Annotated in this window: 58 protein-coding genes and 1 tRNA gene (1 of these 59 running past the window's edge); 9 read left to right on the top strand and 50 right to left on the bottom strand. The window is 66.9% G+C overall.

Features of this window, described 5'->3' with window-relative positions; genetic code table 11:
- Positions 1-127: 127 nt before the first annotated feature.
- The 4 genes from RDU83_02345 to RDU83_02330 form a co-directional block, all read right to left on the bottom strand.
- Positions 128-1,297, bottom strand: coding sequence for a radical SAM protein (locus RDU83_02345; GenBank protein ID MDQ7839851.1), 1,170 nt, complete (start codon positions 1,295-1,297; stop codon positions 128-130).
- Between the two features lie 445 nt (positions 1,298-1,742).
- A complete protein-coding gene (locus RDU83_02340) occupies positions 1,743-2,195 on the bottom strand; it encodes a hypothetical protein (protein MDQ7839850.1) in 453 nt (150 codons plus the stop codon).
- Positions 2,158-2,751 (bottom strand): nucleotidyltransferase domain-containing protein, encoded by a 594-nt coding sequence (locus RDU83_02335; GenBank protein MDQ7839849.1) that lies wholly within the window; start codon positions 2,749-2,751, stop codon positions 2,158-2,160. Before RDU83_02335 ends, RDU83_02340 begins: the two co-directional genes overlap by 38 nt.
- Entirely contained in the window at positions 2,744-3,115 is a 372-nt protein-coding gene (locus RDU83_02330) for a hypothetical protein (GenBank protein ID MDQ7839848.1), read from the bottom strand. The genes RDU83_02335 and RDU83_02330 overlap by 8 nt, the downstream gene beginning before the upstream one ends.
- Positions 3,116-3,360: 245 nt before the next feature.
- On the opposite strand from RDU83_02330, the gene RDU83_02325 reads away from it, so the two are divergent.
- Positions 3,361-3,501 carry a hypothetical protein gene (locus tag RDU83_02325; protein ID MDQ7839847.1) on the top strand — a complete coding sequence of 47 codons (141 nt, stop codon included), beginning with the start codon at positions 3,361-3,363 and terminating at the stop codon, positions 3,499-3,501.
- A gap of 80 nt (positions 3,502-3,581) precedes the next feature.
- Here the strand turns inward: RDU83_02325 and RDU83_02320 are convergent.
- Positions 3,582-3,667: transfer RNA gene (locus RDU83_02320), tRNA-Leu, on the bottom strand.
- A gap of 51 nt (positions 3,668-3,718) precedes the next feature.
- A complete protein-coding gene (secG, locus tag RDU83_02315; GenBank protein MDQ7839846.1) occupies positions 3,719-3,937 on the bottom strand; it encodes a preprotein translocase subunit SecG in 219 nt (72 codons plus the stop codon).
- Positions 3,938-4,162: 225 nt separating this feature from the next.
- Here secG and RDU83_02310 point away from each other — a divergent pair, with 225 nt between their 5' ends.
- Positions 4,163-4,591: an OsmC family protein gene (locus RDU83_02310; protein ID MDQ7839845.1), complete on the top strand. Its 429-nt coding sequence runs from the start codon at positions 4,163-4,165 to the stop codon at positions 4,589-4,591.
- A gap of 7 nt (positions 4,592-4,598) precedes the next feature.
- Here RDU83_02310 and tpiA read toward each other — a convergent pair whose 3' ends face one another.
- The 29 genes from tpiA to mdh form a co-directional block, all read right to left on the bottom strand.
- The gene (gene tpiA / locus RDU83_02305) at positions 4,599-5,354 is read right to left on the bottom strand and encodes a triose-phosphate isomerase (protein ID MDQ7839844.1); all 756 of its coding nucleotides are present in this window, start codon (positions 5,352-5,354) and stop codon (positions 4,599-4,601) included.
- Between the two features lie 4 nt (positions 5,355-5,358).
- Positions 5,359-6,537, bottom strand: coding sequence for a phosphoglycerate kinase (locus RDU83_02300; protein ID MDQ7839843.1), 1,179 nt, complete (start codon positions 6,535-6,537; stop codon positions 5,359-5,361).
- 11 nt (positions 6,538-6,548) lie between these two features.
- A complete protein-coding gene (gap, locus tag RDU83_02295) occupies positions 6,549-7,562 on the bottom strand; it encodes a type I glyceraldehyde-3-phosphate dehydrogenase (protein ID MDQ7839842.1) in 1,014 nt (337 codons plus the stop codon).
- A gap of 2 nt (positions 7,563-7,564) precedes the next feature.
- A complete protein-coding gene (locus RDU83_02290; GenBank protein MDQ7839841.1) occupies positions 7,565-7,912 on the bottom strand; it encodes a DUF1290 domain-containing protein in 348 nt (115 codons plus the stop codon).
- 5 nt (positions 7,913-7,917) lie between these two features.
- On the bottom strand, positions 7,918-8,679 hold the full coding sequence (locus RDU83_02285) for a DUF881 domain-containing protein (GenBank protein MDQ7839840.1): 762 nt from the start codon (positions 8,677-8,679) through the stop codon (positions 7,918-7,920).
- A complete protein-coding gene (locus RDU83_02280; protein MDQ7839839.1) occupies positions 8,672-9,313 on the bottom strand; it encodes a V-type ATP synthase subunit D in 642 nt (213 codons plus the stop codon). Before RDU83_02280 ends, RDU83_02285 begins: the two co-directional genes overlap by 8 nt.
- A gap of 32 nt (positions 9,314-9,345) precedes the next feature.
- Positions 9,346-10,761, bottom strand: coding sequence for a V-type ATP synthase subunit B (locus tag RDU83_02275; GenBank protein ID MDQ7839838.1), 1,416 nt, complete (start codon positions 10,759-10,761; stop codon positions 9,346-9,348).
- A gap of 4 nt (positions 10,762-10,765) precedes the next feature.
- A complete protein-coding gene (locus tag RDU83_02270; GenBank protein ID MDQ7839837.1) occupies positions 10,766-12,526 on the bottom strand; it encodes a V-type ATP synthase subunit A in 1,761 nt (586 codons plus the stop codon).
- A gap of 30 nt (positions 12,527-12,556) precedes the next feature.
- Complete coding sequence (locus RDU83_02265) at positions 12,557-12,874, bottom strand: V-type ATP synthase subunit F (GenBank protein ID MDQ7839836.1); 318 nt, start codon at positions 12,872-12,874, stop codon at positions 12,557-12,559.
- On the bottom strand, positions 12,867-13,898 hold the full coding sequence (locus tag RDU83_02260; GenBank protein ID MDQ7839835.1) for a V-type ATPase subunit: 1,032 nt from the start codon (positions 13,896-13,898) through the stop codon (positions 12,867-12,869). Before RDU83_02260 ends, RDU83_02265 begins: the two co-directional genes overlap by 8 nt.
- 12 nt (positions 13,899-13,910) lie before the next feature.
- Positions 13,911-14,498 (bottom strand): V-type ATP synthase subunit E, encoded by a 588-nt coding sequence (locus tag RDU83_02255; GenBank protein MDQ7839834.1) that lies wholly within the window; start codon positions 14,496-14,498, stop codon positions 13,911-13,913.
- A 9-nt stretch (positions 14,499-14,507) separates the two neighbouring features.
- Entirely contained in the window at positions 14,508-14,831 is a 324-nt protein-coding gene (locus RDU83_02250; protein ID MDQ7839833.1) for a V-type ATP synthase subunit K, read from the bottom strand.
- Between the two features lies 1 nt (position 14,832).
- Entirely contained in the window at positions 14,833-16,821 is a 1,989-nt protein-coding gene (locus RDU83_02245; GenBank protein MDQ7839832.1) for a V-type ATPase 116kDa subunit family protein, read from the bottom strand.
- Positions 16,818-17,180 (bottom strand): V-type ATPase subunit subunit G family protein, encoded by a 363-nt coding sequence (locus RDU83_02240; protein ID MDQ7839831.1) that lies wholly within the window; start codon positions 17,178-17,180, stop codon positions 16,818-16,820. The genes RDU83_02245 and RDU83_02240 overlap by 4 nt, the downstream gene beginning before the upstream one ends.
- Positions 17,181-17,342: 162 nt before the next feature.
- Complete coding sequence (locus tag RDU83_02235) at positions 17,343-18,785, bottom strand: NADH-quinone oxidoreductase subunit N (protein ID MDQ7839830.1); 1,443 nt, start codon at positions 18,783-18,785, stop codon at positions 17,343-17,345.
- Between the two features lie 9 nt (positions 18,786-18,794).
- On the bottom strand, positions 18,795-20,303 hold the full coding sequence (locus tag RDU83_02230) for an NADH-quinone oxidoreductase subunit M (GenBank protein ID MDQ7839829.1): 1,509 nt from the start codon (positions 20,301-20,303) through the stop codon (positions 18,795-18,797).
- Positions 20,304-20,346: 43 nt separating this feature from the next.
- The gene (nuoL, locus tag RDU83_02225; protein MDQ7839828.1) at positions 20,347-22,308 is read right to left on the bottom strand and encodes an NADH-quinone oxidoreductase subunit L; all 1,962 of its coding nucleotides are present in this window, start codon (positions 22,306-22,308) and stop codon (positions 20,347-20,349) included.
- 2 nt (positions 22,309-22,310) lie between these two features.
- A complete protein-coding gene (nuoK, locus tag RDU83_02220) occupies positions 22,311-22,622 on the bottom strand; it encodes an NADH-quinone oxidoreductase subunit NuoK (GenBank protein ID MDQ7839827.1) in 312 nt (103 codons plus the stop codon).
- A 20-nt stretch (positions 22,623-22,642) separates the two neighbouring features.
- Complete coding sequence (locus tag RDU83_02215) at positions 22,643-23,134, bottom strand: NADH-quinone oxidoreductase subunit J (protein MDQ7839826.1); 492 nt, start codon at positions 23,132-23,134, stop codon at positions 22,643-22,645.
- Between the two features lie 3 nt (positions 23,135-23,137).
- Complete coding sequence (gene nuoH / locus RDU83_02210) at positions 23,138-24,115, bottom strand: NADH-quinone oxidoreductase subunit NuoH (GenBank protein MDQ7839825.1); 978 nt, start codon at positions 24,113-24,115, stop codon at positions 23,138-23,140.
- 37 nt (positions 24,116-24,152) lie between these two features.
- Positions 24,153-24,512 carry an NADH-quinone oxidoreductase subunit A gene (gene ndhC, locus RDU83_02205; protein MDQ7839824.1) on the bottom strand — a complete coding sequence of 120 codons (360 nt, stop codon included), beginning with the start codon at positions 24,510-24,512 and terminating at the stop codon, positions 24,153-24,155.
- Positions 24,513-24,580: 68 nt separating this feature from the next.
- Positions 24,581-26,011, bottom strand: a complete 1,431-nt coding sequence (locus tag RDU83_02200) for a tryptophanase (GenBank protein ID MDQ7839823.1) — start codon at positions 26,009-26,011, stop codon at positions 24,581-24,583.
- Positions 26,004-27,353 carry a YvcK family protein gene (locus RDU83_02195; GenBank protein ID MDQ7839822.1) on the bottom strand — a complete coding sequence of 450 codons (1,350 nt, stop codon included), beginning with the start codon at positions 27,351-27,353 and terminating at the stop codon, positions 26,004-26,006. Before RDU83_02195 ends, RDU83_02200 begins: the two co-directional genes overlap by 8 nt.
- Positions 27,350-28,234, bottom strand: coding sequence for an RNase adapter RapZ (gene rapZ, locus RDU83_02190; protein MDQ7839821.1), 885 nt, complete (start codon positions 28,232-28,234; stop codon positions 27,350-27,352). Before rapZ ends, RDU83_02195 begins: the two co-directional genes overlap by 4 nt.
- 70 nt (positions 28,235-28,304) lie before the next feature.
- Positions 28,305-28,646: a phage holin family protein gene (locus tag RDU83_02185; protein ID MDQ7839820.1), complete on the bottom strand. Its 342-nt coding sequence runs from the start codon at positions 28,644-28,646 to the stop codon at positions 28,305-28,307.
- Between the two features lie 56 nt (positions 28,647-28,702).
- Positions 28,703-29,569, bottom strand: a complete 867-nt coding sequence (sucD, locus tag RDU83_02180) for a succinate--CoA ligase subunit alpha (protein MDQ7839819.1) — start codon at positions 29,567-29,569, stop codon at positions 28,703-28,705.
- 24 nt (positions 29,570-29,593) lie between these two features.
- Complete coding sequence (locus RDU83_02175) at positions 29,594-30,550, bottom strand: alkaline phosphatase family protein (GenBank protein ID MDQ7839818.1); 957 nt, start codon at positions 30,548-30,550, stop codon at positions 29,594-29,596.
- Positions 30,551-30,565: 15 nt separating this feature from the next.
- Complete coding sequence (gene sucC / locus RDU83_02170) at positions 30,566-31,675, bottom strand: ADP-forming succinate--CoA ligase subunit beta (GenBank protein ID MDQ7839817.1); 1,110 nt, start codon at positions 31,673-31,675, stop codon at positions 30,566-30,568.
- Positions 31,675-32,607: a malate dehydrogenase gene (gene mdh / locus RDU83_02165; protein ID MDQ7839816.1), complete on the bottom strand. Its 933-nt coding sequence runs from the start codon at positions 32,605-32,607 to the stop codon at positions 31,675-31,677. Before mdh ends, sucC begins: the two co-directional genes overlap by 1 nt.
- 177 nt (positions 32,608-32,784) lie before the next feature.
- Here mdh and RDU83_02160 point away from each other — a divergent pair, with 177 nt between their 5' ends.
- Positions 32,785-34,206 (top strand): class II fumarate hydratase, encoded by a 1,422-nt coding sequence (locus tag RDU83_02160; GenBank protein ID MDQ7839815.1) that lies wholly within the window; start codon positions 32,785-32,787, stop codon positions 34,204-34,206.
- Between the two features lie 6 nt (positions 34,207-34,212).
- Positions 34,213-34,596: an MGMT family protein gene (locus RDU83_02155; GenBank protein MDQ7839814.1), complete on the top strand. Its 384-nt coding sequence runs from the start codon at positions 34,213-34,215 to the stop codon at positions 34,594-34,596.
- Here the strand turns inward: RDU83_02155 and RDU83_02150 are convergent.
- The 9 genes from RDU83_02150 to RDU83_02110 form a co-directional block, all read right to left on the bottom strand.
- On the bottom strand, positions 34,541-35,776 hold the full coding sequence (locus RDU83_02150; GenBank protein ID MDQ7839813.1) for an MFS transporter: 1,236 nt from the start codon (positions 35,774-35,776) through the stop codon (positions 34,541-34,543). The genes RDU83_02155 and RDU83_02150 overlap by 56 nt on opposite strands.
- Positions 35,773-35,994 carry a helix-turn-helix domain-containing protein gene (locus RDU83_02145; protein MDQ7839812.1) on the bottom strand — a complete coding sequence of 74 codons (222 nt, stop codon included), beginning with the start codon at positions 35,992-35,994 and terminating at the stop codon, positions 35,773-35,775. Before RDU83_02145 ends, RDU83_02150 begins: the two co-directional genes overlap by 4 nt.
- A 14-nt stretch (positions 35,995-36,008) precedes the next feature.
- A complete protein-coding gene (locus RDU83_02140; protein MDQ7839811.1) occupies positions 36,009-37,052 on the bottom strand; it encodes a metalloregulator ArsR/SmtB family transcription factor in 1,044 nt (347 codons plus the stop codon).
- Positions 37,053-37,167: 115 nt separating this feature from the next.
- A complete protein-coding gene (locus RDU83_02135) occupies positions 37,168-37,893 on the bottom strand; it encodes a gamma-glutamyl-gamma-aminobutyrate hydrolase family protein (protein ID MDQ7839810.1) in 726 nt (241 codons plus the stop codon).
- 4 nt (positions 37,894-37,897) lie between these two features.
- On the bottom strand, positions 37,898-38,782 hold the full coding sequence (locus RDU83_02130) for an ABC transporter permease (protein ID MDQ7839809.1): 885 nt from the start codon (positions 38,780-38,782) through the stop codon (positions 37,898-37,900).
- Between the two features lie 36 nt (positions 38,783-38,818).
- Positions 38,819-39,829: an ABC transporter permease gene (locus tag RDU83_02125; GenBank protein MDQ7839808.1), complete on the bottom strand. Its 1,011-nt coding sequence runs from the start codon at positions 39,827-39,829 to the stop codon at positions 38,819-38,821.
- A gap of 4 nt (positions 39,830-39,833) precedes the next feature.
- On the bottom strand, positions 39,834-41,384 hold the full coding sequence (locus tag RDU83_02120; protein MDQ7839807.1) for an ABC transporter substrate-binding protein: 1,551 nt from the start codon (positions 41,382-41,384) through the stop codon (positions 39,834-39,836).
- Positions 41,385-41,397: 13 nt separating this feature from the next.
- Positions 41,398-42,186: a GntR family transcriptional regulator gene (locus RDU83_02115; protein ID MDQ7839806.1), complete on the bottom strand. Its 789-nt coding sequence runs from the start codon at positions 42,184-42,186 to the stop codon at positions 41,398-41,400.
- Between the two features lie 112 nt (positions 42,187-42,298).
- Positions 42,299-44,293, bottom strand: coding sequence for a S9 family peptidase (locus tag RDU83_02110; protein ID MDQ7839805.1), 1,995 nt, complete (start codon positions 44,291-44,293; stop codon positions 42,299-42,301).
- A gap of 104 nt (positions 44,294-44,397) precedes the next feature.
- Here RDU83_02110 and RDU83_02105 point away from each other — a divergent pair, with 104 nt between their 5' ends.
- A complete protein-coding gene (locus RDU83_02105) occupies positions 44,398-44,823 on the top strand; it encodes a hypothetical protein (protein ID MDQ7839804.1) in 426 nt (141 codons plus the stop codon).
- On the opposite strand, the gene RDU83_02100 is transcribed toward RDU83_02105, so the two are convergent.
- Genes RDU83_02100 through RDU83_02090 form a run of 3 tightly spaced genes read right to left on the bottom strand, consistent with a single transcriptional unit; the run spans position 44,820 to position 48,649 of the window.
- A complete protein-coding gene (locus RDU83_02100; GenBank protein MDQ7839803.1) occupies positions 44,820-45,941 on the bottom strand; it encodes an ABC transporter ATP-binding protein in 1,122 nt (373 codons plus the stop codon). The two genes, RDU83_02105 and RDU83_02100, sit on opposite strands and share 4 nt — an antisense overlap.
- The gene (locus tag RDU83_02095; protein MDQ7839802.1) at positions 45,941-47,641 is read right to left on the bottom strand and encodes an iron ABC transporter permease; all 1,701 of its coding nucleotides are present in this window, start codon (positions 47,639-47,641) and stop codon (positions 45,941-45,943) included. Before RDU83_02095 ends, RDU83_02100 begins: the two co-directional genes overlap by 1 nt.
- A gap of 3 nt (positions 47,642-47,644) precedes the next feature.
- Positions 47,645-48,649, bottom strand: coding sequence for an ABC transporter substrate-binding protein (locus RDU83_02090; GenBank protein MDQ7839801.1), 1,005 nt, complete (start codon positions 48,647-48,649; stop codon positions 47,645-47,647).
- Positions 48,650-48,760: 111 nt separating this feature from the next.
- Here RDU83_02090 and RDU83_02085 point away from each other — a divergent pair, with 111 nt between their 5' ends.
- From RDU83_02085 to otsB, 4 genes are read left to right on the top strand one after another with little or no spacing between them, the layout of a single operon-like run.
- Positions 48,761-49,375, top strand: a complete 615-nt coding sequence (locus tag RDU83_02085) for an SIS domain-containing protein (protein ID MDQ7839800.1) — start codon at positions 48,761-48,763, stop codon at positions 49,373-49,375.
- Positions 49,372-49,950 carry a DNA-3-methyladenine glycosylase I gene (locus RDU83_02080; GenBank protein MDQ7839799.1) on the top strand — a complete coding sequence of 193 codons (579 nt, stop codon included), beginning with the start codon at positions 49,372-49,374 and terminating at the stop codon, positions 49,948-49,950. The genes RDU83_02085 and RDU83_02080 overlap by 4 nt, the downstream gene beginning before the upstream one ends.
- The gene (gene treS, locus RDU83_02075; protein MDQ7839798.1) at positions 49,947-51,572 is read left to right on the top strand and encodes a maltose alpha-D-glucosyltransferase; all 1,626 of its coding nucleotides are present in this window, start codon (positions 49,947-49,949) and stop codon (positions 51,570-51,572) included. The genes RDU83_02080 and treS overlap by 4 nt, the downstream gene beginning before the upstream one ends.
- Positions 51,569-52,348, top strand: coding sequence for a trehalose-phosphatase (otsB, locus tag RDU83_02070; protein ID MDQ7839797.1), 780 nt, complete (start codon positions 51,569-51,571; stop codon positions 52,346-52,348). Before treS ends, otsB begins: the two co-directional genes overlap by 4 nt.
- On the opposite strand, the gene RDU83_02065 is transcribed toward otsB, so the two are convergent.
- The 3 genes in view from RDU83_02065 to RDU83_02055 are tightly spaced (at most 27 nt apart) and all read right to left on the bottom strand, a layout consistent with a single transcriptional unit that may run on beyond the window.
- Positions 52,345-52,896, bottom strand: coding sequence for a cob(I)yrinic acid a,c-diamide adenosyltransferase (locus RDU83_02065; GenBank protein MDQ7839796.1), 552 nt, complete (start codon positions 52,894-52,896; stop codon positions 52,345-52,347). The genes otsB and RDU83_02065 overlap by 4 nt on opposite strands.
- Positions 52,868-54,937 carry a S9 family peptidase gene (locus RDU83_02060; protein ID MDQ7839795.1) on the bottom strand — a complete coding sequence of 690 codons (2,070 nt, stop codon included), beginning with the start codon at positions 54,935-54,937 and terminating at the stop codon, positions 52,868-52,870. Before RDU83_02060 ends, RDU83_02065 begins: the two co-directional genes overlap by 29 nt.
- A 27-nt stretch (positions 54,938-54,964) precedes the next feature.
- A protein-coding gene (locus RDU83_02055; GenBank protein MDQ7839794.1) for a metallophosphoesterase family protein crosses the window boundary here: on the bottom strand, positions 54,965-55,431 show its 3' portion. It continues 286 nt past the right edge of the window; only the last 467 of its 753 coding nucleotides appear in the window; its start codon lies off the right edge, out of view; its stop codon occupies positions 54,965-54,967.

The following is a 55,431-nucleotide window of genomic DNA, read 5'->3' as shown; positions in this document are numbered from 1 at the left end:
ACAAGGGCTTTCTCAAAGCACTTGTGGTGTTTGCGAGCAAGTACGGGTAGAACGCCGCGCATCGCTCGTCGGCCATTGTGTCGTTCCTCCTCTTCTGCGGAGTGCGTCGTGTCGGCGTGCGGGCCGCCTAGTAGAGATCCCCCAGCAGGTGGCGGTTCCCCAGCGCCACGTGCCGCAGGCCGGCGGCGCTGGCAGCGTCCAAGCACCGCTGCGCGTGGGCCCGCGAGGTCGTGGGCAAGTTCTCCATCAGGAAACTCGGGAAGAACGCCAGCAGCCGGTAGGGGATGTCGGGGTCGAGTGCGGCGATCACCCGGGCGATGGCGCCGACCTCCTCTGAGTCCACGTAGCCCGGGACCATGGGCGTACTGGCCACCACCAGCGGAGGGTCCGGGCGCTCCCGGGCGCGTGCGGCGGCGGCAGCGAAGTTCTCCAGGGTGCGGCGGTTGGAGAATCCGGTGAGTGCGATGTGGAGCGGCTCGCTGGCGGCCTTGAGGTCGAACTTGACGGTGCCGCCGCTTTCTAGCGACATGTCTACGATGCGGCGGAGGTAGGTCGGGTGCATGGTGCCGCTGGTCTCCCAGCAGATGCGCACGCGCCGGCCTGGACTTACCGTGTGCTCGCCCGCAGGGTACTTTCTGGCCGAGAGTTCTCCCACCGCACGCTCAGCGGCCAGGCGCGACGCTGTCAGGGCGTGTGGGAGTTGCGGGGTCGGGTCGCCCCCGAAGTAGCAGATGCAGGCGACGCGGTCGGTGGCCGCCTCGGCCAGCGCCGCCGCGCTCATCTGCGGGCTCAGCGTCTGCGCGTTCTGCATGTAGTGCCAGTTCTGGCAGAACAGGCAGTTCAGCGAGCATGCGCCGTAGAACACGGCCAGGTTAGCCTTCCCGGTAGCCCCCCGCATGGCCCCCCGCTCGCCGCAGACGTCCATGGCCACGCAGTTGGTGGGCAGGGGATCGTAGTACCAGTGGAGGACGCCGACCTCGGGGCCGCCAGCCAGCACCGCCATCCGCCCGCCCTGGTTCTCGCGTAGGTTGCAGTAGCCGCGCTGCCCCGGCGCCATGCGACACCCGTGCAGGCACAGAGAGCAGGGGACGCCGTCGAGCGCCTGCGGCGGCTCTTCTGGCAGGGAGAACAGCCGCCTGGAGCGGCGGTGGGCTGCCTGGGCCAGCGGCAGGGCGTGGTCTGGGTCGGTGCGGATGCAGGCCGCGCAGACGCGCATCTGCCTGGAGACCAGCACCGACTCTGCGCCGCACAGTCGGCAGCGCCCCTGCTGGAGGACTAGAGGCAGGATGTACTGCACACCGGTTCCCCCTCCACTTTCATCTTGCCACGGACAGCCCCGTCAGGCATACGGAAGGCAAGGTCGTCCAACGGTCCGCTAGGCCATTGCCGAACTGGTGAACGAGAGGTTTCTCCGCCGCGATCACGGCCGGAGCGCGTTCGCCACAGAGAAGTAGGTCGAGGAGGTAAAGATGTTGCCCGTCAACCTCGGCCGTCCAGACGCGCACCTGGAGGCCGAACTGACGGGCAACCTTGCCGGGGCCGTCCGGATGGCCTCGGGCGAAACATTGGTGGTAGCCGGGGCAGGATTTGGAGCCGATTCTAACAGGATGCCTGTGACTACCGTTCTTTGGACCTATGAGGGGGTGCGACAAGGGGAGCGGCAGATGCAGCGAGCAGGACTGGCGGCTTCACACCCGCACTCGTCGCAGGTGGGGCAAGTAGCGTCGCCAGCGGGGGCAGCGTCACTTGGGCAAGAAGTCGGGGTGCTCCGAGGCAAGCCAGGCGGAGAGCTGGTCTCGTAGGCGGCGCGCCGCATTAAGGGCAGCATCGGCTTCAGTGCTTGTGACGATACCGGTGCGCTCGCACACGGAGAGGCTGCGCTTCTTCCGGTAGTCCTGCAGTTCCTTGATCTGCGCTGGTGCGAGGCCCAGCGTGTATTCCAGGGATTCAATGAGCCGCCAGTGGTGGGCCAGGGCCCCATGCCGCACCCGATAGCCTGATGCGGCCAGTGCAGCGGCCGCAATGGCCAGGCCGGCGGTATGGGCATGCCCGAGTCGGCCGTCGTAGGACTCCACCGTCTCAGCGTCGCGTATCTCGCGGTCGGCGACCGCGCGCAGTTCGGTGATCAGGTCCTTGTCTGGCGGTTCTGCTACCAGATCACTCCGGTGCAAGTTCGCCCATTCGCTCAAGGTCATCGGGCGCTCCTATCAGCATGATCTTCGGTTCCTGTAAGACGCGCATCAGGAAGCGGTGCTTCCCTTTGAGCCTCTCCGCGAACTCATCCGGCGTGTAGACTGTCGGGGTGATCTCCCTGGCCAGGCGCTCCTGTGCAGGCAACAGCGCGCCTGAGATGTCAGCAAAAGAAGCGTCGCCAACGATGAGCACGTCCACATCGCTCTTCGTGTCTCCGCCCCCCTTCGCCATGCTGCCGAAGATGAACGCGAGTCGGATGCCTTGGACTTGGCTCAGAGCCTCCCGGACAACGTCCGCGATTCCGGCTGTCTTCACCATGAGTCGGTGCAGTTCGGGGTAGATCGGGCAGTCCTGGTTTGCCCGGTAGTAGGTCTGGTTCCCGCGCTTCTCCCGTAGGACGATCCCGGCATTGCTCAGCCTTCGCAGCTCGCGCTCGACCGCGCCCTTGCCGCCCTGCGTGGCCCGGACGACCTCACGCTGGTAGAACGCCTCGTCGGGCCGGGAGAGCAGCAAGGCGAGGATGTCTCTTCTGACCTTGGGCATTAGTGCATCAATCATGCTGCGCCCTCATTCTGGGGGCGGTTGTCCTCATTTTGGGGGCGGTTGTCAAGCCCGCGCAGCTCAACGCGTCCTTGCCAGCCACTCCAGCGCGCCCGGCGTCTGCCGCCAGTTGACTGCCGCGTCTGAGGCGTAGGCGACGACGTCGCCAAGAGAGGCACTGTGTCAGGCCCGCCCGAGCGCGCATGTACGGTCGAGTTTCCAAGATGCCGCAGAAGTGGCCCGCGTCTTCTTTGAAGGCCCGCTCACCCAGGGCGCGTTTGCCAGCGGCCGCTCCTTGCGCACACAAGCCCCGCGCCTGTTCCAGGGTGCGCGCCGATTCCTCGGCCAGCAGCACATGGGCATTGGCGCAGTCGGGCGAGATTCCAAGCGCCCTGCGAGCAAGTTGGACGCCCTCAGCACCCTCCGCCTGTTCCCGCCATCAGGTGGCCATGAACTGGTTCGCCTCGTCTATGTTCGCGAAGCTCTGCCCCGCCAGGAGGCGGTGGACATCGGACATGGTCTTCTCCAGCGCGCGGCGATCACGCAAGGGCGGGCGTGACGGGGCTGCTGCGCGATGCTCCCCGGTCCGGCCGCCGGAAGCGCCTCCGGCACGGGGCGGTTCGGAGCGTGGCCGAGCTGGAACGGGCCGTCCATCAGTATCTGCAAGAGAACAATACGCATCCCTGGCCGTTCATCTGGACGGCGACAGCGTCGTCGATCATGCGCAAGATCAAGCATTGCGAAGAAGCGCTAGACGCAGGACACTAGTCCGTCACAGATAGGGCTCCGGGCAGGAAGTGGCAAGGCGCAGGTGCCAGAGGACAGGGCATATACCGAACAAATGTTCGTGGTGCCGGGAGGGGGATTTGAACCCCCACGGGAAACCCCACACGCCCCTCAAGCGTGCGCGTCTGCCAAATTCCGCCATCCCGGCAGGTACAACACACGAGCCGATCAGGCAAGGGCGGCGGGACCGCCCCGCCCACTAGCGCCAGAAGGACAGAATGCCTCCTGTCAGCACGAACAGTATGGAGGCCGCGGCCGTGACACGGGTCATCAGCGACTCACGCGGCCGGGGGCCATGGAACATGCGGGCGCTCCCGCCGATGGCACCCAACCCCTCACCCTTCGGTCCCTGGAGCAGGATGATCCCCACCAGGGACAGCGAAACAATGATGTGAACAATGACCAGGGTGTCGTTCAACCCTTCCACCTCCAGACAGCAGTCCCGGGGCCGCCGGCCCCGGAACAACATCAATCGTAGCATCAGGAACTGGTCAAATCAACCGGTCCATCCCCCACACCTGCCCGCCACCCGGCGCGACGCCCTCCCGCCGACAGCACCGCCTTGACAGCACCGGAGCGCAACCGTGAACATACACTGGAGAACGTCACCCACTACAGAACAGACTGGCCAAGGGGAGGCGCAATGAACATTTCAGTTTCGTGGACTCCCGAGATGCGGTTCGATGCCACCGCGCCGGAGGGCACGCACTTCGCAATGGACGCGCACCGCGAGTTCGGCGGGAGTGGGGCAGGACCGACTCCGATGGAGACGGTGCTGGCCGCCCTGGCCGGCTGCACCGGCATGGACGTGGTCTCGATTCTCAAGAAGATGCGCGCGCCCCTTGAGGCGCTGACGATCGAGGTGAGCTCGGAGCGCGCCGCTGACCATCCCAAGGTGTTCACGGCGATCCACCTGCGCTACCGTGCCTCCGGGGCCGGACTGCAGAAGGAGCAGGTCGAGAAGGCGGCAAGTCTCTCGGAGGAGCGGTACTGCTCGGTGGCGGCGATGCTGCGGCACGCGGCGCGCATCACCTACGAGGTGATCGTGGAGGATACTTCCCCTACCGCATAGCGGGCGGTCAGATTGCGACCGCCCGCACGATCGCCGAAAAAGTGCCCGCGTTGAGGCTGGCGCCTCCCACCAGCGCGCCGTCCACATCGGGCTGGTTTACAAACTCGCCTATCGTCTCTGGCGTGACGCTGCCGCCGTAGAGAATGCGTATGCCTGAGGCGGCATCACCGAACCACTCACCTAACCACTCCCGCAGCAGCCGCGCGATGCGGTCGGCCTCGGCGCCGGTGGCAGGAACGCCGGTTCCAATGGCCCACACCGGTTCGTAGGCCACAACTATCTGAGCCGCCTGTTCACTCGCCAGGCCCAGCGTCCCTATTCGGGCCTGGGTCTGGATGATCCGCTCGGTCCGGCCGGCCTCTCGCTCGTCCAGCGACTCCCCAACGCAGAGGATCGGGATGAGCTCGCCGGAGGCGGCCGCCGCCACCTTCCGACCCACCGCCTCATCCTCCTCGCCCAGCAGCCGCCGGCGCTCCGAGTGCCCCACGATAACATAGGTACACCCCAGGTCCCAGAGCATCGCCGCGGAGATCTCGCCCGTGTAGGCGCCCTTGGACTCCCAGTGCAGATCCTGAGCGCCGAGCTCGACCGGCGATCCACCAAGCACGCGGCCGACCTCGGCCAGCGCCGTGAACGGAGGGCAGACGACCACGTCCACGGCGGCGATATCGGCCAGACCGGACGCCACCGCCGTGGCCAGGTCGCGCGCCTCGCCCACGGTCGCGTGCATCTTCCAATTGCCGGCTATGAGCGGCGTGCGCATCCCCCTACGCATCCTGCAGCACCGCGATTCCCGGCAGCTCCCGGCCCTCCAGGAACTCGAGCGACGCCCCGCCGCCGGTGGAGATGTGGGTCATGCGGCCGGCCAGACCGAACGCCTCGACAGCGGCCGCGGTGTCGCCGCCTCCCACCACCGTGACCGCGGAGGAGTCCGCCATGGCCTCGGCCACGGCCCGCGTGCCGCCGGCGAACGCGGGGATCTCGAAGACACCCATCGGGCCGTTCCATAGGACCGTGCCGGCGCCCCGGACGATGCCGGCGAACAGCGCGGCGGTCCTGGGGCCGATGTCCACGCCTGCCCAGCCCGGGGGAATTGCGGCGGCATCCACCACCTGGTGGTCGGCGCCGGCCTCCACCGCCGTTGCCACCACCACGTCCACGGGAAGCTCAAACCCCACTCCTCTGCGGGCGGCTTCGGCCAGCAGATCGGCGGCGAGCCCCAGGGAGTCCTGCTCGCAGATCGAGGCGCCGATCTCACGGCCCTGCGCGCGCAGGAAAGTGTACGCCATCCCTCCACCCACCAGCAGCGTGTCCGCGCGATCCAGCAGGTGCCGTATCACCCCGATCTTGTCGGACACCTTCTTCCCGCCCAGGATGGCGACGAACGGCCGGATCGGCGAGTCCAGCGCCTGGCCGAGGTGCGCCAACTCTTTCTCCAGCAGCAGCCCGGTCACCGCAGGCAGGTGCGCGGCAACGCCGGCCGTAGAGGCGTGCGCCCGGTGGGCGGTCCCGAAAGCATCGTTCACGTACAGGTCGGCCAGACCCGCGAGTTGAGCGGCGAAAGCCGGATCGTTGGCTTCCTCTTCCGCGTGGAACCTCAGGTTCTCGAGCAGGACCACGTCGCCCGCGACCAAGCGCGCGACCGCGTCCTCAACCGCAGGCCCGACGCAGTCCGGCAGCAGCGGGACGGGCCGTTCCAGCAGCGTCCCGAGGCGTTCGGCGACCGGCGCCAGGGTGAAGGCCTGGTCTGCGCGTCCCTTGGGCCGCCCAAAGTGGGAGGCCAGGATCACACGCGCGCCGCGCTCGAGAAGGTATTGTATGGTCGGCAGCGATTCGCGAATCCGGCGGTCGTCGGTGATCCGGCCGCCCTCCATCGGAACGTTGAAGTCGCAGCGCACCAGCACGCGCCGCCCGGACACATCGATGTCACGCACCGTCTTCTTCATCGTCAGGACACCTACAGGCCGCGCTCCGCCATGTAGTGCACCAGGTCGGCGATCCGGCACGCGTACCCCCACTCGTTGTCGTACCACGTCATGACCTTGGCCAGGGTGTCGCCCATCACCATGGTCAGCGGGCCGTCCACGATGCCCGATCGCGAATCGCCCTTGAAATCCATGGAGACCAGCGGGACCTCGCTGTACCCGAGGTAGCCCTTCATCTCGCCGTCGGCCGCCTGCTTGAAGGCGGCGTTGAGCGCCTCTGCGGTGGTCGGCTTCTCCAGCTCCACAACCAGGTCCACGACGGACACGGTGGGCGTGGGGACGCGCAGCGCGATTCCCGTCAGTTTCCCTTTCAGCTCCGGCAGCACCAGGAAGATCGCCTTGGCGGCGCCGGTGCTCGTGGGGATGATGTTCAGCGCCGCCGCCCTCGCCTCGCGCAGGTCGTCGCTGACCACGTCCAGGATGCGCTGGGTGTTGGTGTACGAGTGGACCGTGGTCATGAATCCCCGCTTAATCCCGAACCGGCGGCTGAGAACCTTGGCGGTGACAGAGAGCCCGTTGGTGGTGCACGAGCCGTTGCTGATGATTGCGTGCTGCTTGGGGTCGTAGAGCTCGTGGTTGACGCCCATATTGATCATGATGTCCTCACCCTTGCCCGGGGCGCTGATGATGACCTTCTTGGCCCCGCCCTGCAGATGCCCCCGCGACTTGTCGGCGGCGGTGAAGCGGCCGGTGGACTCGATCACGACCTCGGCGCCCGCCTGCGACCACGGGATCGCGGCCGGGTCGCGCTCGGCGAACACCGCGATCTCGCCTCCGTCCACTACCAGCTTGCCGTCGCGTGCCCCCACCGCTCCGGGATAGGTGCCGTAGTTCGAGTCGTACTTGAAAAGGTGTGCGTTCGTTTCCAGGTCGGCGATGTCGTTGATCGCCACCACCTGAACCTGGTCGGGATACCGCTCGCGCATCGCCCGAAGCGCCAGACGGCCGATGCGGCCGAACCCGTTGATGCCAATGCGGACTGTCATTGCTATCTCCCACCTTTCGTGTGACGTGCAATAAGATCACGCCGGATGAACCCGATGTTGTCGAAGATCCGGATGCTGAACGCGATTACCGCGCCCAGGTAGATGTCCAGCCCCAGGAGGTCGCCGATCCCGGCCAACAGCGCTGCGAACGAGGCGTTGACCACGAACCCCGTGAGGAAGATCATGAGGTCGAACCGGTCTTCCAGTTGCGCCCGCAGCCCGCCCAGGGTGGTGTCTATCGCCGCGAGAATTGCGATCGCGGTGTACTTGACATACCCCAGCGGGATCTGCACCGAGAACAGAAATCCCAGGGCGACACCCAGAACCAGTCCGATGATCGGCAGCCACATCGTCCCTACTCCTTCCCCTCGACAGAGGCGTGCTCAAAACGGAAGGTACCGCGGTAGGGCGGCAACTCCACGAGTTCGCGAGGCGCCACCTTCACCGGGAAACCGAACGCCGTCAACAGCTCAATCGCTCCGCCGTTCCGCCGCAGGACCTGGACCAACTGCTTGGGCTCGCCCACCGCCTCGATCAGGAAGGGCGGAGCCAGGCGTTTGGTGTTGGCGAGAATCGTGGTGCCGACGCAGGAGATCCCGGTGGTGCCCACGATCCGCTCGCCGTTCAGCGCAATCGCCTCGGCACCCGCCGCCCACAGCTCCGCGACCACGCCTTGGATATCTGAATAGTGCAGGATGGTCTTGTTGGGATCCTCGCCGGCCTGGGGCGGCCGCGTGCTGTCGTTCAGTTCCACCGTTATCCCAGGGCCCACCAGCGCCGTGATGCCCGCCAGCGCCCGAAGCTCCGCAAGGTCGCGGCTCATCTTCGCGGCCGTGGTTCGGCCTTCGGCCGAGACCCTCTCGTATGCCACCAGCCGGCCCCGCAGCTCGGCGACCTGGGACTCCAGCGCCGCGCGGCCGCGCTCCTGATCCCGGAGCAGGAAGGCCAGCTCCTCCAGTTGCGTGGAAGGGATGCGCAGGGTTCGCCGGATCTGCCACTCGGTCCGAACCTGTGCCACAACCAGATAGCCTACCAGCGCCAGCACGAGGGCCAGGGCTGCCGGCCAGCGAGCAGCCGCCAGCGTTGGGGTACGCCCGCTCCGCTCCTCGTTATGCACCGCTCTTCTTGGCCTCGAGCTTCTTCTTGATGCGCTTAAGGCGGAAGACGTCCTCTCGGGCGCGCTGTTCCAGCACCGAAGCGATGTAGCGGGTCTCGGCGGCAAGCCGCGGTATGACCACCTGCTCCAGCGCGTTAACGCGGCGGGTGGTCTTCTTGATCTCCTCGCCTATCCTGCGGAGCTTGACCTCGGTTGCACCCACTGCAATGATGGACGCGAGCACCTCCTCAAAGTTGGAGGCGCTCTCGATGGTCCGGGCGCTGGTGGCGACGGGGTTCTGACCCCGCTCCAGCAACGGCCGGCGCACCTCGGGCAGCGTCACCTCGGGAATCCGGGTGCCCCAGAGGCTGCGGATCTCGATGTCCATCAGGATGTCGCGGCCCGCCGAGAGCGCGGCCGCCTCCAGCGCCTCCCTGCCCTCCCAGGCCTTGGCCAGAGAGAGCGCGACGTACGAATCGCGGCAGGCGGCGGAAAGTGACTCGCGGGCTGCGAGCGACTCGCGAACGATCTTGAAGAAGTCGGCAACCAGCGCGTCCCTCTTGCGCTTGAGGAGATCCACGCCCTGCTGCGCGACGCGCAACTGGTTGCGCCGCGCCAGCAGGTTCATCCGGGTTGGGCTGATCACCTCTGCCATGCCGTGGGTTCTCCGTCCTCGCCCTGCCCGGGCTAGATCCGGGTGGTCCTATCCTCCCAGATCTTCTCCATCTGCTCGCCGTAGTACTTGTTCACGTGATCCTGCTTGACGCGCTTCAGCTCGCCGCGGGGGAAGCCCGAGAGCAGCCTCCAGCCCATGGCAAGCGTCTCCTCGATGGTCCGGTCGGTCTCACCCTGGCCCAGGAAGCGGCGCTCGAACTCCTCCGCGAACCTGAGGTAGAGCCGGTCTTGGTCGGTGAGCGCTTCCTCGCCGATGATGGCCACCAGCCGGCGCAGGTCCACGCCGTTGGCATAGGAGGCGAAGAGCTGGTCCTTGACGTTGGCGTGATCGGCGCGGGTCCGGTTGGGGCCGATGCCGTCGTTCATCATGCGCGAGAGACTGGGCAGCGGGTTGATCGGCGGGTAGACGCCGTTGCGGTGCAGCGCGCGGCTGAGTACGATCTGTCCCTCGGTGATGTAGCCGGTCAGGTCAGGGATGGGGTGGGTGATGTCGTCGTCGGGCATGGTCAGTATCGGTATCTGCGTGATAGAGCCTTTGCGGCCGAGCACGCGGCCTGCCCGCTCGTAGATCATCGCCAGGTCGGTGTACATATAGCCGGGGTAACCGCGCCGGCCCGGGATCTCCTCGCGCGCCGCGCCGATTTCACGAAGCGCCTCACAGTAGTTGGTCATGTCCGTGAGGATAACCAGGACCTGCATGTCGAGATCGAAGGCCAAGAACTCGGCGGTGGTCAGCGCCATGCGCGGGGTCATCAGCCGCTCGATCGCCGGGTCGTCGGCCAGGTTGAGGAAGACCACGCTGCGGGCCAGCGCGCCCGTTGCCTCAAACTGCTCGATGAAGTAGGCCGCCTCACGCTGGGTGATCCCCATCGCGGCGAAGACGACCGAAAACTCCTCGCCCCCTCCCAGCACCTTGGCCTGACGCGCGATCTGCGCGGCGATCTCGTTGTGCGGCAGCCCGGCGCCCGAGAAGATCGGAAGCTTCTGCCCGCGTACCAGCGTGTTGAGACCGTCAATGGAGGAGATGCCGGTCTGGATGAACTCCTGCGGCCGCTGCCGGGCCACTGGGTTTATGGGCGTGCCGATGATGGGCAGCCGTTTCTCGGGAATGATCGGTGGGAGGCCGTCAATAGGATCGCCCAGCCCGCTGAACCGCCGGCCTATCATGTCGCGCGAGCAGGCGATTCGCGCCACGTCCTCGCGCAGGCTCACGGACGTGCGGTCCAGGTCCAGCCCGGCGGTTTCCTCGAAGACCTGGATCACCGCGTTCTTCTCCGAAATCTCGATCACCTGGCCCCCGCGTATGCCGCCTTCAGCCATGTGAATGTTCACGATGGCGCCGTAGGCCAGGTCGCGCGCACCCTCGACGAACAGCAGCGGGCCCGAGATGTAAGAGATGGACCGGTACTGCTTGGTAGCCAGCGACATCGCGCTACGCACCTCCTGCTGGAGCCTTCGCCCCGAAGGCCTCGGGCAGCTTCCCAAACCAGGACTGGATGTGTGCCCCAAACTCGTCCTTGGGCACTTCCTTCAGGCGGGCGATCTCCTCAACCTGCTTGAGGTTAAGGATCTCGTCCATCGGCATGCCGCTCCGTAGGGCCGCGCCCGCCTCGTCGTAGAACACCAGGATCGCCCTCAACATGCCGCAGGCTTTGTCCATCGGGCAGTGGGCGTCCACCTCGGAGAACGAGGACTGCTGCAGGAAATCCTCGCGCAGCATCTTGCCGACCTCGATCACCAGCCGCTGGTCGTCCTGCAGCGCGTCGGGGCCGACGAGCTGCACGATCTCCTGCAGCTCCGCCTCCCGCTGGAGCAGCGCCGAGGCCCGGTCGCGCAGCGTTTCGAAATCCTCGGGCATGTGCTCCCGGTACCACTCCTTGAACAACGGGGTGTAGAGGCTGTACGACCGCAGCCAGTGGATCGCCGGGAAGTGCCTCCGGTTGGCAAGCCCGGCGTCCAGCGACCAGAACGTCCCTGTGATGCGCAGCGTCGCCTGCGTCACCGGCTCGGATAGGTCACCACCGGGTGGAGAGACCGCGCCCACAACCGTCACCGAGCCATCCCTCTCGGGTTGCCCCAGGCAAACAGCGCGGCCGGCCCGCTCGTAGAAGGCGGCCAGCCGGCTGGACAGGTATGGCGGGTATCCCTCCTCGGCGGGCATCTCCTCCAGCCGCGAGGATATCTCGCGCATCGCCTCGGCCCAGCGACTGGTCGAGTCCGCCATCACCGCCACCTTGTACCCCTGGTCGCGCCAGTACTCCGCCATGGTAATGCCGGTGTAGACCGAGGCCTCACGCGCCGCCACCGGCATGTTGGAAGTATTGGCTATGATCACCGTGCGCTCCATCAGGGGCCGCCCGGTGCGCGGATCCTCCAGCTCGGGGAACTCGTCCAGCACGTGGGTCATCTCGTTGCCACGCTCGCCGCAGCCCACGTAGACGATGACGTCGGCGTTGGACCACTTGGCCAGCGTTTGCTGCATGACGGTCTTGCCGGAACCGAACGGGCCCGGGATCGAGGCCGCCCCGCCCATTGCCACCGGGAACAGCACGTCAATGATGCGCTGCCCCGAAATGAACGGCTCGCGTGGATCGCGCTTCCGCGCCACCGGCCGCGACACGCGTACCGGCCAGCGGTGCATCAAGCGCAGCTCGGTGCCGTCGGAGAGGCGGGCAATCACGTCGTCCACCGTGAATTCACCCGCGTGGATCTGGGTGACCTCGCCGCCGCGGGAAGACGGCGGCACCATGATGCGGTGTTCAAACCCGAACTCAGTCACGGTCCCGATCACGTCGCCGGGGCCCACCCGCGTCCCGGGGGTTGCGGCCGGGGAAAACGCCCACCGCCGCGAGCGATCCAGCGCTTCGGTGACGGCGCCGCGCGCGAGGAAGTCGCCCTTCTGCGCGCGGAGGCTGGCGAGCGGCCGCTGGATCCCGTCGAAGATACCGGTCAGCAGCCCGGGGCCGAGCTCGACCGCCAGCGGCGCGCCGGTGCTCGCGACGGGCTCGCCGATCATCAGGCCCGAGGTGTCCTCGTAGACCTGGATGAACGCGGTGTTCCCATCGAGGCGGATGATCTCGCCCAGCAGGCCCTCGTGGCCCACGTGCACCAGATCGTACATGCGCGCTCCGGGGATCCCCCGGGCGATGACCGCCGGCCCGGCGATCTTGATGATGTTGCCCTGGATCGTCATGGCAGTCCCTCCATACACTCCGGCCGTCCGCTAGCGCAACTTCACATAGAAACCGATGTGCTCTTTCACCAGGCGCGCCACGTACGCCTCGCCGCCCTCGATCTGGGCGTGGGGCGCCGGAAACGGAACGATGATGGGGAGATCGCGGTCGCGCAGCAGACGCGCGCGCTCTTCCTTGGCGCCCTCCAGCAGCGTCTCGTTCACGGCGACCAACCCGTAGTCCAGCGTTACGAAGTGGCGCAGGTGCTCCAATGCCTCCGCAGGAGTACCGGCCTCCCGCACCTCGGCACCCGCCAGCCGGAAGCCGGTAGCCGTCTCGGGGTCGGTGATCACCGCCAGCCTAAACACGGACCATCTCCCGCCGCACCGCCTCGCGCGGCAGCCCCAGGAACGCACCCCGCGCCACCAGGCGGAGGTTGGCCACCTCGTAGGTCTTCAGCGCCAGGTACCCGATCACGATGTCCAGTCCGAGCGGATCGCCACGATAGCGCCCGGCCAGCGCCTGCGCCGTCGCCAGATCCAGGGCACGCTCAAACTCGATCGGGGTCTCCGGGAGGTCGCGGATCGGAAAGCCGCTGAGCCGCAACTTCTGCCAGGCCGACGCCCGCGTGCTCGGTGCGGACAGGGCCAGGAACAGCTCCGCAGGGAGCATCACGCCGCCGGGAATGAAGAAGCGCAGCCGCGCCTCCTCGTCCAGCCCCTCGGCCGAGTCCAGCTTGAGCGCGGTCTTGGCGTTCGCCGCGTCTATCTCGGCGTGGAGCACCTCGCGGAGCACCGTCGCGTCGCTGCTGCGCCCCCGGGTTTGCCGCATGCCGCGCTCGACATAGGCGCGATCCAACAGCAGCTCGAAAGCGAGGAGATCCTGGTTCCCGGCATAACCCGCCATGGCCTCGGCCGCTACCTGCGCGAAGGGATGCCCCACCGCCTCCAACGTGCCGACCACGCCGGCGATGTCGGGCGCTGCGACCATCTCCTTGAGGGCGGCCTCGCCCAGCGTGCCCGCGGGCAGCAGCGCTGCCATCACCTCGCCGTCCGACCGGCCGGCATGCTTGCCGCGCACTATTACCCGGAGGTTCACCAGGTCCCACCGCAGCAGGACCACCTCGATCAGCGCCCGGGGCCGGCCGTCGGCGAACCCCAGGATCTTCCGCGTGGTGCGCCGTAGGTTCCTGGCCAGTGCTTCGTCCACGGCCCGGACGCCCTCGAATCGCACGAGGGCCTCCTGGAGGTCGCCGGCGTAAGGCGTGGAGGCCATGGCCTGCAGGAACGCCGGCAGCGTCGTGAACCCCAGCAGCTCATCGAGCTGCGCGGCGGTCAGCAGCCGGCTGCGCATCGCGCGCACCCGCGCGTTGATGTACGGAAAGTCAGGCATCGCGCCGGACCGCTACCCCCACAACTTCCTGGCCACCTCGGCCGCCAGCGCCGGTCGCGCGCGGCCGAGCCGTGAGGCCAGGGTGTTTGTCACTACGAGGCGCCCGTCGGGCGAAGAGAGACGCGCCCCGCCGCTGATCGCAGGGTCGGCGCAGTTAGTCGCCTCCCACCCGTGCTCGCGGATCAGCGCCTCGGCCATCTTCTGGTCCGCAGGGGCCACCGACACAACGCCACGGCCACTCAGGGCCGCCAGCCCCTCTTCGATGAGCCGGCGCAGGACTTCCGGGTAGCGCCGGACGTCGGCGGCCAGCGACTCCAGGGCGGAGGAAGCCTGCGCGAACACGCGGGAGATCTCGTCCTCCTTGGCCTGCAGAACCAGCGACGAGGCCCGCAGCATCGCGGTGCTCTTCGCCTTGACCAGCGCCGCGCGCGCGTCGGCCTGGAGCCGCTCCCGTGTCGCTGCGAGTCCCTCATCGGCCGCGCGGTGTGCCTCGGCCCGGATGGCATCAGCCTGCGCCTCGGCCTCCGCCAGGAGCCGCTCGCGCTCGGAGGTGGCCTCGCGTTCGAGCAGCGCAATCAGCTCAGAATCCGTTCCCGCCATTGCCCGGTCCTAGATCTTCTGGACGATGAAGAAAGCGATGACGAAACCAAGGATGATCATGGTTTCCGGAAGGACCAGGAAGATCAGCATCTGGCCGCCGATCTCCGGGCGCTCGGCCATGGCGCCGGCCGCGGCCGCGCCGATGCGCGACTGTGCCCACGCGGTTCCAATCGCGCCGAACGCCACCGCCAGCGCCGCGGCCAGCCCCAGCAGCCCGTGAGCCATCGTGATCTGCTTGACCTCCGCAGCCGGGGCTTCAGCCGCCAGCGCGACCGACGCGGTCGCGAGCAGCATCACACTCAACGTCAAGACGATGAACACCGCCTTCTTCAAACTAGTCACCTCCTGTTTTGTGCAGCGGCTGATATGAGTTGCCTGTCTCATCATGGTACTTCACCTTGGTCAGGAACTCGACCCAGTTCAACCGGGCGGGCTGGATGACGTGGCCGGCGAACGTGAACGCGAAGAAGATCATCTGGATGAGCATGCCGGCGACCACGCCGACCCACACCGGCCCCATTGCGCCGCCCAGCTCGTTGGACACGTTCGCAAGCACTGCCGCCGCCAGGCCCACGCCGAACAACCGGGCGTATGAGAGCACGTTGCCCATGCCGGAGATCACCTCGAGCAACCACATGAGCGAGAACGGCTTGAGCACGACCCCGACCAGAAAGAACGCGAGGAACCCTCCGGCCAGCACGACGCCCAGTCCCATCAGGCTCGGCGGGACGATGTTGCCCATGCCCCCAAGCAGCAGGAGCAGGGCGGCGACGCCGCAGAGCATCGCCAGGGACTCCAACACCCCAACCAGGTGACGGTGGCGCACCGCCAGCACCATGTGGAGAAAGTACCCCAGCGCCACCTGCACAGCGCCGACGGCCACGGTCATGTAGAAGAAGGCGGTTGCCTGGGTCACGCGATTGAAGATCGGATGCCACCCGAAGTGGTGCTCGATAAGATTGCCGAAGATCTCGAGATAGAGGACCCCGAAGAGGATCACCCACGTGGCCATAACCCGGATGACCCACGAGATGTCGGCAAGCACTGTTGGGGTGATGCGCATCCCCATCTTGATGCTGCCCAGTGCGACGTCCCAGGCCTCTCCACGGCGGGCCTTGCCGCGCATCCACCAGCCGAGTGCGAACAGCATGGAGCCGTATGCCACGTCACCGATGACCATCCCGACGAACACCGGAAAGAAGACCGCCAGATAGATCGTGGGGTCCAGCGTCCCGTACCGCGGCGGCTTGAACAACCCCAGCATGCGCTGGAACGGCCTGATCACCGAGGGGTTGTCCAGCATTACCGGCACCGCCGCGGCGTCGTGTGGATCGGCCGGCAGGTCCTGAACGAGCACGTCGCGACCGAACCTGGCCTGCAATGTGCCGCGCACTTCGGCTATGCGATCGGCAGGCGCCCAGCCGTGCAGGATGAAGGCGTAGTGCGACTGTGCAAGATGAACCATCGCGCGGAACTGCGCGAGCCGATCGGTGGCCAGCGCCAGCAGCGCCTCCACCATGGGGCGGTGCCGGCGAGAGACATCGGCCAGCGACGCGGTGATGCCGGCCAGCTCGCCCGGCAGCTCGGCGCGCCGACGCTCCATCTGGCGCACCGCCTCGGCAGGCCCCTCAGCGGAGAAGCGGGCGGGCAGGCGCAGCTCGCTGATCCCCGCCCTGGTGAGCCATCCTCGGATCGTCTCCGCGTCGCGGTGCAGAAACGCCACGACAACGCCGATCTTGCCCTCCTCGATCGTGCGGCTGGCCACCTCGATGCGGCCGCCGGTCAACTCGCTGAGATGGTTGCGCAGTGAGGTGACGACCGAGAGGTCCTTGCCGCGCAGGATGAAACCCACGGACTCCAGGGCCCGGCTGCCCGAAAGCGCGCCGAGCAGCGGGGAGAGCACGCGGAGCGCGCTCTCGTAGGTCTGGATCAGATCGAGCTCTTCCTCGGCTTCGAGCCGCCGCCGGGTAAGGGCCGCCACCTCGGTCTCGATACCGGCCAGCGCCGCGTCGAGCGTCTCGGGATCCGCGAGCGCCTCGGAATCCGATGGGTCGCCATCCGCCAGGGAAGCCGCCGCGGAGTCGCCCGGCGCCGGGGGCACGGCCGGAAGCAGGATGAGCAAACCGGAGGCGCGGTGGTGGGCGCGCTCGATCGCCGCCTGTGCCGCCGAGGCCTCCTCGTCGAGCCGCACCGCACTGACAGATCCGTCCGGGGCCTCGACTCGATCGATGTGCAGAGATCCGATGCGCTGGACTTCCTCCACGACCCCGCCGAGCAGCCGCTTGGGGCCGAAGACCAGCACCCGGCGCATCTCGACGATCATTCGCCGCCCGTGACCACGTGCTCCACCACGCCTGCCACCGCCGCCTCGAGCCGGCCCGCCGCCCGCTTGCGCAGGTTCTCGACCTCGCGCTCGGCGCGGGCCTGGGCCTCGTGCTGGATCCGCTGGGCCTCTTCGGCGACCTGCCTCTCCGACTCGCCTGCCAATCGGGCGGCCTCGGAGCGGGCGTCGCGGGCGATCTGCTCGGCTTGACCCCGCGCCTGGGCGACGATGGCCGCGGCCTCGTCGCGGGCGGCCGCAATCTGGGCCTCAAGCTCGCGCTCCCGGTCGGCGATGACCTTCAGGAAGTGCTCGCCGGTGCGGTGGTCGTCCTTGTGACCTGCTGGGTTCTTTTCTCCCATGGCCCCCGGCTCCCTAGAATCCAGCCAGCAATAAACCCCCAGGACGCAGCGCCCCGGGGGCTCACTCCACAACTCAGACTAACAGACCCCCCTTGACCCGTCAAGATGGGCCGAAATCCAACCACCGCGCGGGTTTCCGTCGTTCTATCGAGCCCCGCAGAGCTACATCCGCAGCAGCATCGCGGCCGCCCCGACGAGGGTGAGAAACGGCTGCGGGAAGATCCCTATCACCAGCGTACCCAGCGCCGCTATCCCAAGGGCCAGGCGCAGGGGCACCGGCCCGGTCATAGATCCACCCAAGGGGGCCGGGAGCAGGTACATGACCCGGATCACGTTCATGTAATAGTACAGCGCCACCACGCTGTTGATCACCGCCACCACGGCCAGCCACAGCAGCCCGTTGTTGACCGCCGCGCCGAAGATGTAGAACTTGCCGAGGAACCCGCCCGTGGGCGGTATGCCGGTCAGCGACAGCATGAACAGCGCCATGACGGCGGCTAGGCCGGCCGAGCGCTGCGCCAGGCCGGCGTAACCCGCTATCTCGTCCGAACCCAACCTTCCTCCTACGGCTATCGCGACGAAGAACGCGCCCAGATTCGTGAACGTGTACGCCAGCAGGTAGATCAGCAGGCCGGGGGCGCCGAAGTCGCCACGGTGGGCCGCAACCCCCATCAGCAGGAAGCCCGCGTGCGAGATGCTGGAGTACGCCAGCATCCGCTTTATGTTGCGCTGCGGCAGGGCCAGCAGGTTGCCGAGCGTCATGCTCACCGCGGAGAGGACTGCGATCGGCGCGACCCAGTCCACCGGACCCGGATCGATGGCGACCATCAGGAACCTGACCAGCGCCGCGAACCCAGCCGCCTTGGACGCCACGGACAGAAATGCCGCCACCGGCGTCGGCGCGCCCTCGTAGACGTCCGGCGTCCACTGGTGGAACGGAACCATCGAGACCTTGAACCCGAGACCGGCCAGCGCCATGCCCACCGCCAGCACCAGGGCGGGTTGGGGCGCGGTCCGAACACGATCGGCGATGGCGTAGAGGTTGGTCTCTCCGGTCAGGCCATAGAGAATTGAGAAGCCGTAGATCATCACCGCCGAGGAGACGGCGCCGAACAAGAAGTACTTGATCCCGGCCTCGTTGCTCCGGGGGTCGGACTTGAAGTACCCGGCCATGACGTACGAGGAGAGACTGACGAACTCGATCGACAGCGCCAGCAGGATCAGATCGGCGCTGGCCGCCATCAGGCACACGCCCAGCGCCGCGAAGGTCAGCAGCACGTACATCTCGCCCTCGAAGCTCGTGTGTCCTCGAAGCGCGTCCATGGTAGACAGGATGACCAGGATTGTAGCTACCACGGCGATGAGCTTGAAGAAGATCGCGAAACCGTCCACCGCGTAGGCGTTGAAGAAGACGGTGCGGGCGGGCGTGCCAAGCATCCCGAGAATGGGCATCAGGACAAGAAGCAGCCCCACGACGGCCGCCCATCCCACCAGGCGCTTGCGGTCACCGGGCAGGAAGAGGTCGAGGAGCACCAACAACAGTCCCAGCCCTACCAGCCAGAACTCGGGGACGAGTGACCAGATGTCTTCAATCGGTATCGGCATCGGGAATCCCTACCGCAGCACGGCTACCAGGCTCGTCATCGCCACGTTTATCATGTCCAGAAGCGGCCGCGGGTAGACCCCGAAGGCCAGCATGAGCGCGGCCAGCGGAGCCAGGGATATTATCTCGCGCCGGTCGAGATCGGGCAGATCGGCCCACTTGGGGTTGAGCGGGCCCAGGAAGATGCGTTGGATGGTCCACAGGAACATCGCGGCCGAGAAGATGACGCCGGTGACCGCCAGGGCGGTCAGTTCGGGGAACACGCCGAACGATCCCACGAAGATCAGGAACTCGGCCACGAACCCCATCAAACCCGGCAGGCCCATCGAGGCCAGCATAGCCATCATGGTGACGCCGGTATAGAGCGGGAGCCTGGCGCCCAGCCCTCCGAACTCATCCACGCCTCGGGTGTGCGCCCGGTAGTCGTAGATCACCCCAACGATGAGGAACAGCGCGCCGGTAATGATGCCGTGGGCGATCATCTCGAATACGGCCCCATTGAGCGCGATCGTGGCGGCGTACGCCTTCTCCGGGACACCCACCGCGGCCGCGGCGGCAGAGACGCCCAGCATCACGTACCCCATGTGGTTGACGCTGGAGTAGGCGACCAGCTTCTTGAGGTCGGTCTGCGCCATGGCCACGAGAGCTCCGTAGACGATCCCAATCAGCGCCAGGATCGCGATCGGGAAGGCGAACAGCTTGAAGGTCTCCGGCAGCATCGGCAGACTGATCCGGACGAAACCGTACGTCCCCATCTTCAGTAGGACGGCCGCCAGGATGACGCTGCCGGCGGTAGGCGCCTCCACGTGCGCGTCCGGAAGCCAGGTGTGGAACGGCCACATCGGCACCTTGATCGCAAACGACAGGAAGAAGCCCCAGAACGCCAGCGCCGCGAGCGCCGGCACCTGGGCCAGCGGCTGCTGCTGGATCAGCTCGAGGATCCCAAACGTGCGGGGCTCGGCGTTGAAGTAGAGCAGCATGATCGCCAGCAACATCGCCAGCGAGCCCACGAGGGTGTAAAGGAAGAACTTGATCGCCGCGTACTCTCGGCGCGGACCGCCCCAGATGCCGATCAGGAGGTACATCGGCACCAGCGTGATCTCCCAGAACACGAAGAACAGGAAGAAGTCCAGCGCCACGAAGACGCCCAACGTCCCGGTCTCGAGCAGCAGGAACAGGAACAGGTACTCCTTGAGCCGCATCTCGACGCGCCACGAGTAGATGACCGAAAGCAGGGACAGCAGGGTGGTCATGATCAGCAGCGGAAGGCTCAGCCCGTCCACACCGAGGTGGTAGTTGATCCCGATCCCGGGGATCCACAGGTAGCGCTCCTGGAGCTGCATGCCGGCGCTGCCGATCTCGAACGGCCCCAGGAGCCACAGCGACACCAGGAAGGCGAGCCCGGCGGCGGCGGCGGCCACCCACTTCATCAGCTCGCCCCGGCCCTTCGGGATCAGCAGGATTATCAACCCGCCGAGCAGCGGCAGGAACACCGTGATTGTCAGCAGGTAGCGTTCCATTCGAGTCCCTTCCCCCTCTTCCCCAGGCGGCGCCCGGCCCGAACTACCGCAACAGCCCCGCGGCCACGATCACGATCACGCCCAGCGCGATCGCAAGCAGGTAATTCTGCGCACGGCCGGTTTGAATGTAGCGCAACGTTCCACCGAGCGCCTTGGCCGTCCAGCCCACCAGGTTGACCACGCCGTCTACCACGTACAGATCGAACAACCGGTACAGCCGAGCCATGGCGACGACGCCAAACCCGATCAGGTTTACCAGCAGGTCAATCACGTAGACATCGAAGACCCGCAGCGAGCGGGCAATCCAGAGCGTGGGGCGCACGAACGCCAGGGCATAGAACTCGTCGAAGTAGTACTTGCGGACCACCAGCGTGTGCAACGGGCCGGCGGCGCGGCGCAGCGCGGATGATGGGACCAGCCCCCAGCGGTACACGACCGCCGCCGCCAGGATGCCACCTCCGGCGATGGCGGTGGAGACGAGGGCAAGCCCGGCGCTGAACGGCACGACCGCCACGCCCTCGAAGTGCAGGAACTTGTGGATCGGGCTTCCCAGGAACGGCGCGCCGACCAGACCGACCACCGCGGAGAAGCCGGCCAGAACCCACAGCGGCCCGGTCATGACGGGCGGGCTCTCATGTGGGTGCGCGTCGTGGCTCCGCAGCTTACCCAAGAACGTGTAGAAGATGACCCGGAACATGTAGAACGCGGTCAGGAACGAGGTCAGGGCGGCCATCACGAACAAGCCGGTGTTGTGGTGAAACGCCTCCAGCAGGATCTCGTCCTTGCTCCAGAAGCCCGCGAACGGAGGCACGCCCGCCAGCGCCAGGGTGCCGATCAGGAACGTCCAGTATGTGGACGGCATCGCGCGGGCGAGCCCGCCCATCGCCTTGATGTCGTTGGTGTGCATGGCGTGGATCACGCTGCCGGCGCCCAGGAACAGCAGGGCCTTGAAGAACGCGTGCGTCATCAGGTGGAACATGCCGGCTCCGTAACCCAGCACTCCCAGGCCGAGCATCATCAGACCGAGCTGGCTGATGGTCGAGTACGCCAGCACGCGCTTGATGTCGTCCTGGACCACGGCGATCGTCGCGGCCATCAAGGCGGTGACCCCGCCCACGTAGGCCACCGTCTGCAATGCGGCGCTTCCGTGGAGCGCTCCGGAGGCCGGCCAGTCGAAGAACATCGTGTAGGTGCGCGCCACCAAGTAGACGCCGGCGGCGACCATCGTCGCGGCGTGTATCAGCGCGGAGACCGGGGTGGGGCCCTCCATCGCGTCGGGCAGCCAGGTGTGCAGCGGCACCTGCGCCGACTTGCCCACCGCTCCACCGAAGATCAGCACCGCCGCCAGGGTCAGCAAGGGAATCCCGCCGATCGCGGCCCCCGCGAGCGCTCCCTCGCGCACGCGTCCGAAGATCTCCTCGAAACGGAACGTCCCGAGGGTGAAGAAGACGATCATGATGCCCAGGAACATGAAGAAGTCGCCCACGCGCGTGGTAAGGAAGGCCTTGATCGAGGCGCGCGCGGCAGAGGGCTTCTCGAAGTAGAAACCGATCAGCAGGTACGAGCACAACCCCACCAGCTCCCACCCGGCGTAGAGGAAGAGCAGATTGTCCGCCAGCACCAGCAGGAGCATGGAGGCCGCGAAAAGCGAGAGGTAGGCGAAGAAGCGCGGGAAGCGCGGGTCACCCTTCATGTAGCCGATCGAGTAGGTGAAGATCATCGAGCCGACCACCGTAACCACCAGCAGCATGATGGTGGTGAGGTGATCCACGCGGAACCCCAGCTCCAAGGGGCTGCTGCCCAGGAGCATCCAGCGCACGGTCATCTCCACCGGCGGGGCGCCCAACAGCATCTCGACGAAGATGCCGATCGAAAGCAATCCGGAAAGCCCGATGCCGGCAACCGCCACGTAGCTTCCCGCTCCGGGCAGACGCCGACCGAAGGCTGTGATCAGCCCGTACGCAGCCAGGGGAAAGAGCGGAATCAGCCAGGCCAGGTCGCGCATCGCTACCACTTCAACATGTTGATCCGGTCCACCTGAACCGTCTCAAGGTTCCTATATGTCGCCATGACCAGCGCCAGGCCAACGCCCACCTCACAGGCCGCCAGGGTAATCACTACCAGCGTGAACACCTGCCCGTTGAGCGCCGCGGGCGCCACGTACTTGTTGAAGGCAACCAAGTTGATGTTGGCGGCGTTGAGCATCAACTCGATGCCCATCAAGATCGCCACCGCATTCCGCCGCGTCAGCACCCCGTAGAGCCCCAGGCAAAAGAGCAGGGCGCTTACCACCAGGAAGTGCGTCAATCCAAGCGCCACGATGCTCCGGCCTCCCCGCGCTACCGCTCGCGCCGCGCGATGATGATGGCGCCGATAAGTGAGATCAACAGCACCAGGCTTGTGACCTCAAAGACCAGCACCATGGACGAGAGCAGGGTTGTGCCGATCTGTTCCGCGGTGTATTCGGGCAGCGCTCCGGGTCCCCGGGGCCAGGGTGTACGCAGGAACACCCAGATCAACAACGCCGCCAGAGCGGCGCTTGTCAGCGCGCCCACAGTCACCTGCTCGTTTACCTGGCGAATCCTGATGCCTGTCCCGCCTTCCGTGAGCATGATTACGAAGAGGATCAACACCGTAATCGCGCCGGCGTAGATCAGCACCTGGATGCCGGCGACAAACTCCGCCTGCAGCAGGACGTACAGGCCCGTGATCCCCAGGAAAGTCGGGACGAGCGCCAGGGCGCTGCGAACGATGTTCTTGGAGGTCACCACCACGACGGCGGGTATCAGCGTGACCGCGGACAAGATGAGAAATGCCGCCAGCGTACCCATGGGCTAGAACGTGATCCTGTAACCGGAGATGAGGATCCAGACAAGACCGGCCGGAAGCAATACCTTCCAGCACAGGTTGAGAAGCTGGTCCAGCCGGAAGCGCGGAAATGTCCAACGGACCCACATCATGAAAAACACCACCAGGTACATCTTGAGGAAGAACCACAAAATAGGAGGCAGGAACGGCCCCTTCCACCCGCCCAAGAAGAGCGTCGTGGTCATGGCTGCCATCGCGAACATCTCGGCGTACTCGCCCAGCATGAAAAGGGAGAAGCGCATGCCCGTGTATTCAGATAGATAACCCGCAACCAGCTCGGACTCCGCCTCGGGCAGGTCGAACGGAGTGCGGTTGACCTCCGCGGTGGCCGCGACCAGGAAGATGACGAACGCGGGAAACTGTCGGAAGATGAAGGACCCCATCCAGCCGTCCTGCGCGCGGACGATGCCCACGGTGGAAAGCGTCCCGGCCTCCATGGCCACGGCCACGAGAGCTATCCCCAAGGGGAGCTCGTAGCTGATCATCTGCGAGGCGCTCCGCAGCGCGCCGAGCAGCGAGTACTTGTTGTTGGACGCCCACCCGCCTGCCAGGATGCCGATCACGGTCATCGAGGCCATGGCCGCGAAGAACAGAATGCCGATGTTGAGGTCGCGGACGACCAGCACGGTCCCTCCGAGCGTGCCGAACGGAATCACCAGCCAGCCCATCAGTCCGGCGGTCGTAACGACCATGGGGGCGGTGTTGTAGACCAGCGCGTCCGCGGCCCGGGGGGTTATGTGCTCCTTCTGCAGCAGCTTGAGCGTATCGGCCAGGGTCTGCAGCAGGCCCTGCGGGCCGACGTGCTTGGGGCCCAGCCGGGACTGAATCCACCCGCCGACCTTGCGCTCGAGCAGCACGCCGAACATCGCCGCCACGATGGCCAGGAAGGTGAACATCCCGACCGCGGCCAGAACGGCCTTGGCGATCTCAGCCCCCCAGCTCACCGCAGAACTCCTCGGGGGCGATGCGCCGCAGGGTGTCCTAGGACCATTCGAGCGCGCCCTTACGCCAAGCGTAGGCCAGGCCCAGCAGCAGCACCACCAGGAAGATCAGCATCTCGAAGAACGCGAACTTGCCGAGCTGCCGGAATACAATCGCCCAGGGGTATAGGTAGATGACCTCCACCGCGAAGATCACGAAAACCAGCCCAAACAGGTAGTAGCGGATGTTGAACTGCGCCCAGGCCTGGCCGATGGGCTCTATGCCTGATTCGTAGGTCATGCGCTTCTGGGGGTATGTCGACCGGGGAGACAACACCCAAACGATGGCCAGCGACATGGCGGCCAGCAGCAGGCCGACAACCGCAAACGCCGCGACATAGAGCCAGTCTAGAAGCAGCATGCCCTTCTCCAGTACGCGGGTGGCCTCAGCGCAAACCTACGCCAGCGTATCCTTTCAGCCACTGGGTGTCAAGAACCCCACGCCGCGCGCGCTTCCCGGCCCCGGGGCAGATCCGAGAGCGGCACCGGAGCGAAGTGCGCCGAGAAGTGGCGGAGCACCGGGGGCTCATGGACGATCCGCAGGCCGCCGATCCCCGCCCTGCGCTCCAGCGTGAGGCGGGCGGCCTGGACGACAACGGCCATGTGGGCGTCGGTGTAGGCCCGGCGCGGCACCGCCAGCCGGACCATCTCCAGGCGGGGAAAGCGCTCCTGCCCCGTCTGCGGATCGCGCCCGGCCATGACGCCTCCCACCTCCACCCCGCGGACACCGCCGTCGGCGTAGAGCTCGCAGGCCAGTGACTGCGCGGGGTAGGCCGTCTGTGGAACGTGTGGCAAGAACCGCCGCGCGTCCAGGAACACCGCGTGTCCACCTGAGGGCTCAACCAATGGAACGCCCGCCGCGAGCATGCCCTCGGCCAGCCTCGCTACCTGGCCGATGCGCCACTCCAGGTACGGTTGCTCCACCACTTCCCTCAGACCCACCGCGATGGCCTCCAGGTCGCGGCCTGCCATTCCGCCGTAGGTTGTGAACCCTTCGAAGAGGATCGCCCACGGGACCGCCTTCTGGTAGAGCGCAACGTCGCGGAACGCCGCGAAGCCGCCGATGTTGGCGAGCCCGTCCTTCTTGGCGCTGAACGTGCAGCCGTCGGAGAGGTCGCACATCTCACGCGCGATCGAGGCCGCCGTCCTCCCCGCGTACCCCGGCTCCCGCTGTTGGATGAAGTAGGCGTTCTCGGCGAACCGGCATGCGTCCAGGAAGAACGGTATTCCCCAGCGGTCCGCCAGCGCCCGCACCGCGGTCAGGTTCGCCATGGAAACAGGCTGCCCGCCGCCGGAGTTGCAGGTCACCGTCACCAGGATGAGCGGCACCGCGTCCCGGCCGACCCTGCGGATGTGCTCGTCGGCACGCTCGACGTCCAGGTTGCCCTTGAACGGCGAGCGGTCCTGCGCGTCGTAGATCTCCTCCACTGCCAGGTCGAGCGCCACCGCCTGCCGGTGCTCGATGTGGGCGCGCGTGGTATCGAAGTGGACGTTGCCGATCACCTGCTGGCCCGGAGCCACGAGCGCTGAGAATAGGACGTGCTCGGCTCCCCGTCCCTGGTGCGCGGGTATCAGGTGGGGGAATCCCATCACCTCGGCCACGGACTCCGCCAGTCGATCGAAGCTCCGGCTTCCCGCGTAGGCCTCGTCGCCGGCCATCATCGCCGCCCACTGTCGGTCGCTCATCGCCCCGGTCCCGCTGTCGGTCAGTAGATCTATGTAGACGTCCTCGGACTTGACCAGGAACAAGTTGTGGTGGGCGGCCTCCAGCGCGCGTAGGCGCTGGTCCCGGGTCAACCGTCGGATTCCCTCCACGGCCTTGATCCGGTACGGCTCGGCAGGCGGGAGCGCGTCATCCATGGCGGCGAGCGAACCTCCCAGGCAGATCGCCGGCCATCTCCATCACCCGCAGGACGGCGGTCGCCAGGCGAAGCGGATCATGGCGGAGCAGCTCCTCCTCACTCATCAGAGGGAATCCAACCGGAATCAAATCCATCGCCTCCAGTTCGGATAGGGTCGGCTCTACCGGCACGCTGCCTTGGGTGATGTAGCGGTCGAGCAGGGCCTGGTTCTGCGGGGCCTGGGTGTTGACGATCACGTGGGAAAACAACCCCGGTACCGTGTGTGCAAAGATCGCGCGCACGTGATCGGCAGCGGAGTACCCATCGGTTTCGCCCGGCTGCGTCATCACGTTGCAGATATAGACCCGGGGCGCCTGGGACTCCAGCAGCGCCTCGATCACCCCACGGACCAACAGATTGGGAATGACGCTGGTGTAAAGACTGCCGGGCCCGAGCAGGATCAGGTCGGCCTCGGCGATCGCCTCCAGCACCTCCGGGAGAGGGAAAACGTCTGGAGGACGCAGGGAAACGCGGCGGATCCGGCCGCGCGCGGCCGTGATAACGGACTCGCCCTCTACCATGCGGCCGTCGGCGAGCTCGGCGACCAACACCACGTCGTGGCCGGTGGCAGGCAGCACGCGACCCCGGATCTTGAGAACCTTGCTGGTCTCCTTCACGGCCAGTTCAAGGTCACCCGTCACGCCGGTGAGACTGGCGATGAACAGGTTGCCGAAGGCGTGGCCGTCGAGCCCGCCGCCGCGAAACCGATACTCGAACAGCCGGGTCATCAGCGGCTCGGCCTCGGCCAGCGCCACCAGGCAGTGGCGGATGTCTCCGGGCGGCAGAATACCCAGCTCCCGACGCAGCCGGCCCGACGATCCGCCGTCGTCGAACACCGTTACCACCGCGGAGATGTTGGAGGTGTAGTGCTTGATGCCCCGCAGAAGCGTGGCAAGCCCGGTGCCGCCGCCGAGCGCCACCACGTTCAGTCCGCGGCGCTTCCGGCGGTGTTCGCGCAGGGCCTCGACCAGCGTAGGGCTGCCGGTGGGAAAGAGAACCCGGTCAATCGAGCGCAGCGTGCCCCGCAGGCCAAACAGGGCGATCAGGACGCCCAGCAGCACCCCGGCCGTTCCCAACGCCACCGGAGAGACACTCCCGCGGCTGATACGATCGAGGAGGCCGGCGAGCGAGAAGACCGCGGAGTCGAACTCCGCCAGGAACTTGATGTTGACGATCAACGAGACGCCCGCGCTGAAGATGAGGACCCCGGCGCCGATGACCAGTCCCCACCGCTTGATGCCCAGGCCGGGCGCCAGCCAGCGCCGCCAGCGCTGCCACTGGCTGCGCGGCGGCGCGCTCATTGCGACTCCCCGGCGTCCCGGTCGTCCTTGCGGAGATCGCGGTGCCTGACGCGGGCACGGTAGCCTCTGCGACGCAGGTGTCGCGCCAGCTCCTCTCCCAAAACAACGGAGCGATGACGCCCGCCCGTGCATCCCAGGCCGATGGTCAGGTGGTTCTTGCCCTCGGCAACGAACTGCGGCAGCAGGTAGTCACCGAACTCGTTCAACCGCGCAATGAACTCGCGTGTCTGTATCTGGTCCATAACGAACTTCCGAACGCGGGCGTGGGTACCGGGCAGGGAACGCAGCGCCGGCTGGTAGTGGGGATTGGGCAGAAACCGCACGTCCAGGATGAGATCGGCGTCAATGGGGATGCCGTACTTATAGCCAAATGTCACGATGCTGACCTCGAGCTGGCGGCGGGGAGTACGGGCGCGCCGGTAGGCAGAGGCGATCTCGTCGCGCAACTCCCTGACCGTCAGGGTGGACGTGTCAACGACCCGGTGGGCGCGCCCCTTCACCGCTTCCAGCCTGCGGCGCTCCGCGCGGATGCCGGTGAGCACGCGCCCGGTCTGGGCTAGGGGATGCTTGCGGCGGGTCTCCTTGAACCGGCGTACCAGCACGTCGTCGGCCGCGTCCAGGAAGAGGATGTCGGCCCGCAGTCCCAGGCGGGCCACTTGGTGCAGGGCCGAAAACAGATCGTCGAAGAACTCCCCGCCACGTATGTCAATGACTACCGCCACCCGTCGGACCTTGTCCTCGGAGTGCAGGCACAGATCGGCGAACTTCGGGAGGAGCGCGGGCGGGAGGTTGTCCACGCAGAAGAACCCGAGGTCTTCGAAGACCTTCATGACGGTGGACTTCCCAGCGCCTGAGAGGCCGGTGATGATCACAAACTGCACGCCGCCGCGCCGGCGGGAGGCTGCTCGGGGAGGCGCGGCGCGGGGAGGGCCTGGGCGCCGTTCCACCTGGCTAGCGGCCGGCAAGGCGACTGAGGAAGGTGCTGATGATCGCAATTAAGAGCGCTCCCAGTAACGCCGACCAGAATGAGTCAATCTGCATCGGCGTGACCGCGGCGACCACGTACAGCATAAGCGCGTTTACCACCAGCGTGAACAACCCCAGGGTAAGAATGTTCAGCGGCAGCGTAAGGACCAGGAAAAACCAGCGGATCGAGGCGTTCACCAAACCCAGCACCAGGGCCGCGATGAGAACGCTCTCGATATCCGGCAAGCGGATGCCCGTAACGATCCTGGTCGTGACGTAGATGGCGATGGCGTTGAAGATCCAGCGCAGAAGGAATCCGCCTAGCATCGCACCCTCCTGGGTCCGCCTGTGGCTCCTCGCGGGCGGGACTCCCTGGTCTACTACTACAGCAGCCCTCGCAAGACCTCCGGCACGCGAGCCGGTAGCGAAACCACTGAGACGCCCGCGGCCTCCAGCGCCTCGATCTTGGCCTGCGCCCCCCCCTCGCTCCCGGAGATAACCGCGCCCGCGTGGCCCATGCGCTTGCCCGGCGGCGCGGTCCGGCCGGCGATGTATCCCACCACCGGCTTGCGGACCGAGGCCTTGATGAAGCGGGCGGCCTCCTCCTCGGCGCTGCCGCCGATCTCGCCCACCATCACGATCCCCTGGGTCTCCGGGTCGTCCGCGAAGAGCGCCACCGCCTCCTGGAAAGTCAGCCCCACAACTGGGTCGCCGCCCAGGCCCAGAGCGGTGCTCTGGCCAAGGCCGGCCCGCGTCAGTCCGGCGACGATCTCGTAGGTAAGCGTGCCGCTGCGCGAGACCAAGCCCACGCCGCCGGGCGAGAACAGGTGGTTCGGCATGATGCCGATCTTGCACCTCCCGGGCGAGACCACACCAGGCCCGTTCGGCCCGACGATGCGCACGCCTGCTGCGTGCGCCGCGGAGGTCATCTCAATCGAGTCGTGCACTGGGATGTGCTCCGTGATGATCACGATCGGATCCAGCCGAGAGGCAATCGCCTCCAGCGCCGCATCCTTGGCCATCCGCGCCGGCACGAAGATGCACGAGGCGGTGGCGCCGGTCTGCGCTACTGCCTCGGCGACCGTATCGAACACCGGCACACCCGCGACAGTCTGCCCACCCTTCCCCGGCGTGATGCCGGCCACAACCCTGGTGCCGAACTCCAGCATCCGGCGCGTGTGAAACTCGCCCTGATAGCCGGTGATGCCCTGGACCAGAACGCGGGTGTGCTCGTTCACAAGAATGGCCATCGTCCCCTCCGTGTTCTGCCGGGGCTACGGACTCTGCAACGCCTCCAGCACCGGCCGGCCCTGCCAGTCGCCCGGAATCGGAATGCCGAGCGCCGCCAGAGCGGTCGCGGCGGTATCGAACACGACGATGCGCCGGTCCACGACCACCCCGCGCCGGGCCGCGCCGCCGAACGCCATCCACGGGATTGTCATGTCCTCGGGCCGGCTCGTCCCGTGGGTGATGCCGTGCCCGCCGTGGTCCGAGGTAACTATCAGCAGCGCCTGGGCCGCTACCCCGGCATCGTCAAAAGCACGCAGGAAGCGCTCGATCAAGGCAGGGGCGGCGGCGATCACCCGCAGATACTCCTCGCTCATCCAGCCGCGCCTGTGGCCTGTGTCATCCGGATCGGCTACGTGCACGAACAGAACGGCTGGGCGCTGCTCGCCGAACAAACGGGCGGCGGTCTCCACCACGTCGGCCTGGCGGAAGCGCGGATAGAGCAGGTGCTGGGCGCTCGCAACCGATCCCGGCGGCATCAAGAACATCATCTTGGGCTTGGCGACGAGTGCCACGGCCCGGCCGCCCGCGCGCGTAACCTCCGTGAATATGGTGGTCCGCGTGAAGTACGGCTCGCCGATGCTCCAGTCGTTGAAGGTCACCCGGTGTACGGCCGGACCCACGCCCGAGAGCATCGAGGCGTGGGCAGGCAGGGTCGAGCTTGGAGATGTCGTCTGCGCCGTCCAGGACACGGCCCCGCGGGCGGCCAGGGACTGCGGCAGAGCCGCCGCCATCGCATCGCCGCGCGCACCGTCGAGACTGAGCACGATGACGTACCGCGCAGGTGGCGCCGCAGGAGTAATCTGGGCGGCGGCCTGAAGCAGCACGGGGGCCGGAACCGCCCATGAGAGCAAGACCAGAAGAACCGCCCAGGCCAGCGCGGGCACACACGGGCGGCGGTTCAACCGACGGTTCAGCCCGCCCAAACCTACGGAACCGAGCATGCCGGGCCGCACCGCCTACAACGCCCCGGCCGCGAGCTGCACGGCCTCCTGCGCGGCGGACTCTGGGTCGGTGAGCGCGTGGATCCCCGCGGCTTCCAGGATCGCCTTGCCTTCCTCCTCGTTGGTCCCGGTCAGGCGCACCACCATCGGCACCGCAGGCGGCTGCGCGGCGATCGCGCGGGCGATGTCGTCGCAGCGGGTGATCCCACCGAAGATGTTGACGAACAGCGCCCGCACGCCGCTCTTGCGCAGCACGATGCTCATTGCCTGCGCCATGTTCTCGGTGGTAGCCCCACCGCCCACGTCCAGGAAGTTGGCCGGACGGCCGCCGAAGTGCGCGATCATGTCGAGCGTGGACATCACCAATCCGGCGCCGTTGCCGATGATCGCCACGTCGCCGTCCAGCTCGACGTACGAAAGGTCCTGGCTCTTCGCCGCGGCCTCCAGCTCCGTAAGCTCCTCGTTGCGCGGCAGTCCCTCGTGCCGGAACGTCGCGTTGTCGTCAATGATGAGCTTGGCGTCAATGGCCAGCAGCGAGTCGCCCACCATGGCCAGCGGGTTGATCTCGGCCAGTTCGGCGTCCATCCCAGCGCAGATCCGCCACAGGCCGTGCGCGATCGAGGCGAACTGCAGCAGGTGCTTTCCCCCGAAGCCCAGCGCCCGTCCCATCTCGCGCGCATTGTAAGGATGAAACCCGGCAGTTGGGTCAATGTGATGCTTGACGATCTTCTCCGGCGTGGTGCGGGCTACGTCCTCAATGTCAATGCCGCCGGCGGCTGAGGCGATCGCCACCAGCCGTCGCGCCGCGCGGTCCACGGTGAACGCCAGGTAGTACTCGGCGCCGATCTCGGCGGCCTCGACCACGAGCAGGCGGCGGACCGCCTCGCCCTTGATGGTCATCCCCAGGATCTGGGCGGCTCTCTCCCGCGCCTCCTCCGGCGTCCGGGCCATCTTGATCCCGCCCGCCTTCCCCCGGCCGCCGACTAGAACCTGCGCTTTCAATACCAGCGGGTAGGGGATCTCGAGGCCGTCGAGTTGCTCTGGCCGCTCGATGACGGCGCCTTTCTGAATGGGGATACCGTGGGAGGCGAAGATCTCCTTGGCCTGGTACTCATGGAGTTTCATTAGAACTTCAGCCCTCCCAGCATCTCCCGTACCGCCCCCACCGAGGCCTTGAAGGCCGCCTGCTCCGCGGCATCAAGCGGGATCTCGATGATCCGCTCTACCCCGGCCGCGCCCAGCACCACCGGCACCCCGATGCAGATATCGCGCTCGCCGTACTCGCCGTTCAGGTACACGCTGGATGGGATCACGCGCTTCCTGTCGCGCAGGATCGCCTCGACCATCTCGCACACCGCCGCGCCGGCCGCGGTGAAGCCGCTGGCCTTCATCAGATCGGTAATCTCGGCCCCGCCGTGCCGCGTGCGCGCCACCACGGCCTCGATGCGCTCGGGCCCCATGAAATGCGCGATCGGGACCCCCCTCACGGTGGAGTACCTCGGCAGCGGCACCATGTCCTTGTCGGTGTGCGCGCCGATCACCATTCCGGTGGTATCGTTCACCGAAACCCCCAGCTCCATGGACAGGAAGGTCCGGAATCGCGTCGAGTCCAGGGCGCCCGATTGTCCCACCACCCGCTCGCGAGGCAAACCGGCGATCTTGTACGCCAGGTAGGTCATCGCGTCCAGCGGGTTGGTAAGCATGATGAGGATGGCCCCGGGTGAGGCCCCGATGACCGTCGGGACGATGTTGCGGATCAGCCCGGCGTTGACGCCAATGAGTTGCTCCCGGGTCATCCCGGGCTTCCGCGGGATCCCCGCCGTAACGACCACGACGTCGGAACCCTCGGTGGCGGCATAGTCGTTGCTGCCGGTCAGGTGAATGTCAAACCCGGCAATCGCGCCCGCCTGCAAGATATCGAGCGCCTTGCCCTGGGGCAGACCCTCCACGATGTCGGTCAGAACCACGTCGGCCAGCGCCTTGCTGGCGATCCAGTGCGCGGAGGCCGTGCCCACGGTTCCTGCACCGATTATGGAGACCTTGGAACGCTTTACCATGGCTTCACGACTCCTTCCGGCAGTCGCGCGAATGCCTGCTTGCAAAGTATGCCTCAACTGTAGCGAAAGCGCGGGAGCCCTTCAAGGACAGAGCGCGGATCAGCAGGACAGGAGGGGCGTTCGGAAGCGCCGAACTTCGGAGGCGCGTCCCCGTCGCATGCGAGGAGGGTTCCGTGTATGTCGTCCGGCGAGAAGGCGATGCGCGTTGAGCGTGACTCGCTGGGGGCCATGGAGGTCCCTGCCGAGGCCTACTACGGCGCGCAGACCGCCCGCGCCATCCAGAACTTCCCGATAAGCAAACTGCGGTTCCCGCGCGCCTTCATACGCGCAATGGGCCTGATCAAGCGCGCGGCGGCCGAGGTGAACGCCGACTTGGGCCTGCTCGACCGCACGCTCGCCGAGCCGATCATCCGCGCGGCTCAGGAGGTCGCCGACGGCGCGTTCGATGCAGAATTCCCGCTCGACATCTACCAGACCGGCTCGGGAACCTCCACCAACATGAACGCCAACGAGGTGATCGCAAACCGGGCCGCAGAGCTGATGGGCGCCGCGCGCGGGACAAAGACCGTCCATCCCAACGACCACGTGAACGTCTGCCAGTCGAGCAACGACGTCATCCCCACCGCGATCCATCTGTCGGCGCTTCTTGTGCTGCGCGAGGATCTGCGCCCGGCGATTGACGAGCTGGAGGCAGCGCTCCGTACGAAGGCGGCGCAGTTCCACGGGATCGTCAAGACCGGCAGGACGCACCTGATGGATGCCACGCCCGTGCGGCTGGGCCAGGAGTTCGCCGGGTACGCCGATCAGGTCGCCGGCGCCGGGCGCAGGATCGGATACGCTGAGGCAGAGCTAGGCGAAGTGGCGCTGGGCGGCACCGCGGTCGGGTCTGGGATCAACGCCCACCCTGAGTTCGCCGCGCGGGTCTGCGCCCGTCTGGCCGAGGTCACCGGCATCCCGCTTCGGGAGACCGCGGCGCACTTCCAGGCGCAGGCCTGCCTGGATGCGGTGGTCTTTGCGTCGGGAACGGTCCGAACCTACGCCACGGCGCTGACCAAGATCGCCAACGACATACGCTGGATGGGATCGGGGCCGCGGGCAGGCCTGGCGGAGCTTGTGCTTCCGGCGGTCCAGCCCGGGTCCTCGATCATGCCGGGCAAGGTGAACCCGGTCATCGTCGAGTCCGTGATCCAGGCCTGCGCCCAGGCCGTTGGGAACGACGCCGTGGTTGCCCAGGGCAACCAGTGGGGCAACTTCGAGCTGAACACGATGATGCCCGTGATGGCGCACAACCTGCTCGGCGCGATCGCCCTGCTGGCCGCTGCCTCGCGCAACTTCGCCCGCCAGTGCGTCACCGGCCTGGAAGCGACCTACCGCGGGCCGGAGTTGGTCGAGCGCGGCCTGATGCTGGCTACAGCGCTGGCGCCGGTTATCGGGTACGACGCCGCGGCCGAGATCGCCAAGGAAGCCGCCCTGACCGGGAAGACCGTGCGCGAGGTTGCGCTGGCACGCGGCGGGCTGACCGCCGAACAGCTGCGGGAGATACTGAACCCTGAATCCATGACCGAGCCGGGTGTGCGCGGCATCCCGGGCGGGGGCTAGCAGGGCATGGGGGGCCAGCAGGGCTTGTTCGAGCGTATCTACGCAGCGGTCCGCGGCGTACCGCAGGGGCGCGTCACCACCTACGGCGAGATCGCCCGGCAGGTGGGGCTGCGCAACGGCGCCCGCACCGTGGGTTGGGCGCTGGCATCGCTGCCCGACGGCGAGGCGGCGCCGTGGTGGCGGGTGGTGCGCAGCGACGGAACGATCGCCAACCGGCAGTTTGCCGCCGAGCAGAGGAAGCGGCTGCGTCGCGACGGCGTGCGGTTCACGCGCTCCGGGAGCATCGATTTGGCTCGGTACGGATTGCCCTCCGGAGCGTCTACACCCGGGTGGCTCACGGCCGGCGCTCGACCAGCCACGCCGCCAGCGCCGCAGCGGCACACACCGTAGCGCCGGAAAGCACCGCGACCTGCGCGCCCATGGCCGAGGCCAGAGATCCCATGAGCAGGCCTCCCAGGGGCGCGGTCCCAAAGAACGCCAGGATGTAGAGACTCATAACCCTACCACGCAGCCCGTCGGGCACAATGGACTGAATCGTGGTGTTGGTTGACGACAGGTATGAGGTCATCGCACCGCTCAGCACAACCATGAGCACCAGCGACAGGGCGTAGTTGGAGCTCAAGGCGAACGCGGCCAGCAGCACGACGAATCCGGCCTGCGTGCCCAGGATGACGCTCCCCGGGTTCTTGGGGCGCGACGAGGCCAGGGCCAACACCCCGACGGTGGCGCCGAGACCGCTGGCGGTCATCAGCATCCCGAACCCCTGCGCGGACACGTGCAGCACATCGCGTGCAAAAACCGGCATCAGAACCGTAAACGACAGCCCGAATACACCGGTGACGGCGAGAAGCCCCAGGAACATGCGTAGCGCCCGGTGCTGCCAGGCAAACGCTAAGCCCTCCCGGACCTCGCGCAGCACGCGCTGCCGCTCACCGGCCGGCGGCCGGGAGTTCACGCGGATCGTCGCCAGCGCGCCCAGCACCGCCAGGTAGGTAATCGCGTTGATCGCAAAGCACCATCCCGGGCCGCCACGCGGCCCAAGCCGGCCGATGATAAGCCCGGCGATTGCCGGGCCGAGGATCCGCGACCCATTGAACATCGCCGAGTTCAGCGCTATGGCGTTCAGTAGATCGTCCCGCTGAACCAGGTGCGGGATCAGCGACTGCCTGGCAGGCATGTCAATCGCCGACGCAATCCCTCCGATCGCGCTCAGTACCAGGATCTGCCAGACCTCGATCCGGCCCGTGAGCGTCAAGACCGCCAGAACCACTGAGATCGCCATGAACGTTCCCTGGCTGGCGAGGAGCATGTAGCGCTTCTCGGACCGGTCGGCGATGACCCCTCCGACCAGGGCAAGAAGCATGGTGGGGATGGTGTTCACCATCATCACCGTCCCCAGCATCAGCGGTGATCCGGTGAGGTCGTAGACGAGCCAGGACAGGGCCGTGGTCTGGCCCCAGGAGCCGGTGAGGGAAACCAGGCCGCCCCACCAGAACCGCCGGTAGTTCGGGTAGCGGAGAGCGCTGAACGTGGACGCGGCCAGGGTTACCCTGATGCCGGCGAGGGTCATTTGCCTCCGGCAGAGTCGGAGTCGGGTTGGTGCCGCATCGCGTCGAGGAACGCTTCGACGTCGCGGCGGAATAGGCGGTACATCTTCCCCAGCCTGACGGCCGGCAGCAGGCCCTCGCGGATGTACCTGTAGAGCGTGATCTTGTGAACCTGGAGGTATTCCGCCGCCTGCTCGACCGTCAGGATCTCCTGGTCCAGCAGCGGCGCGCGATGACGCACCTTTCCACCACCCCCTACTTCTGGACGAACTCGAGCCACTGGGCCATCGCCTCCCGCACGCGATCGGCCCGGAACCGATAGTACTTAAGGTTGTCGCGCTCGACCACCTGTACCAGATGGGCCGCGCGCAGCATAGCCATGTGGTGCAGGGCGGTCACGTGCGACACGCCCAGCGCCTTGGCCAGTTCTTGTAGGTACATGTCGCGGCCGGCCAGCAGCCGCAGGATTCGGAGGCGCGTCTCGTCGCCCAGAGCTTTGTAGAGCCGCAGCAGCTCAGGCGGCACGCCCTCTGCGGTCGAGGACTCGATCGGGTATATGAAGACGCGGATGCCCTGGTAGGCGGTGAGCAGGTTGTAAGGACGGAAGAAGTACGTGGGTGCCAGCACCACTCCGGCGAACGAGGCGCCGGGCTCCAGGATGAAGCCGCCGGTTGCCTGTTCCACCAGCTCGGTGCCGCTGGAAACCTTTGCCCGGCGCGCGAGCGCGGCCGCGGACTGCTCAAGCAGGGGTACGACCCGCTCCTCCTCGTGGGCGTAGACCCTGGTGTAGCCCTCGCGCAGCATCCGGACCAGCCGGGACTTCGCCTCGGATGGCGAGAGCACCACCAGACGGCGCAGCGAGTCCACGTCGGCCTCCGAGTGGGTGGCCGCTAGAAACGCCTCGACCGCGTCCTGTGATCCGCAGATCGCCGCGCGTAGGAGTGGCAGTTCCTGACGATCGGGCAGCGCCCCGGCCAGCATCAACTCCAGCAGGGCTTCCGCCGGGGTGGACTGGATTCGCTTGATGAAAGCGCGCACCGACAGCCCGGGGGTGTGCTCGAGCACACCCACCAGGCCGAGCGTCGGCCCAAATCTAGGAAAGAACAAGGCGAGGTCGGCCCGTAGGTCGGCCCCCAGGGCGCGGCGCGCGCGCTCGACCCAGTCGGACGAGACCTCGAATCCCCGGCCCTCCTCGCTGCGCTCCAGCAGGTAGAGGCATGCCAGGAAGTCATAGGCGGGGGAGGGATCTATGCGGACCCGCAGTTCTTGGTGAGGCGCGGTCAGGTCAATGACCTTCAAGTCAGCCCACCCCTATGTAGATGGGTATCTACATAGGAGTAAACCACACCTTACCTAGGCGCGCAAGCGGCGGGGGATGGCGATCGGGCTGGATGACGTTCCGGGGGTTCCCCTCTTATCTCTTACGCCGGATTGCGGCGGTCACGAGCATTGCGAACAGGCCCAACCAGCGGTCATCGTGCTGGATCAGGGCTTCAGGGTGAAACTGCACCCCCACGATGAACGGATCGTCGCCGGGCGCTTCCACGGCTTCGATCACCCCGTCGTCGGCCCAGGCCACGGCAACGAGCCCGGTGCCGGGCGTCTCGACTGCCTGCCGGTGGCGCGAGTTGACCTGAGCTCGGTCTTCGCCAACCACGGCCGCGAGGTGCGAGCGTGGGGCGATCCGGATCTGGTGAGCCGGATGTCCTTCCGAATCCGCCTTATGGTGCACAAGCGCGCCCGGCCAATCCAGCGCCAGGTTGCGCACGAGCGTACCTCCCAGGGCTTCGTTGATCGTCTGCATGCCCCGACAGATGCCCAGCATCGGCACGCCGTGCTCAACGGCGGCCAGGACCAGGGCGCGCTCAAACCGGTAACGCTCGGGATCCGTCTGCTCGAGCGACGGCCGGAGTTGCTCAGTGAAGAAACCCGCGGGGAGGGATCGGCCCCCCGCAAACAGCAGCCCGTCCAACTTCCCGATGAGGTCCCTGGCCGTGGCCCGATCTCCATCCACAGGCAGGAGCGCGGGAAAGCCCCCGGCACGAGAGAGTGCCGCGGCGTACAGTTCGTCGCCCGCAGGTCTGCGGTCGTTGGGCTCAAACGCCGCGGGCATCGGAATCCCGATGAGCGGCAGGCCCATCGCCTTACTCCATCCCCAGCCGCGGGTCCAGCACGTCCCGCAGCCCCTCTCCAATGAGGTTCACCGCCAGCACCAGCGCGACTATCGCCAGCCCAGGAAAGGTGGAAACCCACCAGGCGGTCATCATGACGTCACGGCCGTCCGCCACCATCGAACCCCAGGCCGGCAGACGCGGCGGCAGCCCCATGCCCAGGAACGACAGCGACGCCTCCAACACGATGAAGTGCCCCATGCGCAGCGTGCCGAGCACTACGCTGGTGTGTATCATGTTGGGGAAAATGTGCCGGCCTAGGATCCGGGTGCTGGAAGCTCCCAGCGCGCGGGCGGCATCTACGTACTCGCGGTTGCCCTGGCTGAGGGCGTCACCGCGCGCCACCCTGTAGAACTCCACCCATCCCTTGAAGGCCAGCGCCATCACGAGATTCCAGAATCCCGGTCCCAGCGCCGCCATGACGCCGATGGCGAAGATCAGGTGCGGGAAGGCCATCAGCAACTCAGCGAACCGCGAGACGATACCATCCGTCGGCCCCCGGAAGAACCCGGCGGCCAGGCCCAGCACCAAGCCGGGAATCAGCGACATCACCGTGGCCGTCATGCCGACGAGCAGCGAGATCCGGCCGCCGTAGATGATCCGCGACCACACGTCCCGGCCCAGGCCGTCGGTGCCCAGCCAGTGGGCGGGCGAGCCGCCCGGCATCCAGGATGGAGGGGCCAGTCGGTTCTCCAGCCGCGAGGCGCCAGGGTCGAACGGTGCGACCTGCGGTGCGAACACCGCCAGGAGCGCAATGGCGACCATGACCACCGCCCCGGCAACTGCCGAAGGATGGCGCGCCAATCGCAGCAGGGTGAGCGCGATGCCGCGGCGGCTGGGCCTTGGAGGGGAACCCACTCTGGCAACTACCGCCATACCCTCACCCCTGTGGCGCTACAGCGAGATGCGCGGGTCTAGGTAGATATAGCACAGGTCCACCGCCAGGTTGGCCAGCACGAACGTGAACGCGTAGAGCATGACTGCGCCCTGCACCACCGGGTAGTCGCGGCTGAAGATCGCGTCCACGACCATGCGGCCCATCCCCGGCCATCCGAAGACCGTCTCGACGATCATGTTGCCGCCGAGCAACACCCCTACCTGCAGCCCAACAACGGTCACGGTTGGAATAAGGGCGTTGCGCAGCGCGTGTCGCCAGATAACCACTCGGTTGGCCAGGCCTTTGGAGCGCGCCGTCGTAACGTACTGCTCACGCATCACCTCGACCATGCTGGATCGCGTCACCCGGGCGACGATCGCCATCATGCTGGCGCCCAGGACGACGGAGGGAAGGGCGAGGTGTCTCATGACGTCGCTCAGGGCGGCCCAATTGCGCGTGAGCACACTGTCTATCAGGAAGAACCCTGTCACGGGCATCAGGAGGACCTCGTGGCCCACCCGGCCCGAGGTCGGAAACCAACCGAGCCTGACCGCAAACACGATAATCGCCACGATGCCCAGCCAGAACGCCGGCATCGAGATGCCCAGGAAGGCCCCTCCCATTGCCAGCCGGTCCAGCCACGACCGCTGGTAGACGGCGGAGAGCACTCCAATCGGCACGGCCACCAGCAGGGCGACGGCCGTGGCGGCCAGAGCCAGCTCTATCGTGGCCGGTAGCGCCTCGACCAGCATTCCGAACACCGGGCGACGCCGGGCGAACGAGGTACCGAAATCGCCGCGGGCCGCGTCGGCCACGAACCTCACCAGTTGCTGGGCCAGCGGCTGATCAAGGTTGAAATCCCGACGGAGGCGGTCGAGGTCCTGCTGTGAGACCGCCCCCGTCTGTCCAAGCATGATGTCCACGGGATCGCCCGGCAGCATCCGCATCACGACGAACACGATCACCGCCACCCCCAGCATGATCGGGATCGTGTTCAGGATGCGGCGCGCCAGAACGAGCGTGCGCACTTGGCTACCGCACCGTGTAACCCGCCTCGCGCAGCAGCGCGCGAGCCCGCGTCAGATCGTATGTGTACGGCCGCAGGCCCGGGTTGTAGCCGAACCCGCTGGGCAGGAACGCGGTGGCCAGCCGAGTGCCATAGCCCCTGTATATGGCCTTGAGGATCAGGTCCCAGTTGACCGCGTGGTTGAGCGCCTGGCGTACCTTCAGGTCGTTGAACGGAGGCTTAGCGTTGTTCAGCTCGACGCCCGAAACGCGCGTCCCCTGGGTGGCCTTGACCTCGGTGCGGGGGTCACGCTCAATCTCGGTTATCAGGTCCACGGGCAGGTCCTCGATGATGTGTACCTCCCCGGCCTTCAGCGCGGCCACACGGGTCGCGGGCTCGGGCATCATCCGGAAGACCACGCCCCGCAGCGGCGCCGGGCCGAGCGGCGGCAGGGCAGGCGAGCCGCCGTGGTACTTCTCATGGCGCTCCAGCACGATCTGGCCGTCCACGCGGCCGGCCAGGTACTTGAACGGTCCGGCGCCCACCGGCCGCTCGGCGAACGCGCGGTCGCCGACGGTCTGAATGTAGCGCTTGGGCACGATCTGGAAGTGCACCAGCGCCTGCAAGAATGCCGGGAACGGGCGGGCGAGGGTGAAGCGCACCACGTTCTCGCCAACGCGCTCGACGCGGTCGAGCGGGCCCAGCAGCGCGCGGCGGGGACTGCTGGCGCCGGCGATCGCGCCGTCCTTGAGTATGCGCTCGAAGGTGAAGAGGACGTCCTCGGCGGTCAGCGGATCGCCGTTGTGGAACGTCACGCCCGAGCGGATCGTGAACTCATAGGTGGTCGGTGACGGCTGCCGCATGGCCGAGGCCAGCTCGAGTACCACTTGGTCCTTGGTCGTCCGAGTAACCAGGCCGTCGAATATGTTGCGCAGCACCGTCTCGGTCTTCCGATCGCGAAACATCGCGGGGTCGAATGTCGCGATCGCGTTAGTGTTCATCCCAACCACGATGACCCCACCGCGGCTCAGGCGCACGTCGTGCAGGTTGATGCGGCTGTCCATCGAGGCTTCCCAGTTCTCAACCAGGCTGCTGGCGCCGTGGATATCCTGGCGGAAGTACGCGAAGATCCAGGGGGCCTCCCGGAAGATTATGTCCTGGACTTTGAAGTAGGCGTCGCGGCGGGCGGTGTTGTCGGCGCCGGTGGACCCGACCACTAGCAGGTCGTCCACCTCTTTGTTGGAGTAGAAGGAGTAGTTTCCGCGGCCGCCGGTGGTCAACTTGGGCTCGGCCAGGTCGAATGGCTCGAAGAACGCGCTCCCCCAGTCGGTCATGTAGGCCAGGCGCTCGCCTGCCTGCATGCGGGCGATCATGCTGGTGCGCTCCCAGACACGAACCTCTACCTGGGCGCCCAGCGTGCGGAGGTTGTCGGCAATCGCCTCGGCTTCGGGCCGACGGAACGCCTCGGTGTCGAGGGCGAAGGCGAGCACTCGGTCCTGAGCGCCGGCCGGTGCAAGCAGGCCGGCGGCTATGGCAAGCAACGCCACTGCGGTGAGCAGATGCAGGTACCTTGTCATGGTGCCTCCCTCCTCAGATCGAATACGCGCGGCGGATGGTGAACCGATAGCGATCGCCGCGGTAGTACGCGTTGTCGTGCGTAATCGGCTTCCCCGACGCGGTCAGCACGGTCCGGTCACTGGCCACTACGGCCGCGCCCTCACTGATCTGCAGTATGCGGGCGACCTCGTCCGATGCAGGCGCGGCTTCGTAGGTCTGCACCACCTGAGCCGGCTCCAGCCCGGCAACGCGACGCACGTGCTCCAGTATCAGCCCGAAGGTCACGCGGCCCTCGGCCTCGGCGGCCAGCAGGGCACGCGCGGTGGGCTCGCCTGTCTCAGGCGGCAGATGAATCCGGTAGAACGCCAGGGGCGCACCGTCGGCCATGCTCACCATGTCCACGACGACCACCGTCTCACCCAGGGACAGCCCCAGAGCCTTTGCGATCTCGGCATGCGCCTGCGCGGTGCGAATGCCGAGCAGCCTTGCCGTGGGTCTGTATCCGGCAGCGGAGACGGCCTCTGAGAACCGCACCACGCGTGAGAGGTCCTGGTCTATCTTGGGCCGCGCCACGAAGGTCCCCTTGGCCGGCACGCGCATCAGGAGTCCTGAGGCCACCAGGTCGTGGATGGTCTGCCGGACCGTTGTGCGGCTGACCCCGTAGGTCTCGCAGATCTCCCGTTCGGATGGGATGCGCTCGCCCGGGGGGATCTCCCCCGAACGGATGGCGCGGACGAGGGCGGCACCGAGCTGCCGGTGCAGGGGGACGGCGTGATGGCGCTTCAGCTTCATCGTCGCCCCACTCATCGTCGCCCCACTCATCGTCGCCCCACCCGTCGTCACCCCAGACTGGTTACTACCAGTGGTGACCAATACTGCAACATTACGACCCAAGCGCCCGTAACTCCTCCTGCCTGCCGGTTTTCCCACTGGGTCAGCGCGGCTCCTGCGCGAGGTACTTGTCGAACCAAGCCAGCAGTCGTTTGAGGCGTTCGATCCGCGGCTTGGGCCTGCCGTTGGAGCTCATCTGGTGGCTCTCTCCAAGGAACCGAAGAAACGCCGCCTCCTTGCCCATCTTGCGCAGCGCCGTGTAGAACTGCTCCGACTGCTCGACCGGGCACCGGTGATCCGCCTCGTTGGCGATGATCAGGACCGGGGTGGTGACGTTCTTCGCGTACATCAGCGGGGACTCCCGCAGGAGCTTGCCGGGATCGTCCCAGGGCGTGGCGCCCCACTCCAGCTCACCCCAGGTGGCGCCGATGTCGCTGGTCCCGTAGAAGCTGAACAGGTTGCTTACGCACACCTCGGTGACCGCGCAGCGGAACCGGTGCGTGTGCCCGATCAACCAGTTGGTCATGAAGCCGCCGTACGAGCCACCGGTGACGGCCACGCGGCCGGCGTCAATGAACCCCAGGGTGATCGCGTGGTCTATCCCACGCAGGATGTCCTCGCTGTCCTTGCCGCCCCAATCGGTCACCACCGCCCGCGTGAACGCCTCGCCGTAGCCCTGGCTGCCGCGCGGGTTCGTCCACACCACGACATACCCGCGCGCCGCCAGCAGTGCCACGTAGTGATTGAACGCATACCCGTAGGCCGCGTGCGGGCCGCCGTGTATGCGCAGAATCGCCGGGTACTCTCCCCCGGGATCGAACCCCGGCGGGGCGAGCAGCCACCCCTCCATCGGCCAGCCGTCGGCCCCGGCATACGAGAAATGCCGTGGCTCGCCCAGGTCGAGGCCGGCCAGCAGCTCGTCGTTGAAACCGGCGAGCCGGCGCGGCTCGCCTGATGCCGGAAGCAGCCACAGTTCGTCCAGCGACGCAGGGCCTATGCGCTGGTAGACCACCTGGCCCGCTGCCGCCGTGAGGTCTGCTACCACCTCGTCGCCGTCGGTAAGTTGGCGGACCGCGCGGTCGGCGACCTCCACGCGGTACAGGTGTGTGCGGCCGATGGAGGTGAAGAAGAAGATGATCGCGCTGCCGTCCTGCGTCCAGGCCGGGGTCGGAAACATGGGCGTGAGACGCACGTCGCTGCCCACGGCATTCCCCACTGAACGGTCGAGGCCGGCGGTGAGGTTGACCGCCTCTCCTCCTTCAACAGGAACGATCCATACCCCGAAGTTCGTCGCGCTCTTGGCGTGGAAGTCGTGCCCGACGAAGGCCACGTAGCGGCCGTCGGGTGAGGGCACCGGCGAGACGCATGGACCGGAGTTGTGCGTCAACTGTCGCAGCGCGCGCGTCTGGACATCGGCGGCCCAAACGTCGCGCACGAACGATAGGTCCGCTTCCGGAGTCCGGTTGGCCACGAAGGCTATCTCACGGCCTCCCGGCAGCCAGGCCGGCGAGTCGTGGTCGTAGTCACCCTCGGTGATCCGAACCGGATCGCCGCCCTCGGCAGGAACGGTCCAGACGTGCGCGTACCCTTCAAGAAACCCCATCGCATCGAACTTGTACTTGGGGCGGGTGACCTCCCGTACGATCAACTCGTCGTCGGCCTCTCCGGTCTCGATCTCGCCGGAAGCTCCCCGTGATACGAAGGCCAGGGTGCGCCCGTCGGGCGACCAGGTCGGCTGGCTCACGCCGGACTTGAAGAAGATCAACTGGCGGGCCTCCCCACCATCAGAAGGGATGACCCAGAGCTGCATCGCCGCGCGCTTGTGTCCGCGGCGCCTGCCGCCCCGGTTGGACAGGAACGCGATCCACCTGCCGTCCGGAGACCAGGCAGGACTCGTATCCCGCGCCTCATCGGCCGTGAACGGCCGCGGCTCTCCGCCGGAAGCCGGCACCATCCAGAGGTGAGCGCGAAACTCGTTGGCATCGTGGTCGAGCCGCGCCAGCGCGAACACCACGCGTCCCCCGTCGGGCGAGAGCGCGGCGTTGTGGGGGAATCGGATCTTCAGAAGATCGTCAATCTCGATCGGGCGTCTGTTCATCGGTGCCTCCATCGTGGGATCTTGGACTGAGCATCCGGGCCGGAGCAGGGAGACGGCGCGCCGGGCTGGAATGACCCGGTGTCATCCCAAGGAGGTGACGGCCTGTGACCACGTACCGAACAGCCAGGGGCACGCTCATTCTCTACTTCTTGTTGTTGGTCTTCACAACGGTAGTCGTCGGACCGGTGGTTATGGCCCAGCTGCCCGGGCTCTACGCGTTCCGTCTCGTAGTGGCGGTATTCGCCGCGACCTGGATCTTGGCCTTGCTGTCGGCCTGGTACATCTACCTTTCGACCCCGTTCGAGATCACTTACCGGTCCGGGGAACCCATTGTTTTCCGCGCGATGCTGAAGCGGACGGTGGTGGAGCCGAAAGCCATAACCTCCATAACAGCAGGGCCGTTCAGCCCGACGATAAGGCTGGCCCACGCCGGGGGGACGATCAATCTGCTGGGGCAGATGGACGGGTTCCACGAGTTACTGGCAAGGCTCAAGGCCGAGAACAGTGCCGTGATTGTTCGGGGCCTCTAGGCCTCGCCGTTCAGCACCAGCAGGTGGGCGACCCCGAACCCGATGGTCACGCCCACATCTTGGCCTTCGCGGAAGATACCTTCCTCTAGAGGGCTTCGGCCGATGGCCTGTAGCAGCGTACCTCCAACCTCCACCTCGTACTCCACCTGCGAACCCAGGTAGACCGCGCGGCGCACGGCGCCGCGCAACGTCCCCTCAGGCGCCAGGTGCACCGTTTCAGGGCGGACCACGACGCCGACGCGCGCGCCGACCGGCGGGGCCGATGTGGCCGGTGGGATCGGCACGAGCGCTTCAATCCCATCCAGGGCCACGCGGCATTGTCCGTCACGCGTCTCGACCACCCGACCCTCCAGCAGGTTGACCTTCCCGACGAACTCGGCCACGAACGGGTTGGCCGGCCGCGCGTAGAGTTCGGCGGGCGGGGCCAACTGCTGCATGCGGCCGCGGTCCAGCACTACGATACGGTCGGCCAGGGTCATCGCCTCGACCTGATCGTGGGTGACGTAGATCGCCGTGATTCCGACCTCGCGCTGGATTCGCCGCAGCTCGACGCGCATCTGCTCACGCAGCTTCGCGTCGAGGTTGGACAGGGGCTCGTCCAACAGGAGTACCCGGGGCCGGGTGACCACCGCGCGCGCCACCGCGACCCGCTGCTGCTGCCCCCCGCTGAGCTGGTCGGGCGAGCGCCTTCCCAGGCCCTCGAGGCCCACCAGCACCAGCGCGTCGGCAACGCGTTCTCGCGTCTCCGCCTCGCCAATCCCGCGCACGCGCAGTCCAAACGCAACGTTCTCGAAGACGTCCAGGTGGGGAAAGAGCGCGTAGGATTGGAAGACCATGGCGGTCCCGCGCCTATCCGGGGGCAGGTGCGTCACCCGCTGTCCCGCCAGCTCTATCTCGCCCGCGGTGGGTGTCTCGAACCCGGCGATGATGCGGAGCAGGGTAGTCTTACCGCAACCGCTCGGTCCCAGCAGCGAGACGAACTCGCCGGCGTGGACCGCAAGCGACACGTCGTCCACCGCGGTCACCGGTGCGCCGGTGGGATCGGCGAACACTTTTGTGACGCGATCCACGCGCAGGGATATGTCGCCTGCGGGCGGTGGGGTTTCATGCGCCGACATCAGAGAAACCTCCCCTGCACCGGGCTATACCCGCGGCGGAGCATCAGCCCAATAATCCCGATGGCTACCATCACAATCGCCAGCAACACCAGGCTGTAGGCGGCGGCGGCGTTGTACCGGCCCGACCCCACCTCGCTGAGAATCTGAACGGTCATCAAGTTCCAGTTCGCCGAGACCAGGAAGACGGCGGCGCTGATCGCGGTCATCGCGCGCACGAACGCAAAGACCAGGGCCGAGAAGAATGCCGGCCGCACCAGCGGCAGCGTAACGCGCCTGAAGGTCACCACGCTGGACGCCCCCAGGTCTTGCGCCGCCTCCTCGATCGAGGGGTCTATCTGCCGGAGGACGGCGATGCCCGCCTGGATCCCCACGGGCACGTAACGGAAGACGAAGCAGGCCACCAGGATCGCCATGGTGCCGGTCAACAGCAGCGGCCGCTGGTTGAACGCCAGGATGTAGCCGATGCCGACCACGGTGCCCGGCAGCGCGAAGTTGAGCAGCGACGTCAGCTCGAGCCATCCGCGTCCGGGGAACTTCCGGCGCACGACCAGGAACGCTATGGTCATGCCCAGCAGGCCGGATATCGGGGTCGCGGTGACCGCTATGGCCAGCGTGTCCCTGATCGTCTCCCGTCCCACGTTAAGCACGTACAGGATCGCCTCCAGCGACGGCGTGTTGTCCACGCCCCAGGTCCGCGCAAGCGCGCCAACCACGATTACCGCGTAGAACATGACCACCACCCCGGCGGTGGCCGCGGTGACACCGAAGAGCAGCCAGGTGGCCGCCGGGCTGGTGGCCTTGAGCGACGATCGGCCCGGTTTGCCCGTGACCGTCACATACCGCCGGCTGCCCACGATGAGGCGGTAGAGGACGAACGCGGTGACCGAAGGCGCCAGCAGCAGCACCGACAGCGCGGCGCCTGCCTGCAGGTTGAACATGCCGGTGATCTGCAGGTAGGCCTGCACCGACAGCACCGGAAACGCGCTTCCGGCCAGCAGCAGAGGGTTCCCGAAGTCGGCCAGCGACTCGATGAACACTACCAGGAACGCGCTGGTGACCCCGGGGACCGCCAGCGGCAGGAGCACCCGGCGGAAGACCGTCCACCGCCGCGCACCCAGGTTGAGCGCGGCGTCCTCCAGGGTGGGATCAATCCCCTCCAGTACGCCGCGGAGCACCAGGTAGGCCACCGGCGCAAAGGTCATCACCTGCGCCAGCAGCAGCCCCTTGAAGCCGTAGATGTTGAAGTCGCGCAGCCCCAGCAGACCCGAGGTCACGATCCCGCCCCGGCCGAAGAGCAGGATGATGGCAATTGACGAGACGAAAGGGGGCGAGACGATCGGCAGAATTGCCAGCAGGTGGAAGAGCCGCTTGAGCGGGACGGCCGTGCGGACCAGCGTGTAGGCGTAGGCGAACCCGAGCGCCACGCTGACGGCGGCGGTCAGCCCGCCTACCATCAGGCTGTTGACCACGGCCCGCTGCACGTACCACGACCGCAACTGGTCGCGGTACGCGTCGAGTGACAGCACGCCGCCCGGTGTGAGACTTACCACCAGGACGCGGACGAGCGGCCATATGATGAAGATCAGCAGTGCGACCTGGATCAGCGCGGCCGCCAATAGTATGACCGGATCGGCGAGCAGCCGGCGCAGGCCTCCCCTGCCCTGGGGAAGACCCGCGCCGGTAACTCCAGCGCTGCTCATGCCCTAGCGGCCGCCCAGCACCTCGTTGATCCAACGGTTGACAAGGCGCAGGCGGTTCTTGCCCGCGAAGTCCACGTCGTACTTGATGAGCGGGACCAGGCGCAGCGCCGGAAGACCGGGCTGGCGCTTTGCCTTCTCGCTCACCGGGAAGAAGAAGGTCTCGTGCTCGGCCAAACTGTTCTGCCCCTCGGGCGAGATCATCCAGTCCACAAGCCGCCGGGCCTCGGCCTCGCGCCGCGTCCCCTTGATGATCGAGATCGCCGGCGCCTCAAAGCCCACGCCCTCCTTGGGGAAGACCGTAAGCAGAGGGTAGCCGCGGAAGTAGAGCTGGTAGAGCGCGGGTGTGAACTGGATGCCGATGGCGACCTCGCCGAACGCCACCGCGCGCGAGGGCGCGGTGCCGCTGGTGGTGTAGGTCTGGATGTTGGGGTGAAGCTGCCTCATGTAGGCAAACGTCTTGTCCTCACCCATGATCTGCACCAGCGCAACCACCATGTTGTAGGCGGTTCCCGAGGTCTGCGGGCTCGGCATCTGGATCAGCCCTCGGAGCTGGGGGCTGAGCAGGTCCTGCCAGGATACCGGCCGCTTGATCTTCCGGTCCTCCAGCACCTTGGTGTTCAGACCGAACCCCAGCGGGTTCATGTAGAAACTCACCCAGTAGTTCTCAGGGTCGCGGAACCGGGCGTCGAGCGCCGCAGCGCCTGGTGAGGCATAGGGCTGCGTGAGCCCGCGGATCTTGGCGTCCACGTGGTTCTCGCTCGGCGCGCCGAACCAGACGTCCGCCTGGGGATTGCCGCGCTCGGCCTCCAGCCGCGCCAGCGCCGGACCGGTGGAAAGGAAGGTTATCCGCGCCTCAACACCGGTGGCCCGGCTGAACGCACCCAGGATCTTGCGCGCGTTCTCCTCGTCCACGCTGGAGTACACGGTCAGTGACGGTGCCTGCGCCCGCGCGGCGGATGCCGGCAGCAGCAGGGCGACAATAAGCAGAAACGCGAACCATCGTCGCATTGGAAAGGTCCTCCTTGATATTGGGCCACATGAGAGGTTCCTCGCGGGCAGCAGAACCCCTTCCCTGCGGCCGCCAGGAACCCCACGGAGCGCGGCGAACAGGTGATCGTCATGACCAGAGAGGCGCAGTCCAAGCAGCGCGACGCGGCCCTGCGGCGCGTGCAGGCGCACCTGGCGGCGGGAGTCGCGGTCAGGCAGGAGTGCCTGCGCGCGCATACGGAGAAGATAGCGGCGGCGGCGTGCCTGGTCATCGAGGCCGTCTTACGCGGCGGTAGGATCTACCTTTTCGGAAACGGCGGGTCGGCCGCCGACGCCCAGCACCTGGCGGCCGAGTTCGTCGGGAAGTTCGCGTGCCCCAGGACCCCGATCCCCGCGGTCGCCCTCACGACGGATACCTCGGTGCTGACCTCCATCGCCAACGACTTCGGCTACGACCAGGTATTTGCCCGCCAGGTCGAGGCGCTGGTCCGCGAGGGTGACGTGGCGATCGCGCTCTCCACCAGCGGCGGATCGGCCAGTGTGGTCCGGGGGGCCGAGGCCGCCCGGCGTGCCGGAGCTCGCGTGATAGCGCTCACTGGCAGGGACGGCGGCACGCTTGCGGCGCTGGTCGATGTGGCGATCCAGGCACCCTCGGAACAGACGGCGCTGATCCAAGAAGCGCACATCGCCATAGGCCACGCCATCTGCGCGACCGTGGAGGAGGCGTGGGTGGCGGCAGACCGATGATGCGGTGCGCGTGGGCGAACGCCAATCCGCTGATGGTCGCCTACCACGACACCGAGTGGGGCGTGCCGGTGCACGACGACCGCAAGCTGTTCGAGTTCCTGGTGCTCGACGCGTTCCAGGCCGGGCTGAGCTGGGCGATCATCCTCGAGAAGCGCGAGCAGTTCCGCCGCGCGCTGCACGGCTTCGACCCGGCGCGGATCGCCCGGTACACCGCGCGCGACCTCCGGCGTCTGCTCGCAGACCCAGGGATAGTTCGCAACCGCCAGAAGGTCGAGGCCACGGTCCACAACGCACGGCGGTTTCTGGAAACCCAGGCCGAGTTCGGTTCGTTCGACCGCTACATCTGGCAGTTCGTCGGCGGCCGCACGATCGTGCACCGGTTCCGCTCGGTCGCGCAGATCCCGGCGATGAGCAAGGAGTCCGACGCGATGAGCCGCGACCTGCGCTCGCGTGGCTTCAAGTTCGCGGGCTCGACGATCTGCTACGCTTTCATGCAGGCGGCGGGCCAGGTGAACGACCATGTGGTGCGGTGCTTCAGACATCGCGAGGTGGATCGGCCCGGAGGACCACTATGAGCGACTGGTACAAGGATGCCATCATATATCAGTTGTACGTGCGGGCGTTCCGCGACTCCGACGGCAGCGGCACCGGGGACTTCCGCGGCCTCCTGGAGAAACTGGACTACATCCAGGAACTCGGCGTCGACTGCCTGTGGCTGATGCCGTTTTACCCTTCCCCGCTCAAGGACGACGGATACGACATCTCCGACTACTGCGCCGTCCATCCCGACTACGGCACGCTGGACGACTTCCAGGAGTTCCTGAACGAGGCCCACCGCCGGGGCATGCGGGTCATCACCGAGATGGTGCTCAACCACACCTCAGACCAGCACCCGTGGTTCCGCGACTCCCGGCGATCGCCCGAGTCGCCCTACCGTGACTGGTACGTCTGGAGCGCCACCCACAACCGCTACCAGCAGGCCCGGGTCATCTTCTTGGACACCGAGGCCTCCAACTGGACATGGGACCCCGCGGCAGGCGCCTACTACTGGCACCGGTTCTTCAGCCACCAGCCCGACCTGAACTACGCCAATCCCGCCGTGCAAGAAGCGATCCTGGGCGTGGCCGGGTTCTGGCTGGACCGCGGCGTGGATGGGCTTCGGCTCGATGCCGTTCCATATCTGTTCGAGCGCGAGGGGACCTCCTGCGAGAACCTCCCGGAGACGCACGCCTTCGTCCAGCGGATCCGGCGCTTCGTGGACGAGCGATACGGTGACAGGATGCTCCTGGCCGAAGCCAACCAGCGGCCTGAGGATCTCTGCGCGTACTTCGGGGAAGGCGACGAGTTCCACGCTGCCTTTCACTTCTCGCTGATGCCCAGGATGTTCACGGCAATCCGGCGCGAGTACAGGCAGCCGATCGTGGACGCCGTCATCCAGACTCCACAGGCCCCTCCCCCCTGCCAGTGGGTCATCTTCCTCCGCAACCACGACGAGCTCACCCTCGAGATGGTCACCGATGAGGAGCGCGCGTACATGCAGGCCGAGTATGCTCGAGAGCCGCGCATGCGGCTGAATCTGGGCATCCGCCGCCGGCTGGCCCCGCTGCTCAACAACAGCCGCCGGAGGATCGAGGTGCTAAACAGCCTGCTCCTATCGCTGCCCGGCACCCCAAGCATCTACTACGGCGATGAGATCGGCATGGGGGACAACTTCTACCTGGGTGACCGCTCGGGCGTGCGCACGCCCATGCAGTGGAACTCAGACCGCAACGCCGGGTTCTCGTCGGCGAACCGCCAGCAGCTCTATCTGCCGGTGGTCGTCGATCCGGAGTTCCACTACGAGGCGGTCAACGTCGAGGCGCAGCAGCGCAACCCGGCCTCGCTGCTGAACTGGATGAAACGGGTGATCGGTATCCGACAGCGATCCCCTGTCTTTGGGCGGGGCGCGATCGAGTTCCTCGAGCTGGCCAACCCTAAAGTGCTCGCCTATCTGCGGACGGACCACGAGACGGCGATTCTGTGTGTCGTCAACCTCTCGAGGTACGCTCAACCATGTGAGCTGGACCTCCGGCGCTTCGTCGGGCGGACGCCGGTCGAGCTCTTCGGCGACACGCCGTTCCCGCCGATAGGCAATCTCCCGTACTTCCTCACCCTCGGACCCCACAGCTTCTACTGGTTCCGTCTGTCCGGGCCATGAGGGGCTACGGGTTCGCGGGGCGCGATCACCTGGCGGTCCTGCTGGACTTCGATGGCACGCTAGCCGAGATCGCCGACCGGCCCGACGATGTGCACCTGGACCCCAGTCTTCGCGGCCTGCTGGAGCGCCTGAGCCACAACCCCCGGATCCTCGTGGGGGTCATCAGCGGACGGGCCCTCGAAGATATCCGGCGGCGCATCGGCCTGGAGCACATCCTGTACGCGGGCAACCATGGTCTGGAGCTCGCAGGGCCCGGGTGGACGCTGGCACACGATGATGCCGTGGAGGCTCGGGGCCTCGTCGCCGCATGTTGCGACCGCCTCTCTCTTCGTCTGCGCGATGTGCGTGGCGCCCTTGTGGAGAACAAGGGTCTCTCCGCCAGCGTTCACTTCCGCCTGGTCCCCCGCAAGAATATCGAAACAGTGCGGCGGATCGTGCTTGAGGAGCTGGGCCGGGTTCCGCCGGGGCGCCTTGTAGCACGGGAAGGGAAGATGGTCCTCGAGATACTGCCGATGGTGGACTGGGACAAAGGAAAAGCCGCGCGCTGGCTGCTCGAACACGCCCTGGGTAGCGGCTGGGAGGCGCGATGTACGGTCGTCTATGTCGGCGACGACAGCACCGACGAAGACGCGTTCGTGGCGCTCGCGGACACTGGGATCACCATCCGGGTGGCCCCATATCCGCAGCCGACCGCCGCCCGCTACCGGGTGCGAAACGTCGGGGAGGTGGGCCGGTTACTGGAAGCGATCGCGGGCTGGATGACCGCTCCTACCTAGCCCTCCCAGGGCAGATCAGGCACCCCGCGGCGGTGATTGAGCAACCGGGCCAGCACGAACAGGCAGTCAGAAAGCCGGTTGAGGTATCGCAGGATCTCGGGGTTGATCTCGGCCGAACGTGCCAGCGTCACCGCGCGCCGCTCCGCACGGCGGACCAGCGCGCGTGCGAGGTGGCAGATGGCCGCCGGCTCGCTCCCCCCGGGCAGAATGAACGCGTGCTGGGGCGGCAGCTCCGCTTCCCAGCCGTCTATCAGGCCTTCAAGGACCAGGACGGCGCTGGGGGCGAGGGCAGGCCCTGCGCCTCCACAGGGCACAGGGCCGGTGCCGGGTGTGGCCAACTCGGATCCCATCTCGAAAAGGGTGCGCTGGATCCCCTGGATCACCGGTGCCAGGCCGGCGTCCATGTGCGCCGCCAGCAGCCCCAGCGCGCTGCAGGCCTCGTCGAGCGCGCCGTAGGCCTCGACCCGGAGGTCGTCCTTGGGCACGCGGCCTCCGCCAATCAGGCCTGTCTCCCCGCGGTCACCTGTCCTGGTGTAGATCCTGGGCATCGGCCGTCACCGGGATATGCTTCGTAAACCAGTCTGAGATCAGCCGCAACCGCTCAAGCCGGTGCTGCGGCTGACCGTTGCGCGAGAGGTCGTGGCTTTCGTTGGGAAAGCGCGCGAAGACAACCTCGCGACCCAGCTTCTTGAGCGCCGCGAAGAGCTGCTCACCCTCTCCGATAGGACAGCGCAGGTCGTTCTCGCTGTGCAGGATCAGCAGCGGGGTGGTGATGTTCTTCACGTAGGCCAGCGGGGACCGCTCCCAATAGAACAGGGGACTGTCCCAGGGTTCGCCAGGGAACTCCCAGTAGCCCTTGAAGTACGCCAGGTCGCTCATCCCCCACTGGCTCAGGCAATTGGAGATGGACCGCATCGTCACCGCCGCCTTGAACCGGTCGGTGTGACCTATGACCCAGTTGGTCATGTAACCGCCGTAGGAGCCGCCCTCCACTCCGAGGCGGTCGGGATCTATATAGGGGAACCGCGCCAGCGCGGCGTCGAGCCCGGCCATGATGTCGGCGTAGTCCTCCCCACCCCAATCATGCTTTGTCGCAGCGGTGAAGACCTGGCCGTAGCCCTGGCTGCCGCGCGGATTGGTTAGGATCACCGCGTACCCGAGCGAGGCCAGCATCTGGAACTCGTGGAAGAACGCTTCCCCGTAGGCGCCGTGCGGTCCGCCGTGGATGGTCAGGATCGCCGGATACCGACCTCCGGGCTCCAGTCCTGCCGGCGGAAACACCCACCCCTCGATCGTCCAGTCGTCGGCGCCGCGGTACGCGAACCGTTCGGGCCGGCTGAGCTCCGCCTGGTCGAGCAACCCCTTGTTGGCTTCGGTCAGACGCCGTTCTCCGGATGCGGGAATCTCCGGCCGCCCTTCGTCCAGGCCTTCCACTTCTGCCACCCAGATGTCCCCGGGTGCGGCCGGGTCGGAGATGGCCAGCGCGACGCGCCGGCAGGCCGCATCGTAGGACTCGCCGTAGATCTCTCGGCGCCCCGTGGTCATCAATCCGACGACGCCTGTGGCGACCTCGACCGAGGCTAATTGCGTGGTCCCGCCTTCTGCCACCATAACGAAGATGAACCGGCCGTCGGGCGACCAAACCGGCTGCCCTGCGTGGGGGTGCGCCCGCATGTCGGTGATGATGTGGTGGGCCAGCGTACGATCGAAGTGACGGGTCAGGCAGCGGGGGTCGCCGCTGCCGTCGGCGGCCACTACCCAAAGCATCGTGTTCGAGGCACCCATGCACGCGTTCTCATGCCCCAGGTACGCGATCATCGTGCCGTCGGGCGACCAGGCCGGCATGAGAACAGGCCCAACACCGCGGGTCAGTCTCTGCGCCTCGCCGGTGGAGAGCGAGATCGTCCAGACGTCGGCGATGTTGGTGTAGTCGGCGTCCTCGGACCGGTTGGCAACGAACGCCAGCCGTGTCCCATCGGGGCTCCACGCGGGTTCGCGGTGGTCGAAATCGCCGTCGGTCACCTGCCTGGCCGGCTCGCCACCCGAGGGCACGACAAAGATGTGCTTGTACCGGTTGTCCCAGAAGCCCTCGCCATCGGCCTTGTGCTTCATGCGCGTGATCACATTGACATCGCCGGTGGGCTTATCCTTCACCGGCGGCTTACCGGTGAACGCGATCTGCGTGCCGTCAGGGGACCAGACGGCCTCGGAGGGGCCGTGCTCTTCCTGCGTGATTCGGACGGCCTCACCCCCGCACAGCGGGATCACCCACAGGTGCTTCGGCCGCGTCGCGCCGGCCTTGGGTGCGGGTCCCCGATCGGAGGTGAAAAGCAGCCGTCCCCCATCCGGCGCCCAGGCTGGCTGGCGGTCGCGTTGCTCGCCGGAGGTGAACTGGCGCGGCACCGCGCCTCCGGTCTCGACCAACCACAGGTGCGCGTGGTATTCGTGCGATGGACCACCCTCTGCGCCGTTGCGTGCCGCGACGATCTCCTGCGAGTAAGCAACTGCGCGGCCGTCGGGTGAGAGCGCCACACCGTTGATCCATCTCAATGCCAGCAGGTCTTCAGCGGTAATCCGTCGGGTCGTCATGATAGAACCTCCATCAGGTGTGCGCCGCTATCGCCCCAGCGCCAGCCGCTCGATCAGCGGCACCGGGAGCCCTACGGCTTCCATCTTGCGTTGCGTCTCCTCGATAGGATAGGGAACGCGAAACAGCGTGGCTGTGGGACCCTCCGTGTCCAGAATAATGTAGGCCGCGCGTGGATCACCGTCGCGCGGCTGGCCCACGCTGCCGGGATTGATTATGTACCGGGCGCCCGGCGGCAGGACACGCGGGACCTCAGGCAGCAGACCGTGCGCGCTCACCCGTCGCTTCGACTCCGTGAAGATCGCGGGGTGGTGGGTGTGGCCCACGAGTGCTATCGCGAACGACGCCGCCAAGAAGCTCGCGCGGGCGATCCTGCCATCCGTAATGTACTCGTCCAACGGCCGGCGCAGGCTGCCGTGCACCAACAGCAGCCCCGGGAGCACCGTGGGGTCCTCCGCGAGTTCGGCGCGCTGGGAAAGCGCGCTTAGAAAGGCTC

This window comes from bacterium, from assembly GCA_031082185.1.
GTDB lineage: Bacteria > Sysuimicrobiota > Sysuimicrobiia > Sysuimicrobiales > Humicultoraceae > VGFA01.
The sequence above is the reverse complement of the archived record's forward strand: the minus strand, read 5'-3'. Positions and strand labels throughout refer to the sequence as shown.

Bases quoted from the DNA above. Each gene is read 5' to 3' on its own strand.
- RDU83_02340 (MDQ7839850.1), bottom strand. From the start codon at position 2,195: ATGACCTTGAGCGAATGGGCGAACTTGCACCGGAGTGATCTGGTAGCA.
- RDU83_02335 (MDQ7839849.1), bottom strand. From the start codon at position 2,751: ATGATTGATGCACTAATGCCCAAGGTCAGAAGAGACATCCTCGCCTTG.
- RDU83_02310 (MDQ7839845.1), top strand. From the start codon at position 4,163: ATGAACATTTCAGTTTCGTGGACTCCCGAGATGCGGTTCGATGCCACC.
- tpiA (MDQ7839844.1), bottom strand. From the start codon at position 5,354: ATGCGCACGCCGCTCATAGCCGGCAATTGGAAGATGCACGCGACCGTG.
- RDU83_02300 (MDQ7839843.1), bottom strand. From the start codon at position 6,537: ATGAAGAAGACGGTGCGTGACATCGATGTGTCCGGGCGGCGCGTGCTG.
- gap (MDQ7839842.1), bottom strand. From the start codon at position 7,562: ATGACAGTCCGCATTGGCATCAACGGGTTCGGCCGCATCGGCCGTCTG.
- RDU83_02290 (MDQ7839841.1), bottom strand. From the start codon at position 7,912: ATGTGGCTGCCGATCATCGGACTGGTTCTGGGTGTCGCCCTGGGATTT.
- RDU83_02280 (MDQ7839839.1), bottom strand. From the start codon at position 9,313: ATGGCAGAGGTGATCAGCCCAACCCGGATGAACCTGCTGGCGCGGCGC.
- RDU83_02275 (MDQ7839838.1), bottom strand. From the start codon at position 10,761: ATGTCGCTGGCTACCAAGCAGTACCGGTCCATCTCTTACATCTCGGGC.
- RDU83_02270 (MDQ7839837.1), bottom strand. From the start codon at position 12,526: ATGACGATCCAGGGCAACATCATCAAGATCGCCGGGCCGGCGGTCATC.
- RDU83_02260 (MDQ7839835.1), bottom strand. From the start codon at position 13,898: ATGCCTGACTTTCCGTACATCAACGCGCGGGTGCGCGCGATGCGCAGC.
- RDU83_02255 (MDQ7839834.1), bottom strand. From the start codon at position 14,498: ATGGCGGGAACGGATTCTGAGCTGATTGCGCTGCTCGAACGCGAGGCC.
- RDU83_02245 (MDQ7839832.1), bottom strand. From the start codon at position 16,821: ATGATCGTCGAGATGCGCCGGGTGCTGGTCTTCGGCCCCAAGCGGCTG.
- RDU83_02240 (MDQ7839831.1), bottom strand. From the start codon at position 17,180: ATGGGAGAAAAGAACCCAGCAGGTCACAAGGACGACCACCGCACCGGC.
- RDU83_02235 (MDQ7839830.1), bottom strand. From the start codon at position 18,785: ATGCCGATACCGATTGAAGACATCTGGTCACTCGTCCCCGAGTTCTGG.
- RDU83_02230 (MDQ7839829.1), bottom strand. From the start codon at position 20,303: ATGGAACGCTACCTGCTGACAATCACGGTGTTCCTGCCGCTGCTCGGC.
- nuoL (MDQ7839828.1), bottom strand. From the start codon at position 22,308: ATGCGCGACCTGGCCTGGCTGATTCCGCTCTTTCCCCTGGCTGCGTAC.
- RDU83_02215 (MDQ7839826.1), bottom strand. From the start codon at position 23,134: ATGGGTACGCTGGCGGCATTTCTCATCTTGTCCGCGGTCACGCTGATA.
- ndhC (MDQ7839824.1), bottom strand. From the start codon at position 24,512: ATGCTGCTTCTAGACTGGCTCTATGTCGCGGCGTTTGCGGTTGTCGGC.
- RDU83_02200 (MDQ7839823.1), bottom strand. From the start codon at position 26,011: ATGGATGACGCGCTCCCGCCTGCCGAGCCGTACCGGATCAAGGCCGTG.
- RDU83_02195 (MDQ7839822.1), bottom strand. From the start codon at position 27,353: ATGAGCGCGCCGCCGCGCAGCCAGTGGCAGCGCTGGCGGCGCTGGCTG.
- RDU83_02185 (MDQ7839820.1), bottom strand. From the start codon at position 28,646: ATGCTAGGCGGATTCCTTCTGCGCTGGATCTTCAACGCCATCGCCATC.
- sucD (MDQ7839819.1), bottom strand. From the start codon at position 29,569: ATGGCCATTCTTGTGAACGAGCACACCCGCGTTCTGGTCCAGGGCATC.
- RDU83_02175 (MDQ7839818.1), bottom strand. From the start codon at position 30,550: ATGCTCGGTTCCGTAGGTTTGGGCGGGCTGAACCGTCGGTTGAACCGC.
- sucC (MDQ7839817.1), bottom strand. From the start codon at position 31,675: ATGAAACTCCATGAGTACCAGGCCAAGGAGATCTTCGCCTCCCACGGT.
- mdh (MDQ7839816.1), bottom strand. From the start codon at position 32,607: ATGGTAAAGCGTTCCAAGGTCTCCATAATCGGTGCAGGAACCGTGGGC.
- RDU83_02160 (MDQ7839815.1), top strand. From the start codon at position 32,785: ATGTCGTCCGGCGAGAAGGCGATGCGCGTTGAGCGTGACTCGCTGGGG.
- RDU83_02155 (MDQ7839814.1), top strand. From the start codon at position 34,213: ATGGGGGGCCAGCAGGGCTTGTTCGAGCGTATCTACGCAGCGGTCCGC.
- RDU83_02150 (MDQ7839813.1), bottom strand. From the start codon at position 35,776: ATGACCCTCGCCGGCATCAGGGTAACCCTGGCCGCGTCCACGTTCAGC.
- RDU83_02135 (MDQ7839810.1), bottom strand. From the start codon at position 37,893: ATGGGCCTGCCGCTCATCGGGATTCCGATGCCCGCGGCGTTTGAGCCC.
- RDU83_02120 (MDQ7839807.1), bottom strand. From the start codon at position 41,384: ATGACAAGGTACCTGCATCTGCTCACCGCAGTGGCGTTGCTTGCCATA.
- RDU83_02115 (MDQ7839806.1), bottom strand. From the start codon at position 42,186: ATGAGTGGGGCGACGATGAGTGGGGCGACGATGAAGCTGAAGCGCCAT.
- RDU83_02110 (MDQ7839805.1), bottom strand. From the start codon at position 44,293: ATGAACAGACGCCCGATCGAGATTGACGATCTTCTGAAGATCCGATTC.
- RDU83_02100 (MDQ7839803.1), bottom strand. From the start codon at position 45,941: ATGTCGGCGCATGAAACCCCACCGCCCGCAGGCGACATATCCCTGCGC.
- RDU83_02095 (MDQ7839802.1), bottom strand. From the start codon at position 47,641: ATGAGCAGCGCTGGAGTTACCGGCGCGGGTCTTCCCCAGGGCAGGGGA.
- RDU83_02090 (MDQ7839801.1), bottom strand. From the start codon at position 48,649: ATGCGACGATGGTTCGCGTTTCTGCTTATTGTCGCCCTGCTGCTGCCG.
- RDU83_02085 (MDQ7839800.1), top strand. From the start codon at position 48,761: ATGACCAGAGAGGCGCAGTCCAAGCAGCGCGACGCGGCCCTGCGGCGC.
- RDU83_02080 (MDQ7839799.1), top strand. From the start codon at position 49,372: ATGATGCGGTGCGCGTGGGCGAACGCCAATCCGCTGATGGTCGCCTAC.
- treS (MDQ7839798.1), top strand. From the start codon at position 49,947: ATGAGCGACTGGTACAAGGATGCCATCATATATCAGTTGTACGTGCGG.
- otsB (MDQ7839797.1), top strand. From the start codon at position 51,569: ATGAGGGGCTACGGGTTCGCGGGGCGCGATCACCTGGCGGTCCTGCTG.
- RDU83_02065 (MDQ7839796.1), bottom strand. From the start codon at position 52,896: ATGCCCAGGATCTACACCAGGACAGGTGACCGCGGGGAGACAGGCCTG.
- RDU83_02060 (MDQ7839795.1), bottom strand. From the start codon at position 54,937: ATGACGACCCGACGGATTACCGCTGAAGACCTGCTGGCATTGAGATGG.